Genomic DNA, 57,671 nt, shown 5'->3' on the forward strand with positions numbered 1-57,671 from the left:
CGCGCATCTCGTCGGGCTTTGGCAACCGCCGCCACCCGATCCTTGGGTATAACAAGATGCACACGGGCACTGACTTTGCCGCCCCCACCGGCACGCCCATTTACGCAGCCGGCAACGGCACCATCGTCAAGGCTGGCTGGAACGGCGGCTTTGGCAAATACGTGAAAATCCGCCACGCCAACGGCTACGAAACCGCCTACGCCCACATGAGCCGCATTTCCAAGGGTATTACGCCCGGCGCGCGCGTGACCCAGGGCCAGACCATCGGCCTCGTTGGCTCCACCGGCCGCTCCACGGGTCCGCACCTGCATTACGAAGTGCACGTGCGCGGCAAGAAAGTGAACCCGATGGCCATCCGCGTGCCCACAGGCCGCAAACTGGAAGGCAAGGCCCTGTCCGCCTTCAAGGCAAGCCGCGACGGCCTGAACGCTGAAATGGCCCAGGTAGAACCGCTGCAGCCGCCGGTAAACACGGCCAGCGCCAAAACGCCGAACACGGACAATTCAGTCGAGTAGTCACGTAACCATTGCAGATACAAAAAGGGCGGCTCAAACGAGCCGCCCTTTCTTTTTATCTCACTGCTGCCGAGCGCTAGTGCACCACCGGCCCCTCAGGCTCATCCCCGCCGGGCACGCCCGTGGGGAGGCCTGAGCCGAGGCCTGACAGGTCAGCGCCCATATCGTGGCCGTTGATGATGAGGCCGCCGTCGCCGGCTTCCACCGTCACCGTTTCGCCGTCATGGATCGCACCTTCAAGCACAAGCTCCGCCAGCGGGTCCTGCAAAGCGCGCTGGATGACGCGCTTCAAGGGACGTGCACCGTAGGCCGGATCATATCCTTTCTCGGCAAGCCATTCCCTGGCGTCGTCTGACAGGTCCAGCGTGATCTTGCGGCCTGCCAGCAGGCGCATCAGGCCACCCATCTGGATTTCAACGATGCCGGACATCTGCGCGCGGCCCAAACGATGGAACAGGATGATTTCATCCAGCCGGTTGAGGAACTCCGGCCTGAAATGCATCCGCACCGAGCCCATCACCTGGTCACGCACAGCGTCTGAGTCTTCGCCATCCGCCTGCGCCACCAGATATTCCGCGCCCATATTGGACGTCATGATGATGAGTGTGTTGCGGAAATCCACCGTGCGGCCCTGGCCATCTGTCAGGCGGCCATCATCAAGCACCTGCAACAGCACGTTGAACACGTCCGGGTGCGCCTTTTCGATCTCGTCAAACAGCACCACCTGATAAGGCCGCCTGCGGACGGCTTCGGTGAGCGCGCCGCCTTCCTCGTAGCCCACATAGCCGGGAGGGGCACCAATCAACCGGGCAACCGAGTGCTTCTCCATATACTCCGACATGTCCATGCGAACGATGGCGCTGTCGTCGTCAAACAGGAAGCCTGCCAGTGCCTTGGTCAGCTCGGTCTTGCCGACGCCGGTTGGCCCCAGGAACATGAACGAGCCAATCGGCCGGTTGGGGTCCTGCAGGCCGGCCCGCGCACGCCGCACAGCGCGCGACACAGCAGCCACAGCCTCCTTCTGGCCGATGACACGGTTGGCCAGCACCTGCTCCATCTGCAGCAGCTTTTCGCGCTCGCCTTCCAGCATCTTGTCCACGGGAATGCCGGTCCAGCGCGAGACGATGCCCGCCACGTGCTCGTCGGTCACTTCCTCGTCCAGCATGGTGCCGGCCTCAGCGCCGTCGGCTTCAGCCAGCTTCTTTTCAAGCTCCGGGATCACCCCATAGGCAAGCTCACTGGCGCGCTCAAGATCGCCCGCCCGCTGCACCTTTTCGAGGTCGCCGCGCGCCTGATCCAGCGCTTCCTTCAGCTTCTGGGAGCCTGCGAGTTTTTCCTTCTCACCCTGCCAGCGCGCCGTGAGTTCAGCGGAGCGCTGTTCAAGCTCGGCCAGATCCTTTTGCAGCGTCTCAAGGCGATCCTTGGAGGCTGCATCAGTTTCTTTTTTCAGCGCCTCGCGCTCGATCTTGAGCTGAATGACCCGGCGGTCCAGCTCATCAAGTTCTTCGGGCTTTGAATCCACCTGCATCCGCAGCCGACTTGCAGCTTCGTCCACAAGGTCAATCGCCTTGTCCGGCAGGAACCGCTCCGTGATGTAGCGATCAGAAAGTTGAGCCGCCGCCACAATGGCCGAATCAGTAATTCGGACACCATGATGCAACTCGTACTTTTCCTTCAGTCCACGCAGGATCGAGATTGTGTCTTCAATCGTCGGCTCGTTGACCATTACCGGCTGGAACCGGCGCGCAAGGGCTGCATCTTTTTCAACGTGCTTGCGATATTCGTCCAGCGTCGTGGCGCCAATGCAGTGCAGTTCACCGCGCGCCAAGGCGGGCTTGAGCAGGTTGGACGCATCCATTGCCCCATCCGCCTTGCCGGCGCCCACCAGCGTGTGCATTTCGTCGATGAACAAAATGATCTGGCCATCGGCGCCGGTCACTTCGTTGAGCACTGCCTTGAGGCGCTCCTCAAACTCACCGCGATATTTGGCACCGGCAATCAGCGAGCCCATGTCGAGGGCCAGCAGGCTCTTGTCCTTGAGGCTTTCAGGCACATCGCCGTTGACAATGCGCAGCGCCAACCCTTCCGCGATGGCGGTTTTGCCTACGCCGGGTTCACCTATCAGTACCGGATTGTTTTTGGTTCTGCGTGACAGAACCTGAATGGTGCGGCGGATTTCTTCGTCGCGGCCAATGACCGGGTCCAGCTTGCCGTCGCGCGCCACCTGCGTCAGGTCGCGGGCATATTTTTTAAGCGCGTCATACTGATCTTCCGCACCCGCACTATCGGCGGTGCGACCCTTGCGCACATCCTGAATGGCCGCGTTCAGCCCGTTGGGCGTCACGCCTGCCTCTTTCAATACGCGCCCGGCCTCGGTCTGTGTCGCCATGACGAGCGCCAGCAACACCCGCTCTGCGGTGACAAAACTGTCGCCTTCTTTTTTGGAGATTTCTTCGGCGGTGTCGAACACCCGCGCCGTTTCAGGTGCCATGTAAAGCTGCCCGGCGCCTGCGCCCTCAACCTTGGGCAATTTACCCAGCGCCAGCTCAGCCCCCTGAAGCGCCACGTCCGGGCGGCCTCCGGCTTTGCGGATGAGATTTGCTGCCAGCCCCTCGGCGTCGTCGAGCAGCACTTTAAGCATGTGTTCGGGCTTGAATTGCTGGTGTCCCTCGCGCACGGCAATGCCCTGCGCTGATTGCAAAAAGCCCTTCACGCGATCCGTATAGATTTCGAGATTCATCGTGTTCCCTCGTATCAGCCCGGCAACCGGCGCTGTTTGGAAAGCGTCCCCAGTATGGGCAACGCGTATGAAAACAAGTGTGTATGCCGCTCCGCCCCGAAGGCACGGTGCTGCGGATTATATGTGGTGTGCCATATGGGCAACACAAGGGCATTCGGCCAAAGTTTTTGGCCCTGATTGTCAGTGAAACGCCACGGATTTGACATCAGAGCCAAAGCGCAGTGCCATCCGTGTTCACTCATTTGCCGATGGAATCAGCCAAGCATGTCCACAGCCGTCGTTACCGCCCTTTACCGCTATCCGGTGAAGGGCCTGTCGCCTGAAAAAATGGACCGGGTAAGCCTTGAGGCAGGCCAGACCATGCCGTGGGACCGCGCCTTTGCCATTGAAAACGGCACCCAGGATTTTGACCCGGCGGACCCGCAATATTTTCCAAAAACAAAGTTCCTGATGCTGATGAAGAACGAACGGCTGGCGGCGCTTGAAACATCATTCGATGATGCATCCGGCGTGCTGACCATCAACCGCAAGGGCAAGCAGGTAGCGCGCGGCGACATCACCAGCCGCATTGGCCGCCAACTCATCGAGCACTTTCTCACCAGCTATATGGCCGACGATCTGCGCGGCGCGCCCCGCATTGTGACCACACACGGGATTGCAGCAGACGGGTTTTCGTTTTCAGACGTGCCGATGAAAGTGCTGTCGCTGATCAATCTTGAAAGCGTGCGTGACCTTGAGCGTGTCACCGGCCAGCCCGTGGACCCGCTGCGGTTTCGCGCCAATGTGTATATTGAAGGCGTGCCCGCCTGGGCTGAGCTTGGATGGGAGAACAAGGGGCTTTCTCTCGGCAATCTCGCCGTCAAAGGCGTGCTGCGCACGCAGCGCTGCGCCGCCACAAACGTGAACCCGCACACAGCGCAGCGCGACATGAACCTGCCGCAGGCGCTGCGTGTGGCCTACGGGCACATGGATATGGGCATCTATTGCGAGGTGAGTGCGCCCGGCGATCTGGCCACCGGCGACGCCGTGACCCTACCTGCCTGACGGACCACGTGGTGCGCCTGCCTGGGTGACCTGCCTAGGCTGGCTCGGCAACGCTATCGTCTCCGCCAGCGTCGGCAACCACCTCAGCCTTCGGTTCAGCAGGCTTGCGCCGGGGCTTGTCGCTCTTATCCGGCGTACTGGCCTCAGCGGTGTCCGTGTCGGCGTCGGCGCCGCTATTGGTGTCATTCCCACCGGACTGAGAGGCTGAAGGGGCCGTATTACCGTCAGCGTTTTCGCCCCCATTCTCGCTTACGGTGTCACGACGTCTGCGGCCTCGGCGGCGATTACCACCATCGCGGTCGCGTCCGCCGTCACGGGTTTCGTCTGCGTCACCGCCATTAGCGCCCACGTTGGCACCTCCACTGGCACCCCCGTTGGAATTGGCGCCGCCGGTCTGGGGCTGATTGTTACCGTCCTGATCATCGCCGCCATGACGGCCCTGCTGCTGGTCGCGTTGCTCGCGCTGTTCCTGGTTTTGCTGCTGGGTTGCCAGCATCAGCCGGTAATAGTGCTCTGCGTGCTGCAGATAATTTTCAGCGCCAATCCGGTCACCACTCACGGAGGCGTCGCGCGCAAGCTGCTGATATTTCTCGCTGATATGCGAGGCGTTGCCGCGGATTTTCACGTCCGGCCCGTTGCTCTCGTAAGAGCGATTGGTGTTGTTGCCCGGCTTGCGCCCGCGGCTGCGTGATCTGTTGGGTTTGTTCGCCACTGTGATTTCCCGTTACGTGGTCATGTCGTTTTATGTGGTCAGGTCGTTTATGTGGTCAGGTCGTTGCTTCCCGGCACCCGCGCGGCGTCACACCCGGTGATCGACGCACCTGCCGGAGAAAAGTTAAGTGAGCGCATCAGGCTGACTGTGCCGCGCTGCTCAGTGTTGTTGTGTCCCGTAAAAGGCGCGCCTAACGCCTTTTCCACCCTGTCCGCTTACAGATGAACCCCCGTCTTGGAATATCATCTTTTTGATGTTTGCAGCCCGCGCGGATCACAGGTCGTCAACATCAATGAAGGTCTATGGTGGACGGGAGAGCGCCTCGAAAGGCCGGTGCGCACATATGCGCTAAATCCCCTTGACGCAGACCCTAGCCGCTCAACCGGCGCAATCCAAGCCCTTTTTGCATCCCCCAACTCACCCGTTTCTTACCCTGATGCCTAACGCCCGGCGCGCGCCACCACCACACGGGGGCGCCCGGCAAGGTCGCGCACAACGCCCAGCCCGCGGCCCCTGATACTCGCCCCCGCAGCGGCCAGAATTGCGGTCACATCCCTTGCCTGCGCCGGGCCGATCTCGAATGCCAGCAGCGCGCCGGGTCTGGCGATCAACGGCACCTGACCGGCGATACGGCGATAGGGCTCAAGCCCGTCCCTGCCGCCGTCCAAAGCCCGTACCGGGTCATGCGCGCGTACCTCACGCATCAGCCCCGGCAACTCACCGCGCGCAATGTAAGGCGGGTTTGAAACCACGATATCGGCCAACCGCGCAGGGACCAGCCCCCAGTCCGACATCAAAAATGACGCCCGGTCTGACAGGCCCACAGCCTGCGCATTGGCCCGTGCTGTCGTGACCGCACCAAACGACAGATCAGACCCTAGTCCGCGTGCCGCAGGCAGTGCTGTAAGCAGCGCCAGCAAAATCGCTCCGCTGCCGGTGCCAAGGTCACGAATATAGGGCCGCATTTCATGGCCGGCGCGTGCCACAACGGCGTTCACCAGCGTCTCGGTGTCGGGGCGCGGATCAAGTGTGTCCGATGTCACACGAAGCGACAGGCCCCAGAACTCGCGGTATCCCACAATGCGCGATACCGGCTTGCCGCACGCGCGCGCATCCACAAACCGCCGGAACGTCGTGCCCGCTTCGGCATCCAACGCGGCGTCACCCCGCAAAATCAGGTGTTCGGCAGAAAGCCCTGTCGCTGCGCCCAGAAGTACCCGCGCATCCAACGCGGCAGACGCAACGCCCGCCTTCGCCAACACCTCACGCCCATATTTCAGGGCGGCATCAATGCAAAGGGGGGCAGATGTCTGCGTCACGCAGCATCCGGCGCGTTGACCGCTGCAAGCCGCGCCGCCTGATCTTCACTGATGAGCGCGTCGATCACCTCGTCCAGTGCATCGCCGGCAATCACCTGATCCAGCTTGTAAAGCGTCAGGTTGATGCGATGGTCTGTCACCCGGCCCTGAGGGAAATTGTAGGTGCGGATGCGTTCAGACCTGTCGCCTGTCCCCACCTGCCCACGGCGCGCTTCCGCGCGCTCTGCATCCACCTTGGCGCGCTGGGCGTCAAAAATCCGGGCACGGAGGATTTTCATGCCTTTGGCGCGGTTTTTGTGCTGGGATTTTTCGTCCTGCTGCGACACAACGATGCCGGTTGGAATATGCGTGATCCGCACCGCACTGTCGGTGGTGTTCACTGACTGTCCGCCAGGGCCGGACGCGCGAAACACATCAATGCGCAGATCTTTTTCTTCAATCTGTACATCCACTTCCTCAGCCTCAGGCAACACGGCCACGGTGGCGGCTGACGTATGAATACGGCCGGAGCCTTCGGTTTCCGGCACCCTCTGCACGCGATGCACGCCGGATTCAAACTTCAGCCGCGAAAACACACCCTGCCCGCTGATGCCGGCGATGATTTCCTTGTAACCGCCCACTTCGCCGTCCGAGACCGAGATGATTTCCATCTTCCATTTGTGCAGTTCGGCGTAGCGCTGGTACATGCGAAACAGGCTGCCGGCAAACAATGCCGCCTCGTCGCCGCCGGTGCCCGCGCGCACTTCCAAAATGGCGTCGCGATCGTCGGCTTCGTCCTTGGGCAGCAGCAACAGCGAAATATCGTGCTCGATCTCCGGCAGACTCTCGTCCAGCACCTTGAGTTCATCGCGGGCCATCGCGCGCATGTCGGCGTCAAGGCTCTTGTCGGCCAACATCTGTTTGAGGTCATCCGCCTCTGTGCGCGCGTCGCGCAGGCGGTTTACCGCTGCGACAATGGGCGCAATTTCGGCAAACTCCTTCGACAAAGCCACATAGGCTTCGGGGTCAGGATTATCTGACATCCTGGCTTCAAGGTCGGCCTGACGGGCGAGGATCTGATCGATTTTTTGCTCGGAGAGCATGGCGCACCAACACGATTGGGGAGAGACTTACAGCGACTAAAGCAAAAGCCGTTAGCTCGCTACTGCCCGGAAAGTGCTGCGGGATCAAGTGGAAGGTCGGTCAGCACCTGCCCGGCACTGCCCGCAGCACCGGCGGGCTTGCCATCGACAAACAACTGCAACCCGCCGGCATTGCGCGTGGCCAGCACCATGCCCGGACGGTTCGGCGCACGATAGCTCTCTCCCGCCCTCAGTGTGCGTGACAGCAGGACATTGCCGTCGGCGTCCTCGATGCGGACCCAGGTTTGTGCGTTGGCGCGAATGAAGATCCGCGAGTCGTGGTTTTGCTGGCCATACACAAACCCTTCCCATGCCCGTTCCGGGCCTGTCTCAAGGGGAGATACCTGATCGATCGGGTTGGCTGGAGCGGGAGCAGGAGCGACAATCTCCTGCGACGCAGCCACATCGGCAGGCTCTGGCGGCGTGGCAGCGCCAATGGTCCCGGCCAGAGGGCTTGCAGTTTCAGCAGGCACATCTTGTTCTGTTTGTTCCGTGACGACTTCTTCGGCCTGAGCCGCTGGTGCCTGTGCAACTTCACCGGCCTCACCACCTGTCTGCGCGGTAATCCGGTCACGAGCATCTTCTGCCGGCGTTTCTCGCGGCGTTTCCAGCCGTGTTTCAGCCCGTGTTTCAGGTCGGGCGACGGCTGCACCACCTGACTGCACACCGGCTGGCTGTACACTGCCTGGCTGTACACTGCCTGGCTGTACTATGGGCACACGCGTGGTTGGCACTACGGACGGAGCGGTGGTCGCGCGCTCTTCCACCATGCGGTCAGCCGATACCGTCAGCATCCAGACGCCATAAAGCGCTGCGATGACAAGCACGACAATAACAATGACAGCACCGCGCGGCACGCGGGCTTCATCCTCAACATCAGGAAAATTAAGCTGTGTGCCGGGCATGGCCGCAGCATCAAACTCAGCCTTGAAGGCTGTGACCATCTCGGCTTCGTCCAGACCCAGATATTCAGCATACGACCGAACAAAGCCGATGGAATAAGCCCGGCCAGGCATTTTGTCGAAGTGGCCGCCTTCAATGGCTTCAATCTGATCGCGGCGAATGCGCAACTGGCTGGCGACATCGGAAATATCTTCACCAAGCGCCAGACGGGCAGCGTGCATCTGGGCACCAACAGTGCCGCGCGGCTCGGGATTGTCGTCCTGAATATCACGCAGATGCAGACGACGATGGCCGCTGACATCTGCATTTTCCAGATTGAGTTTGGTCACTTTGCCCATATGCGGTCTGCACGCCCTGACATTCGTTATTCAACCCGTCACCCGCCCGTGAAGGCTCCGGATTGGCTACGGCTGCAACACGCAGCCTTGCGGATACTTGCGTATTAGTCTGCCCCAAGACGGTTACTAAACAAAAAACCGCCCGTAACTGCAATGGGTTACAGCGGAATCTTGTTCTCGTGGGCATATGCCAGAAGCTGTGGACGAAGACTGCGGTCGGGCAACGACAGCCTTTCGGCAAGAAAAGCCTCCAGTTTGGCGGCATCCAGCCCCAGAATCATGGTTTTAACCGGCCCGACAGCGGCGGGCGGGATGGACAGCGTTCTGAAGCCAAGCCCCACCAGTGCCATCGCCTCAAGAGGTCGCCCTGCCATCTCGCCGCACAGCGACACCGGCACGTTATGAGCCTCACATTGGGCCACCACATGCTTGAGGAAAGACAACACCGCCGGGCTGAGCAGGTCGTAACGGTCTCCCACCCGCGTATTGCCGCGATCACTGGCGAAAAAGAACTGCAAAAGGTCGTTGGATCCGATGGAGATGAAGTCCACCAGCGGCAGCAGCGCATCCAGTTGCCAGGCCAGCGACGGCACTTCCAGCATGGACCCGACCTCAATGCTGGCGGGGCCGGGTTGGTCCAGTTTTCTGAGACGGGCAATTTCCTTGTCCAGCAGCCCGCGCGCCTTTTGAAACTCGGCCACTTCGGCAACCATCGGAAACATCAGCCGCAGGTTGCGACCGGCGGCAGCCTGCAACAGTGCCCGCACCTGATAGCGCAGCAGCCCCGGCCTATCGAGCGCAATGCGGATTGCCCGCCAGCCCAGGGCCGGGTTTTCCTCCTTGCCGTGCGCCAGATAGGGCAGCACCTTGTCGCCGCCCACATCGAGCGTGCGGAACGTCACCGGCTTGTTGTCGGCAGCGTCCAGCACCTGCGTGTACAGTGCCCGCTGCTCGGAGAGTCTGGGCATGGCTGAGGCAATGAGAAACTGCAACTCGGTGCGGAACAGGCCGATGCCGTCCGCGCCCGCTTCATGCAGATGCGGCAGATCGACCATCAGCCCGGCATTGATGGTGAGCGATACATTCTCACCGTCGCGGGTGACGGCGGGCTTGCCGTGCAGTTTGCGGAACTGTGCCTGACGCCGCGCCCTGAACTTGGCTTTTTCAGAATAGGCCTCGACAATTTCAGGCGACGGCAGCGCATAGACATCGCCGGTATCGCCGTCGGCAATCACCGCATCGCCGGGCACCAGAAAATCGGTGATGCCGGGCACGCGCCCGATCATGGGAATGCCCAGCGCCCGCGCCACGATGGAAACATGCGCTGTTGACGACCCCTCCTCCAGCACCAGGCCGCGCAATTTTCCGCTGTCATAGTCCAGCAGTTCCGCAGGCCCCATATTACGCGCAATCACAATGGCGTCGTCCGGCAGGTCTTCACCCGCGGCGGTAAGCGGCACGCCCGCCAGATGGCTGAGCAGCCGGTTGGCCAGATCATCAAGATCGTGCAGCCGCTCGCGCAGATACGGGTCTGTCTGGCGCATCAGTCGGGCACGGGTTTCGTTTTGAACCCGCTCTACAGCCGCTTCCGCGGTGAGCCCGCTCTCGATTGCCTCGCGCAGCCGGGCCAGCCAGCCCCGGTCATTGGCAAACATGCGGTAGGTTTCAAGAATGTCGCGATGTTCGCCGGCGCTTGAGAACGTTGAGCCAGACAACAATTCGTCGATGGATGCCCGCAGCCGCACCACGGCATTTTCGATGCGGTCCAGTTCTTCACCCGTATCTTCGGCGATGATGCGCGTAACGTGAAAGCGGGGCTGGTGCAGCACAGCATGACCCAAAGCGATGCCTTCAGAGATCGCCACCCCGTGATGATGCATCGCCCGATCGGCGACCATTTCAGCCTGATGGAGCGCTGCCAGATTGACCAGTTCACCGGATGCCACCATTTCCGACAGCACCATGGCCACTGTTTCCAGCGCCTCGATTTCTTCCAGCTTGTAGGAGCGGGTTGTGACGTTTTGAACCGCCAGCACACCCAGTACCCGCCCGCCGCGCAACAACGGCACACCCAGAAATGACAGATAGGGGTCTTCGCCGGTTTCAGGGCGGTAGGCGAAGGCGGGGTGGCTTTGGGCGTGTGACATGGCGAGCGGCCGCGCGGTGTCGGCCACCGTGCCGACCAGACCTTCGCCAAGGTCCAGGAATGTATGATGCACAGCTTCCTGCCGCAGACCTTCGGTAGCAAACAGCTCAAGCTGGTTGTCGGGTTGCAGCAGGTAGATCGAGCAGACTTCCGCCACCATGTTGGACGCGATAAGGCGCACGACAACGGCCAGCCTGTCCTCGGCAGGACCAGACTGCGCCATCACCTCTCGCAGGCGTCTCAACAATGTGCGCGGACCATGCGCGGTCTCAATCACCGGCATTCATTTCCTTTTTCAAAGCAGGCCTTTGACCATGGCAGTCCAGCCTACAGCATTTCAGTTTTCACCAGGCATCGTGATGGCCCGGTTCGGCGTCGCGTGCGCATCTGCTGATGCGTCAGGCGGCGGTATCGCCATCCAGCCCATAGGCTGTGTGCAGCGCGCGCACGGCAAGCTCGGTGTATTCAGCGTCTATCAATACGCTGACCTTGATTTCCGACGTGGAAATCACGTGCAGGTTGATGCCGCGATCCGCCAGCGCATGGAACATTTTTTGTGCCACACCCGTGTGACTGCGCATCCCGACGCCGATCACGGAAATCTTGGCCACGTCGCCATCGGCTATCAGTTGCTGATACCCGATGTCAGCACTTGCGGCTTCCACCACAGCGCGCGCCTTATCCAGCTCGGCGTGGCTGACGGTGAATGTCAGATCCGTCATCGCATCTCCTTCGGAGACGTTCTGAACGATCATGTCCACATTGATACCAGCTTCTGCCAGCGGCCCGAAAATGGCCGCTGCGATGCCCGGTTTGTCAGCCACCTTGACGAGCGTAATCTTGGCTTCGTCGCGCGAATAGGCGATGCCGGTGACAAGTTCCTGTTCCACAATTTCCTCCTCGTCGCAGACGAGCGTTCCCGGCAACCCGGTGTTTGTCCGGCTCGCCGCCACAAGGGCTGCGTCATCCGGATCGTCAAAGGAAGACCGCACCAGCGTGCGGACCTGATGTACCATGGCCAGACCAACTGAGCGCGTCTGCAATACCTTTGCGCCCTGGCTCGCCATTTCCAGCATTTCTTCGTACGTGACTTTTTCAAGTTTGCGCGCCCGCGGCGTCATCCGCGGGTCGGTCGTGTAAACGCCGTCCACATCCGTATAGATATCGCACCTGTCTGCGCCCAGCGCTGCGGCAAGCGCTACCGCACTGGTGTCGGACCCGCCCCGACCCAGGGTCGCAATACGGTTGTTATCGGCCAGCCCCTGAAAGCCTGCCACAACAGCCACGCGGCCTTCGGCAAACGCCTTCTCAAGCGCATCCGTCTCAATTTTCTCGATACGCGCTGCTCCATGCACATTTGATGTGCGGATGGGTATCTGCCAGCCGAGCCACGAGCGGGCAGGCACACCCATTTCGCTCAGTGCAATCGCCAGCAGACCAGACGTAATCTGCTCGCCTGCCGATACTACTGCATCATATTCGCGCGCATCATGCAGGCGCGATGCGTCCTTGCACCACGCCACAAGCTGGTTCGTCGTGCCTGCCATGGCTGACACAACAACGGCTACTTCGTGGCCGGCATCCACTTCACGTTTGACGTGGCGGGCGACCACGCGAATGCGCTCGATGTCTGCCACCGAGGTTCCGCCAAACTTGAGCACCAGTCGCGCCATGTCACTTTCAGACACACGTCACAGCGGCACCACCTATCGCAATACCTGTCGCAATAAGTGGACCGCGGCACAAAGTGCGCCATATCCTTGTCCGTCAATCGTGTTAGATGCGGGCCGCGAAGCGTCACACCTTCGCTGAACGCGGCGTACACATACAGTCAGTGCCGCGCCCCTGCAACCACGCCGCGTATGGTTAACATGGCTCATTAATGCCTGCCCGTTAAAGCCTATCTGCTAAGGATATCCTCGCATGAGTGCCTCCCTCCACCCGGACCCTGAGCATCGAGCACCCACAACCGTGGATGCACAGGAAATAGCCAAGTTTTCGGCAATGGCCGCTGAATGGTGGGATCCGCACGGCAAGTTCCGCCCGCTGCACAAGTTCAATCCGGTGCGGCTGGGCTTCATTCGCGAGCACGTAACTGCACATTTTGGCCGCCCGGCGACCGGTGACAAACCCCTTGAGGGCCTCAAACTTCTGGATATCGGCTGCGGCGGCGGGCTTTTGTCAGAGCCCATGACACGGCTCGGCGCACAGGTAACCGGCGCTGATGCCGGCGAGAAAAACATCAAGACAGCCAGCGTGCACGCCGCCGAGCAGGGCCTCCAAATCGATTATCGCGCCACCACCGCCGAAGCACTGGCGCAAAGTGGCGAGCAGTTTGACGTCATTCTCAACATGGAAGTGATTGAGCATGTCGCCGATACCGCTGCATTCATGAAAGCCTGCGGTGAGTGCCTAAAGCCCGGCGGCCTGATGATTGTCGCCACCCTCAACCGCACGGCGCGGGCCTTTGCATTGGCGATTGTCGGGGCTGAATATGTGCTGGGCTGGCTGCCACGCGGCACCCATGAGTGGTCCAAGTTCATAACGCCTGACGAAATGCGCTGCATGATGAGCGATGCTGCCCTGACCCCCGGCCCGCTCACCGGCGTGTCGTATAATCCGCTAGCGGACAGATGGTCGATCTCGCAAGATGCTGCGGTCAACTACATGATGACGGCAACAAAGCCCGCCACCTGAAGCCTGCCACCTGAAGCCCGCCACCTGAAGCCCGCCCCCCCCCTGAAGCCCGCCCTGTGAAGCCACGCCTGAGCCTAATGCTGCTTGCGGCGCTTGCCGGGAATGGGTGCCACGGCCACACCCTCTTCAATCAGGTCGCGGGCCTCTTCCAGTGTTGCCTCGCCATAAATCTCACGCATCTCGCTTTCCTTGTTGTGGATCGCGCGCGCCTCAGCGGCAAAATTGTCGCCCACATACTCGGCATTCGCTTCCACGTGGCTGCGAACCTTGTCCATGAAGGCTGCAAGTTCACGAGCAGCCTTGAGCGCCTCCCCGCCGTCACCGGCAGGAACCGTGTTGCCCTTGCGGCTGATTGCCGGAGCCATCAGTGATTTTTCGACCTTCGATGTTCCGCATACAACGCACTCAAGCTGGCCCGCCGCGCGCTGGGTGTCATAGGCATCGCCGGACGCAAACCAGGCGTCAAACGCATGTCCCCTGGCACAGGTGAGATTGAAACGGATCATGACTTAAGATGTGGCGCGTCGCGTGACGTCTGGCAAGCTAAACTGCCGGTCATGCTCAAGGGAGGGAATGCGCCCGCGTGCCTGCGCAACTTTGGCGGGGTCTATATCAGCGGCCACAAAGCCGGTTTGCGTCCCGCCATCCGCCAGCACCTGCCCCCACGGGTCCACAATCAGGCTGTGCCCGAATGTCTTGCGCCCGTTTTCGTGGGTGCCGGACTGCGCGGCTGCAAACACGAAACATCCCGTTTCAATGGCGCGTGCGCGCAACAGCACATGCCAGTGCGCCTCGCCCGTGACCTGCGTAAACGCCGACGGCACGGTGAGATAGTCAGCCCCCGCCTGCGCCAGCGCCCGATACAATGCAGGGAACCGCAGATCGTAGCAGACACTCAGCCCGACGCGCCCAAACGGCGTTGGCACAACCACCGCTTCATCGCCGGGCCGATAGTTTTTTGATTCGTGATAGGTCTCGCCATCGGGCAGCGACACATCGAACATGTGAATCTTGTCGTAGCGCCCATGCACGCGCCCGTCCGGCCCCATCAAGAACGAGCGATTGGCCACCTTGTCGGCAGCCACCTTGATGGCCAGGGACCCGACACCGATCCAGATGCCCAGGTCAGCCGCCAGCGCGGCAAGCTGTGACACTGCCGGTGTTTCGCCTTCTGCACGCACGGCGGCAAACAAGTTTTTGCCACCGGCTTCCATCAGCAATGTGTTTTCCGGTGTGAAAACAAACTTTACGCCGTCAGATGCCGCATCGCGGATAAAGTCAGACGCTGCTTCAATATTGGTTTGCGGGTCACGCCCGGAGCACAACGTGACGCACGCAGCGCGGAACGGCACACTGGCCATGTGCGTCGCGACCAAGGTCGTCAGCCCGCCAGCATCGGATCAAGGCCGCCTTTTGCGTCAAGCGCAAACAGATCATCGCAGCCCCCCACATGGGTGTCGCCGACAAACACCTGCGGCACGCTGGTGCGGCCCGTGAGATCAATCATCTTGTCGCGGGCGCCCGGTGTAGCCATCACGTCAATCTCTTCATACGCCACCCCCTTGTCGCGCAGCAGGCCTTTGGCCCGGTGGCAATAGGGACATATCTGCGTGGTGTAGATTTTGACTTTGCTCATGATGTCACCCGGTTACAGCGCTGTTTGGAATAGCTCTTGTTTACCATCATATGGTGGCGTCCAGTGCCGCGACAACCCGTGCCGCCGTCAGAACATCCACCCGCGCCGCACCGGCCCGCTTTAAAACGACCGCGCACGCCTCAACCGTGGCACCGGATGTCAGCACATCGTCAATCACCACAATGTGACGCCCTGCAACGTCGGGCGCATTTTGCCGGAGCCTGAACGCCCCACGCACATTGCGCCGCCGCCCGGCCCTGCTCAGCCCCACCTGACTTTGCGTCGGACGAACCCGCTCCAGCAGATCAGGCTCGCTGGTGACACCCGTCACCTCGCCAAGCACCCGCGCCAGCAACGCCGCCTGATTGAACCGCCGCGCAAACATGCGCCGCCGATGCAGCGGCACCGGCACAATCATGTCCGCGCCCGCCAGCAGATCGCGCCCGGCCACCGCCATCAGCCGGGCCAGCAACGGCGCCAGGTCCATTCGGTCGCTGTATTTGAGCTGATGCACCAGCCGCCGTGCCATGCCATCATACAGCAGGGCCGCCCGCGCCCGGTCATAGACCGGAGGACGCGCCGCTGCCGCTGCACTGATGGCCCCTACCCCCAGATCCGTTTCAAACGGCACGCCGGACACGTCACACAGGGGTGCTGTAATAAACGTGAGCTGCGACCATGCTGCGGGCGCAAGCGTGCCCGGTACACTCACCCGCTCGCCGGTCAACGGACACACCGGCGGCAGCGCAACGGCAATGAGTCCCCGCCCCATGACCCTGCCGGCAGAAAAAATGCTTCGGCCCAGTCGCGCCATGCCTTTGTCCATCTGTCCAGACTAAGCTATGTGCTCAGGCAACACATCCGCCAATGAGCATTCCATACCGTGACCCCACCCGACCCGCAGGCCCCGTTCGACACTGCTTTGATCCGTCACCGGCGATCACGCGCGGCGAACGCTTATGGCGGATTCAATTTCCTCAAAAAGCTGGCCGCTGAGCAAATGGCCGAGCGGTTGCTGGATGCCAATCGCAGTTTTGACACCGGCCTGGACATCGGTTGCCATCACGGCGAGGTGCGCGCACCGCTGATGGCCACAGGTCGCATCACCCACCTCGTTCACGCAGATAGCAGCGCGCACATGGCAGCACACGCACCTGCCCCCACACTGGTGATGGATGAAGAACGGCTGGCGGTTGGTGACGAGCGGGTTGATTTCATTTCCAGCGCCCTTGCGCTTCACCGGGTCAACGATCTGCCCGGCGCGCTCATTCAGATACGCCGTGCACTCAAGCCGGACGGGTTGTTTTTGGGTGCGGTGCTGGGCGGCGAAACCCTCAACGAACTGCGCACAGCCTTTGCCGAGGCGGAAGCGGAAATCGACGGCGGCATCAGCCCCCGCGTCTCACCGTTTGCAGATGTGCGCGACATCGGCAGCCTCATGCAGCGCGCAGGCTTTGCCCTGCCGGTGATTGATGCCGACACCCACACCGTTACCTACGCCACGCCTTTTGCCCTGTTCAAAGACCTGCGCGGCATGGGCGAAACAAACGCTCTCAACAGCCGGCGCAAACAGCCTCTCAAGCGCGCAACGCTGATGCGCATGGCGGAGATTTACGCACAGCGCTATGCCACCCCTGAGGGCCGTGTCAGCGCAACATTTCAGATTATCTATCTGGCCGGGTGGCGGCCCCATGAGAGCCAGCAAAAGCCGTTGCGCCCCGGCAGCGCGCAGCAGCGCCTTGCAGATGCGCTGAAAACGCAAGAAATCAGCACCGGCGAGAAACCGGAACGCTAGCGCGGCCTAGTTGAAGCCGTCGCCCGCAGTTGTGAACAGGCCAGCCACGTCCACACCCAGTGCATTGACCGAGACAATCATGGCCACCGCAATGCCGCCGGCTATCAGGGCATATTCAATAGCTGTTGCGCCGTTTTCATCGCGCCAGAAATCTTTCAGGAAAGCCCGTGTCATCGCGTCAGTTCCTCAGCCCAAAAAGTCGCGTATCAGGGCCACCAGCGGCACATCCGCAGGTGGCATATCGTAGTCGCGCATTCTGACCGGCCTGACCCACTCAAGCGCTGAATGTTCCAGCGCGCGAACCGTGCCTGACCAGCGGCGGCACACATAAAGCGGCATCAGCAAATGCCAGTCTTCTTTTTCCGGCGCGTCAGCCGGGTAGGTGTGACTGGCAAACGTCAAAGGCGCCAGGCACGCCGCCGTTACATCAATATCCAGCTCTTCCTTCAACTCACGGATGAGCGTCACTTCCGGCGTTTCTCCCGCTTCAACCTTGCCGCCGGGAAACTCCCAGAGCCCCGCCATTGCCTTGGTCTGCGGGCGTTTGGCAAGAAGCACACGCCCTTCAACGTCAACAAGGGCACAGGCGGCAACCAGAACAATCCGCATGGGACACACCAATCAGATTTGAAATAAGTCTCGCATCACGCCCGTTAAGAAGACATGACGCCAATACTCCACACCCACACAAGGCCGGTCACAACCGGCTGGCAGCGTTAACAAAACATGACCCGCGATAGCGCGCCGGGCAAAAGTGGGCGTGCGTGTTAGCTGCGATAGTCCGCATTGATGGAGATATAGCCGTAGGTGAGGTCACAGGTATAAACCGTGGCTGCGCCCGGGCCGATGCCCACATCCACTTCGATCACAATTTCCTGGCCCTTGAGGTGCCTGGCGACGGGTGCTTCATCATAGCCTGCCACCGCCTGCCCCGCCTTTGCCACCTTGATGCCCCCGAAGCTGATAGCAAGTTTGTCGCGATCCGCAGGTTCACCCGCCTTACCCACAGCCATGACAACCCGGCCCCAGTTTGCGTCCTCACCGGCAATCGCCGTTTTGACCAGTGGTGAGTTGGCAATCGACATGGCAATGCGCCGCGCCGAGTTATGGCTTTCGCCGCCGGTTACGGTGATGGAAATGAACTTGGAGGCCCCTTCGCCATCGCGCACCACCTGCATGGCAAGGTCTTGCATCACGTCTGCCAGCGCCGCCCTGAACGCACGCAGCTTGGGGTCGCCGGGGCGGGTGATGGGCGCGTAGGGGGCTTTCTCACCATCGGGGCCACGGCCGGTTGCAAACAGCAGCACGGTGTCGCTGGTTGACGTATCGCTGTCCACCGTAATGGCGTTGAAACTATCGCGCAGATTGATGTCGAGCAGCGCCCCCAGCGTGCGTTGGGAGATCGCTGCATTGGTGAAAATGTAAGACAGCATTGTTGCCAGGTCAGGTGCAATCATGCCGGACCCTTTGGCGATGCCGGAGATCACAACAGGACTGCCGTCAATCTCGACGGTGCGCGACGATGCCTTGGGGAAGGTATCCGTCGTCATGATGGCCCGCGCGGCAGCTTCAAACCCGCCCGGCTGCAACGCATCAAACGCCGATGGCAATGCGGAAGTGATCTTTTCTGCCGGCAGTACTTCGCCGATCACGCCCGTTGAGCCGATGAACACATCTTTTTGGCGCACGCCTGCAAGTTTGGCGGCAGCAGCGGCGGTCGCCTTGACGGTGTCCATGCCTGCCTTGCCGGTGAACGCATTGGAATTGCCGGATGTTGATACCAGCACCCGGCCTTCACCGCTTTCAAGATTAGTACGGCACCACTCAACGGGGGCCGATGCCGTGCGCGACCGCGTCAACGCGCCCGCAACCGTTGTGCCCGCGGGCATGACGGCGAGCAGCAGGTCTTCGCGGGTCTTGTATTTTATCTGTGCGCGCGCCGTGGCCATGGCAAGCCCGGGCACGTCAGCGACTTTGGGAAATGAAGCGGGCGCAAGCGGCGACACCGCCAGTGTTTTACCGGCGCTCTTTGTAGCGGGTTTGGCTTGCGTCTTGCGCGCACTTTTTGGCGGCGCGGACTTTCGCTGCGCAGGCTTGGCCCCACGGGCGGGAGTAGCCTTGCGGGCTGGTTTCTTTTTGGCAGCGCTTTTGCCGGTCGCGGAACGCAATGCCTTTTTGGCCTTCGAAAGTGTCTTGCGCGTAGGCTTTGCCTTGCCGGAAGAACCGGAACGTGACGAGGATTTAGCTACCATGGGAAGGGTCACAAATGAGAGGGTTGGCGAGGACACCACTGTGTACGGACAATGCCTGCAATTTCAATTGCAAACCGACTGCAAAGTCAGGTCTGAAACGTCAGGTCTGTATGGCACTACTCCTGCGACGGAACAATCTGCGGGCGGGTTGCGTTCTCACCGGGAAAGACCACCTCTGCCTCGTTGCGCACGCCTTCAATAAACGGTGCGGCCTTTTCTTCACGCAACTGCGCCTTGATGCCGTCTTTCACATCCTCAAAGGCCACAAGCTGCTGCGGACGCTTGTCCTCAACCTTGATGACGTGCCAGCCGAAGTCGGATTTGACCGGCGCTGAAATGCCGCCGGTTTCAAGCGCAAAAGCCGCCTTTGAAAACTCCGGCACCATTCGGTCCGCCACGAAATAGCCAAGGTCGCCACCCTCCTTGCCGCTGGGGCCGGTGGAGACTTCCGCTGCCAGTTCGGCAAAACCCTCGCCCGCCTCAATACGCGCAATGACGGCAAGTGCTTCTTCCTCCGTGGCCACCAGAATGTGACGGGCACGGACTTCTTCTTCAAGTTCCACCTGCGCGACCTGTTTGTCGTAAAACGCCCGTGCTTCGTCGTCGCTTACGGCGTCCTGCAACTGGCGGGTCAGGTAAATGTCCCCCAGCGCCTTTTCAGTGGCAAACGCTACCTGCCGCAGCACGTCCGGGTCATCGGCGAGGCCGGCGTCGCGGGCGGCAGCCGCCAGCGCCTTGCGATCAACCATCAGGCTGACGAGATATTCAAACTTCACATCTTCCGGCACACCGCTGAGCTGCTGGGCCAGATCCTGTTCCGCCAGTGCAATGTCCGAGTAGCGGATTTCCGCGCCATCAACTGTCGCGATCACTTCGTCCACTACATCAGGCGCTGCTTCCTCCTGAGCCAGAGCTGGCACGGTCGCCATAAACGCCGCCAGAACAAAACTGCCGAAAAAGGCGCGCACAGGGGTAAGCAAAACAAGACCAGCGGACATGCAAAAAACTCCGGTTCACGTGTAATTCAGGCGCAAAAGACACCATTATGCCTTAGGCGTTGAAACAAGGCCCATCTTCAGCACGAAGCCGGGCTGCTCACAAGTCGCATTTATGACGGGTTTTCAGGCATTTATGGGGCACACGGTTAAGGCATAGCGCAGGCGCTTCGCGTTGACACGCCCAATGCCCCCTACTATCTCTCGTGCGCGTCTTTCCCTGCTGTGGGGTAGGCGCGCCGCCCTCAGGTATCCCGCAGGTAAGGTTTCAATCGGTCATGGTCTCCCTTGGAAGTATCACCAGAAGCATTTTCGGCTCCGCCAATGACCGGCAGCTGCGCAAGTACCAGCAAAAAGTTGACCTCATCAATGCGCTGGAGCCTGAACTCGAAGCGCTGAGCGATGCGCAACTGCTGGCGCGCACCGATGAGTTTCGTGAAGAAATCAAGAACGGTGCCACTCTTGACGACCTGCTGGTGCCAGCCTTCGCCACCGTGCGCGAAGCCGCCAAGCGTACACTGGGTCAGCGCCACTTCGATGTGCAGTTGATCGGCGGCATGGTGCTGCACGATGGCCGCATTGCCGAGATGAAAACCGGCGAAGGCAAGACGCTGGTGTCAACACTTGCCGCCTACCTCAACGCCCTTCCTGGTGACGGCGTGCATGTGGTGACCGTCAACGACTATCTGGCTGAACGCGACTCAAAGTGGATGGGGCAGGTGCATGAGTTTTTGGGCCTGCGCGTCGGCGTCATTCTGCATGCCATGGATGATACCGCCCGCCGCCATGCCTATGGCGCCGACATCACCTACGGCACCAACAACGAACTCGGCTTCGACTATCTGCGCGACAACATGAAATATTCGCTGGCCGAAATGACCCAGCGCGGCCACAAGTTTGCGATCATCGATGAAGTGGACTCGATCCTCATCGACGAAGCCCGCACGCCGCTGATTATTTCAGGCCCCACAGAAGACAATTCCGACCTGTACACAACCGTTGATGGCTTCATTCCCCTGCTCAGCGAAGAACATTACGAGCTGGACGAAAAGCAGCGCACCTCGGCGCTCACCGAAGAAGGCAACGAATATCTGGAGAAAATCCTGCGCGAAGCAGACCTTCTGCGCGGCGACAATCTCTATGACATCGAGAACGTCTCGATCGTCCACCACATCAATCAGGGCCTCAAGGCCCACAAGCTGTTCCAGCGCGACAAGGACTACATCGTCAAGAACGGCAAGGTGGTGATTATTGACGAGTTCACCGGCCGTATGATGGAAGGTCGTCGCTACTCGGACGGCATGCATCAGGCGCTGGAAGCCAAAGAGCGTGTCACCATCCAGCCGGAAAACATCACGCTGGCGTCGGTCACCTTCCAGAACTATTTCCGCCTGTATGAAAAACTCGGCGGCATGACCGGCACGGCACAAACCGAAGCCGACGAGTTTCTGGACATCTACAAGCTGGAAGTATCCGCCATTCCCACCAACGTGGACGTGGCGCGCATCGACGAAGACGACGAGGTCTATCGCACGGCAAAGGAAAAATACGAGGCCATTGTCGAACTGGTAAAGGACTGCGTTGAACGCGGCCAGCCGGTTCTGGTGGGCACGACATCTATCGAGAAATCCGAGATGCTGGCGGACTTCCTGAAGAAAAAGAAGGTGCCCCACAATGTGCTGAACGCCCGCTTCCATGAGCAGGAGGCGATGATTGTGGCGCAGGCGGGTGTACCGGGCGCTGTTACCATCGCCACCAACATGGCCGGTCGCGGCACCGACATTCAGCTTGGCGGCAACGCCGACATGCGCATTGAAAACGAACTGGGCGATATGGTGGAAGGCCCGGACCGGGACGCCAGGGAAGCAAAAATCCGCGCCGAGGTTGCCGAGCTCAAGAAAACCGCTTTGGAGGCTGGCGGTCTGTATGTCTGCGCCACCGAGCGCCACGAAAGCCGCCGCATCGACAACCAGTTGCGTGGCCGTTCGGGCCGTCAGGGCGACCCCGGCCACTCGAAGTTCTTCTTGTCACTCGAAGACGATCTGATGCGCATCTTCGGCACCGATCGCATGGACGGCGTGCTGCAGAAGCTGGGTCTTGAAGAAGGCGAGGCGATTGCGCATCCGTGGATCAACCGGGCGCTGGAGCGTGCGCAGTCCAAGGTGGAAGCGCGCAACTTCGACATCCGCAAGAACCTGCTCAAATACGATGACGTGATGAATGACCAGCGCAAGGTCATTTTTGAACAGCGCATTGAACTGATGCATGAAAAAGACCTGTCGGAAACCATCGCCGACATGCGCCACGAAGTAGTGGACGAACTGGTGGCCACGCATATTCCTGAAAAGGCGTATGCGGAACAATGGAATGCCACCGGCCTGCGCGAAGACGCACTGAAATATCTCAACCTCAGTATTCCGGTTGAAGAATGGGCGGCTGAGGAAGGCATCGCCAACGAGGAAATACATGACCGCCTGCGCCGTGCGGCGGATCAGGTCTTTGCGCGCACCGCCTCGCAGGTGGGCCCGGACATCATGCGCCAGGTTGAAAAGAGCGTGCTGCTGCAAACGCTGGACAATCACTGGCGCGAACATTTGCAGATGCTTGACCACCTCCGCCACACCATCGGGCTGCGCGGCTATGGCCAGCGCGACCCGCTGAACGAGTACAAGACGGAAGCCTACGAGCTGTTTGAAAGCCTGCTGCACCGGCTTCGCCAGGAGGTGACGGCCAAGCTGATGCATCTTGAAATCCGCAAGGCAGACGACGTGCCGCCGCTTGAAGACCAGCCGCTGCCCAAAATGGAAGCCCACCACATGGACCCGGCAACCGGCCGCGATGAAATGATGGATGCAGACATTGCGGCGTCCCGCGCTGCCCGTCAGGCACCCGGCAGTGGCGGCGGAGGCGGCAATACGATGTTGGCTGAACGCCCCTCCGGCACCGTGCGCAACAACCCCGGCACGGCACTTGACCCCAACGACACATCAACCTGGGGCAAAGTCGCCCGCAACGCGCCGTGCCCGTGTGGCTCCGGCAAGAAATACAAACACTGTCACGGAGCCGTGGCGTAGATACTGCGACCAGCTGATGCGTGCCTTCGCCGCGCACCAAAAACTGGTCGAGGAATACAAAAAGGGCCGCAGCAATTACTGCGGCCCTTTCTCATTTCCGATACTACCCGTTACTCAGCCGGCGTCGCCGCCGCCTGCGCCTTGATGCGCACGAGATGCCGCCCTGCCAGGTAGTAGTGCCAGGCACCCCACACAGCAGCGAACGACAGGATCAGCAGCGAGTAGCGCAGAGACTCCTTGCCGAACTCCGGCGCAAGCACGTCGCTAAGAATACCCACCGCCTGCGGCCCCAGGCCCATGCCGACAAGGTTCACGATGAACAGCATGATGGCGGATGCCAGAGCCCGCATCTTGAGCGGTGCCCGCGTCTGGATCATGGCAAAGCTTGGGCCAAGGTAAAATGCCCCCAGCAGCAGCGTCGGCAGATAGACGATGAGTGCAATGGTGAGGTTGGTCTCGAGGAAAAACCACACCACCAGAGGTGCTGCGGCCAACATGCCAACCGACACGATCCACATGCCGCCCGCGACATGTTTTTGCGTTGCCCGGTCAGCCATACGGCCACCCATGAACGCGCCGAGCCCGCCAAAGATGCCGATCGCAAAGGCCAGGTACGTGCCCACTTCAATCAGCGACATGCCGTGACTGCGGATGAAGAATGCCGCAATCCAGGTGGTGCCGCCATAACCAACAAAGGCCACCAGCATGATGCCAAACACGACGTTGCGCGACACGGGGTCTGACAGCAGGTGCTTGAAGCCGATAACGATCTCGCCCCACATCTTCGACCAGTCGATGGGCTCAGGATCTGAAGGCTCAAGCCCGTCAGCGGCACCGCGCTGGGGCTCAATCATGGTGTAGCGCACCAGCACTGCAATGATGAGGCCGGGCAGGCCAACAACAAAGAACGCCGCCCGCCAGCCGTAGTATTCAGCCACATAGGCCCCGGCGAGGAAGCCGATCATGATACCGAAATAAATACCCAGCGAATAAATGCCCAGCGCCCCGGCGCGTTCCTTTTCCGGGTACATGTCGGCGAGCATCGAGTGTGCAGGGGGTGACGCGCCCGCTTCCCCCACACCCACGCCGATCCGCGCGATGGCCAGCGTCCAAAAGCCAATTGCCAGCCCGCCCAGCGCCGTCATCAAGCTCCAGATGGCAACCGCGATGGCAATGATGTTGCGCCGGTTCCAGCGGTCCGCCAGAAACGCAACCGGCATACCCAGAGTTGCGTAAAACAGAGCGAACGCGAGGCCGGTCATGAACCCCATCTGCGTGTCTGACAAACCCAGATCAAGTTTCACCGGCTCAAGCAGCACGCCCATGATCTGCCGGTCCACGAAGCTGGACGTATAGACAACCACAAGCATGAATAGCGCATAGCGGCGATAGCCTGGCGTGATGCCGGGCACACCCGTTCCGCCAGGTGCCCCGGCGGATGTTTGCTCACTCATAAAGAACTCCTCCCAACGCGCCGCCATAAAAGGCGCGCGCGCTCCCTTATTCCCCCGGATGATCCGATTTACCTAGCGTTCGCACTGACCAGGTGCTTGCCCGCAAGGTAATAGTGAAAACCGCCCCATATGCTGATGAAAGACAACAGCAGCAAGGCATACCGAAGTGACTCCTGCCCGTATGCGGGTGCCAGCGCATCGCTCAGCACGCCCACCGCCTGCGGCCCAAGGCCCAGACCAATTATGTTGAGAATGAACAGCATGATGGCAGAACTCAAGGCCCGCATATGCACCGGAGCGCGGGTCTGGATCATGGCAAAGCTTGGCCCCAGATAGAACGCGCCCAGCAACACGGTGGGAATGTAGATGATGAGCGCCACGCTCGTGTCCACTTCCAGAAAGAAGAACACGATGATAGGCGCGGCTATGAACTTGGCAGCGGCCACAATCCACAAGGTCCAGCGCGCGTCTTTGGCCCCCAGACTGTCTGCCAGCCGACCGCCGGTGATCGCGCCGATGACACCGGCCCCGCCGATGACGGCAGCCAGATATTGTCCCACCTCAATCAACGACATGCCGTGGCTGCGAATGAAGAACGCGGCTCCCCAGTAAGCCCCGCCATAGCCGACAAACGACACCAGCGTGACGCCGATCACCACGTGGCGCGAAACCTTGTCGCCCCACAAATGCCTGAACCCGGCTGCCACTTGTGTCTTGGCGCTGGCCCAGTCAATGGGGCCGACGGGTGCGGCAATCTTGCCGTCGGAGTGTCCGCGTGGTGGTTCCTTCAATGTGAACCGCACAAGCAGCGCGATCAAAAGCCCCGGTGCGCCCACCACGATAAACGCCATACGCCAGCCATAGTCATGCGCCACATACGCGCCCACCAGAAAGCCGACCATAATGCCGATGTAAACGCCGAGCGCATAAATCGCCAATGCACCCGAACGTTGCTCGGCGGGATACAGATCAGCAATCATCGAGTGCGACGGCGGGCTGGAGCCTGCTTCCCCCACGCCAACACCAACGCGGGCAAATGCCAGCGACCAGAACCCCACCACAAACGCACAGGCAACCGTCATGAAGCTCCATGCAGTGACCGCGATCGAGATGATGTTGCGGCGGCTCCAGCGATCCGCCAGAAACGCGATGGGAATGCCCAGCGTTGCGTAAAAAATGCCAAACGCAATGCCGCCCAGAAAACCCATCTGGGTATCAGTCAGCAAAAACTCGTTGCGGATCGGCTCAAGCAGCACGCCCATGATCTGCCGGTCCACATAGCTGGATATGTAGGCAAGCAGCAGCACAAACAGCGCATAGCGACGGTAGGCGGGCGTTATCTCGACGGCGGCCTGTGGCAACGCCGACGGTGTTGTATCGCTCAATATGTCTCTCCCCCGGAGCCCTGACAGCCCCTTGTATCTTTGGCTGCTGGGCAGCCACGCGGCAGTTTTTTGCCGTTCTAAGCCGCAAACTGTAGGCGCTGTCTGGCCAAAACAACACCCATCCCTTTTGCCACACACCAGATTTTAACCCTGGCTCTGCTATTTATGGTTGTGTTTTGTCACCCGACACTATGCAAACGTGTTTGCCAGGGAGAGCGCCGGATGTCCGAATTACGCCTGGCCAATGCCAACAAAGCCCTGCTTGCCCGCTGGCATGCAGGGCGCGAAGGTCTGCATCTGCCGCGTCTCCCGGGCTCATACTTCAGCAAGCATGACAAAACTGCTGCTCATGTTGCCATTGAAGCGCGCACATCGGACGGGCAGGTTCGCATTGCGTATGCGGGTGACGCCATTACCATGCTGATGGGTGTTGATCTCACCGGCACGTCATGCATCAGCGCCTTTGGCGCTGAAGGCTGCGACGACCTGCAAAATCTGCTGGCCCATCGCTGGCTGACACCGGTGATTGTGCATTCAACCAGCAACGTTCCGACCTACGACGGCGGACTTGTGCAGCTGGAGTTTCTGAAACTGCCTTTCATGGTCAAGTCCATGACAGCGCTGGCTTACGTCGTAGGCATTGTGAAAACAGCTTCTGATTACGAAGCTGATAGCGGTGCCACCGCCCCGGACGGAAAAACCGTTTTGCGTGTGGCCGGGCAGATGAAAGACCGAACGACCCTGCTGCGGGATTTGCACGACCCCATCACCCTGCAAAAAATATCGACACCCCTCTCAATCCCGCCACATAACGCCATGCCCAGCCTGTTGGCGCATGTGGCAGACCACTCTGCTTCCAAAGCGGGCTGAAGCGGGCAAGTTGAAGGGAAACGGCGGCTGCCATAAAACAGGTGTGTCGGGCAATCAAACGCCAACCTGCCCGTGCGGTTGAACCGATGTTCAACTCAAACAAAACATGCTTCGGCAGGGACACACCATGCAGCCGCCACGCCCGTTCTCAATCTCCATTCCCGACGCCCAGCTTGAAAAGATCGCCACCAAAGTGCGTGACTTTGAGTGGATTGACGTTCCTGCGGACCATGGCTGGGCCTATGGGGCCAATCAGGACTATCTCAAGGCGTTCTGCACCTATTGGCTGGATGGCTATGACTGGCGTCATTGGGAGGCACAGCTCAACACGCTGCCGCAGTTCATTGTGCCGGTGGAAGGCATCGACATTCACTATGTGCATGTCAAAGGCTCAAATCCCGACAACCCGCCTTTGCTGATGACCCACGGCTGGCCCGGCTCGTTCTTCGAGTTTCATGATGTGGTTCAGCGTATTGCGAACCCGGCCGATCATGGCGGCGACGCTGAAGACGGACGCAATGTCATTACCCCCTCGCTTCCCGGCTATGCGTTTTCAGGCCGACCGGAAAAGCCCATGGGGCCACGCGCTGTTGCTGCTCTGTGGAACGCCTTCATGCGCGACGGGCTGGGCATTGAGCACTACATCGCGCAGGGCGGTGACTGGGGCTCGATTGTTTCGGGCTGGATTGCATTTGACCATCCAGTGACCAAAGGCGGAGGCTGCCTCGCGGTCCATCTCAATTTCCCCGGCGTGCGCGGTCCGCTTGAGCCCAAAACCGAAGAAGATCGGGCTTGGGTGCAGCACATGGCCGGTATGCAACTGCTTGAAACAGCCTACCTGCAGGTCCAGGGCACCAAGCCCCTGTCGCTTGCCTTCGCCATGTCGGATTCACCGGTGGGTCAGGCCGCATGGATTTTGGAGAAGTTCCACACCTGGGGGGACGTACGTGATGGCGACATGGACAAGACATTCAGCAAGGACCATCTGCTGACCAACCTTATGCTCTATGTGGCAACCGGCACATTCAACACGTCCACATGGCTCTATCGCGGTGTGTTTGAGGAAGGTGGCGTCAACCTGCCGCCGGGCGAAACAATCAACATTCCAACGGGCGTTGCCAACTTCCCCGGCGACACCGTGTATCCGTGGCCGCCACGCTCAATGGTTGAACAGGGTTACACCAATATTATTCAGTGGACGGACCATAAAGCCGGCGGCCACTTTGCAGCCTTTGAGCAGCCCGATGCATTTGTGGCTGACGTGATGGCGTTTTTGAAAAAGGCTCCGACAGCATGACAAATACAATCGCCGCTGACCCCTTCACCATTCACGTGCCCGACGACGAGATTGCCGATCTCAAGAAGCGTCTGGGTGCCACGCGATTTCCCAATGAGCCCGAGGGCAACGACGATTGGGAATACGGCACCAGCCTTACCTATATGGAGCGGCTGATTTCCTATTGGCGCGACGATTATGACTGGCGCGCCCATGAAGCGCGCCTCAACCGCTTTAACCACTACCGCGCAACCATTTCCGGCGATGATCTTGGCCTGCCGGACGAAGACCACCAAATCCATTTCATCTATGAGCGGGGTTCCGGCAGCAACCCGCGCCCGCTCATCCTCACCCATGGCTGGCCTTCGACCTTTGCCGAGTTCGAGCATGTGATTGAACCGCTGGCACACCCGGAGCGGTTCGGCGGCAATGCCGAGGACGGGTTTGACGTGATCGTGCCGTCATTGCTGGGTTTCGGCTTTTCCTCAAAGCCCCGCACGCCGCTGGGGCCGTCGGGCATTGCGGAAATCTGGCACACGCTGATGACAAAAGTCTTGGGCTACGAGCGCTATTGCGCGCAGGCGGGCGACTGGGGCTCCTACGTCACATCCCGCCTGGCCCTGCAACACGGCGACCAGATAGACGCCATTCACCTGACGATGCTGCCGTTGCGCCCCACCACAAAAAACGGTGCCAAGCCTGTCACCGACGAAGAGGCTGGGTGGATCAGGAAGATGCGCGAATGGTGGGCGCAGGAAGAAGGCTACCGGGTCATTCAGGGCACCAAACCCATGGCGCTTGCCTTCGCCCTCACCGACAGCCCGGCGGGCCTTGCAGGCTGGCTGGCGGATAAATATTACCGCCTCGGCGATACTGACAAGTCGCATACATTTGAGGGCATGGAGGCACGGTTTCCATTTGAAACGATCCTCACCCAGCTTTCCATCTACTGGTTTACCGGCACCATCAACTCGGCCAACACGCTGTATAAAGCAGGCCCCGCTGAACGGTCCGACAAGCTGAAGGCAGGCGAGAAGGTAACCGTGCCCACTGCCTATTCAGAGTACCCGATGGATACTTTGCCCAAGACGCCCGAACACTGGGGCGAGCGGTGCTACGACATTCGACGATGGCGCTACATGGAAAAAGGCGGGCACTTTGCAGCGCTCGAAGAGCCGGAATTGTTCGTGACTGATGTACGCGAGGCGTTTGCGGACCTGCTCAGCAGATAAACGCTAGACGATGCCTTCGCGGCCCATCTTGAGGAACTTCTGGCGGCGTTGCGCAATCAGTTCGTCACCTGACATGCCATCAAGCGCGGCAAGTTCTTCTTCAATTGCCTTGCCTGTTTCCGCCACGACCTGCGCCCGTTCCCGGTGCGCGCCGCCCACGGGCTCCGGCAAAATCCGGTCAATGACGCCGATCGACAACAGGTCCTGGGCCGTAATGCGCATGGCGGCGGCCGCGTCCTGCGCCTTGTCGGATGAGCGCCACAAAATAGACGAACAGCCTTCAGGCGAAATCACCGCGTAAATTGAATGTTCCAGCATCAACACCCGGTTGGCCGCCGCAATAGCCACAGCGCCGCCTGACATGCCTTCGCCGATGATGACTGAAATCAACGGCACCCGCAGCGACAGGCACCGGTCAATGGAGCGTGCAATGGCTTCCGCCTGACCGCGCGCCTCAGCGTCCTTGCCGGGATACGCGCCCGACGTGTCCGCCAGCGTGATGACCGGCATTTGAAACCGTTCAGCCAGCGACATCAGCCGCACTGCCTTGCGGTAGCCTTCAGGGTTGGCCATGCCGAAATTATGTTTGACGCGCGACTGGGTGTCAGAGCCTTTTTCCTGGCCGATCACCACAACGCGGCGGCCGTTTAACCGGCCAAGGCCGCCTTCCACCGCATGGTCCTCGCCAAAGGCGCGGTCACCGGCAAGCGGCGTAAAGTCGGTTATCAGCCGACCCACATAATCCTTGAAATGCGGACGGTTGGGGTGGCGCGCAACCAGCGTCTTCTGCCACGGGGTCAACTTGGAATACGTATCGGTCAACAGTTGCGACGCCTTGGTTTCAAGGCGGGTGACATCGTCCCCAATCTGCATGGTGGGGTCGTCTGCCGCCATCCGCCGCAGTTCCTGGACCTTGCCTTCCAGCTCGGCGACCGGCTTTTCAAATTCTAAATAACTATGCATCTGAACGGTGTGCGACCCTTTGATGAAGACGCGGCAAACTGGCGCGGGCACCCCCTGCTTGTCAACAAAGCACAAGGCGATTTTCGGCGAGATTCACCCCGCAAATACACGATTTGCAGCAGTTTCATTGCTTTGCACCTGTCACACGAGCGCCCAATACCCCGTCTGTTCACCACAGCAGACAATAAAACGGCAGGAGCATTGCCATGACAGCCCCACCCACAACCGGACCTATTTCCTTTTTCGCAGAACGCAGCCTGCGCCGTCTGGAGCGTCGTTACGACTATAATTTCGATTATGTGCGCTATCTGTGGCATATCTCCCGACCGGCGTTCAGGCGGTTTACTTTTGGCTTTGGCTGGTTTGCAAACGGTCGAAAGAACCTTCCCGCCGACGCGGGAGCAATCGCGGGCATTGTCAGCACTTTGCATGCCGATTGCGGCCCCTGCACCCAGATCACCGTCAATATGGCCCTTGAGGCCGGCGTCGATCCAACTGTTCTGAGCATGGCCATTGCCGGTGACATTGAGGCGCTGCCGAATGATCTTGCGCTCGTCTATCGTTTCACCAAAGCCATCGTGAACGGTGATTTTCAGGCCAGCGTTCTGCGCGATCAGATTGTGACCCGTTATGGCGAAAAAGGATTGATTGATCTGTCCACCATCATTTCAGTCGGGCAGGTCTATCCGGTGCTCAAACGCACGCTGGGTTTCGGTGAAACCTGCCTCAGGGTGCAGGTCGGCCCTCAAACCGTTGACGCCCGTCGCGCGGATGCCAAAGCTGCATAACCATGACAAAAACCGACGACACGCAAACCTTTGAACAGTTCCGCCCGGACCTCTTGCGACTTGCCTACCGCATGACCGGCGGACAGGCGGATGCAGAAGACATTGTGCAGGACGCATGGCTGCGCTGGCACCGAACACGCACGGACGACGTGCGCAATGCCCGCGCATGGCTGTCGCGCACCGTCGCCCGGCTGGCGATCGACCATTTGCGTAAGGTCAAAACACGCCGCGAAACATATGTTGGCCCCTGGCTCCCTGAGCCTGTGGTGACCGATGTGCCCGTGGCTCATCCACCGCTCCCCGGCGACGCGCTTGAAATCGCACAGGATGTATCGATGGCGCTGATGATGATTCTTGAAACCCTCAAGCCTGAGGAACGCGCAGCCTTTTTGCTGCGCGCCGCCTTCGAGCTACCTTATGCCGAGCTGGCCACTGAACTGGGCAAGAGCGAAGATGCCTGCCGCCAGATGGTGTCGCGTGCCCGAACACGCCTGCGCCAAAACCGCCCGCGTTTTGAAGCAACCGACCAGCAACACGAGGACCTGCTGTTGGCATTTGCCGGTGCAGCGCAGGCAGGCGACACAGCAGCACTCACCAACCTGATGACACCACATGCAAAACTGACGTCAGATGGCGGCGGCAAAGTATCGGCAGCACTGCGTGTGATTGAAGGGGCCGCCAACGTTGCATCACTTGTGGCCCATATAGCAGGAACCGCGAGCGCATTACCCGGCGACATAATGCCGATGCGCATAAATGGCCGTCCGGGATTTATCGTCGCGTCAAAAAACGCCATTGATGCCAGTTACTCAATCGACGTGGAAAACGGCCGCATTGCCGCCATCTACGTCATGCGCAACCCGGACAAACTTGCGCACCTGCTGGCACGCTCAAAGCCCGCCGAATGACCATGCTAGCGCCGCTTCGCAATCTGCTTTGCCTTGTCCACAATCACATTAGCCTGCTTGATGGAGGCCGCATCAATCAGTTTACCGTCGAGTGACACCGCCCCTGCGCCTGCCTTCTGGCTGGCTTTCATTTCCTTCAAAATCAGTTTGGCGCGTTTCACTTCGTCGGCGGGCGGTGTGTACATCTCGTTTGCGAGCGCCACCTGACTGGGGTGAATGGCCCATTTTCCTTCACACCCCAATATGGCCGAGCGCCGGGCCTGTGCGCGATAACCGTCCGCATCCGAATAATCGCCAAACGGTCCATCGACAGGCCGCAACCCGTTTGCGCGCGCAGCCGCGATCATCTGCACCATGGGTGTGTGCCACAAATCCTGCCAGTGAAATGCCCGCTCACCATTTTTGTCCGGGTCCAGAAGAATGCCGTAGTCAGGGTTTGGCCCGCCAATATTGGTGGTGCGCATCCCCATGGAGGCGGCAAAGTCAGCCGCACCAAAATGCAGCGCTTCAAGGCGCGGGCTCGCGGCCGCAATCTCGTTGACATTCGCCAGCCCCATGGCGCTTTCGATAATCACCTCGAGGCCGATTTTCTTTTTGCGGCCGGTCGCGGTTTCAATCTGCGTGATCAGCATGTCGATCGCATAAATGTCTGCTGCGGTTCCCACCTTGGGGATCATGATGAGGTCCAGCCGCTCGCCGCCCTGCTCCATGATGTCCACCACGTCGCGATAGCAATAATGCGTGTCCAGCCCGTTGATCCGCAGGGACAGTGTCTTGTCGCCAAACACATCCTCGTTCAGTGCCTTCACAGCATTTGCCCGCGCCGACGGCTTGTCGTCCGGGGCCACGGCGTCTTCAAGGTCGAGCGAGACAACGTCAGCCGGGCCCTGGGCCGCCTTGGCAAAAAAATGCGGGCTCGAACACGGCACAAAAAGCTGCGAGCGGTTGAGGCGTGCAACGGGTGTGCGAACAGGCGTAAAGCTCATGAGGGCAGGCTCCGATCCGGGGACAAGTCAGCCTCAAGTCATGCGGCAGAGACCGCACGACCGTCAACTCAGCGTTTCTGGTTTTTGGCAGCAAGCGGATGATGGGTGTTCACCAGGTCGGCCATCCGGCTTTCAAGCACGTGGGTATAGATCTGTGTCGTTGAAATATCGGCGTGCCCCAGCAACTGCTGCACCGAGCGCAAATCCGCACCGTGGGTGAGCAAATGTGTGGCAAACGCATGGCGCAGGGCGTGCGGCTTTACCGCCTCCGCATCAACACCCGCATCACGCGCAAGCACTTTGAGCAACTGCCCGAGCCGTTGCCGCGTCATGGGGTGCTCCGGGTCTGTGCCGGGGAACAGCCAGCGGCTGTTCTGCTTGCGATCCGACAGAACAATTTCGCGCGCCGGAAGCCACGCCTTCAGCGCGTCATGGGCATCGCGCGTCAGCGGCACCAGCCGCTCGCGCCCACCCTTGCCGCGGATCATCAGCACCCGTTCATCGCCACGCGCCGCCGCCAGCGGCAGCCCCACAAGCTCGCTGACCCGCATACCCGACGCGTACAGCATTTCAACCAGGGCGCGCAGGCGCAGCGCCTTGCCAAGCGTCTTGCCCCGGGCGACAGCGACAGCATTGCGCGCGGTGCCAAGCAATGCCGACACATCGTCTTCGCTCAGTGTGCGCGGTAACGGACGCCCCAGCCGGGGTGCATCAATAATGCTGGTGGGGTCGTCGTCGCGGTGCCCTTCGCCCAGCAAAAACCGGTGAAACTGCCGCAACGCTGACAACCGCCGCGCCTGCGTGCGGGCTGAAAGCCCTGACGCTTCCAGCGTACCCAAATAATCGCGAATGTGATCCTGATCCGCGTCGCCCAGACCTACCGGCGCAATAAACTGCGCAAACTCATCCAGGTCATACGCATAGGCGGTCAGCGTATTGGCGGCCGCGCCACGCTCCGCCACCAGCATTTCCAGAAAGGCTTCAGCGAGATGCGCTCCGGGGCCACGCAGACGTTGTTTCCTTGTGCCTCCTGAACGCCGTGGTGTGGGCTCAGCCTTCGGCATGTGCCCGCACAATCAGCGCCTCAACAGCAATCTGTCGGGCATCTTCTTCAAGGCCGGAACGGGCCAGCGCCGTCATGATGGCGGCAAGCGACCCCGGCGTCAGCACCCACGGCCCTGCCTGCCCAAGCCCGCCGTCGCTCTCAAGCAAGGCGAGCGAGGTGAGCGTCGCCAGCGCCGCCTCACCGGAGCGCCGGCTTTCAGCGGCAACACGCAGCGCACGCAACTGTGCATCGCCCAACCGAACGCCAAGCATATCCGCATCATCAAACTGCGCCCAGATGATTTGCGGCATCGGCAGGCCAAGCGACGCAAGAGCCTGCATTTCAAACGCCGTCAACCACTTTGCACCGGGATCATCATTTTGCAGGCGCACCTGCACGGCGGTGAGCGCAAGCTCCGGGTTCCACGGCACCACAAACGACGATTGCCGTGGCGTTGCAATGCGCACCAGTGCTTCCAGGCGCGAAATCTGTGCAGGTGCGGCCGTGGCCGCAATGCCGATCCATGCGTCGGCACGCAGGGCGTCTCCCAAAAGCGCCAGCGCTTCCACCATGAAAGCCGCCTGGTCAGCATGAACCATGGCTGGTGGAATGGCGCGCAGCGACCCTGCGAAGGCTGGCAGCAATCCGCCCCACCGGGTTTGGGGCGTTTGAGCAAACGCCTCCGCAATTGCTTCAAGCCGTTGTGCTGGTGACGGTGTATCCAGTGACGCCGCAAAAGCTTCAAGACGCGGGTTATCCACGGCACCGTCTTCTATGATCGCGCGGCGATAAAACTCGCCAAGCGTGCGTGCCGACATCAAAGCCCGCTCGCCGGCAGCTTCCGCAAAGGCAATACGTGTTGCCCAATCCAGCGAGGTGTCGTCTGCAAGCAGCGGCAGCAAGGCTGGTTCCGCGCGGTCCAGAATATTATCCGGCAGCGGCGCACCCGCCTCGGCAACCAGCGCATAATGCAGGCTGGAGAAAATCTCGTCGGACGGCACATCAAGTGCAGGACCACCTGCGGCCCGTGTTGCCAGTGCCACAAACGCCGTGTCGCTCCCCCTTTGTTCCCGGACCAGATCAACAGAGAGGAGAGCTGCCACCTGCAGGCCCGCGCGCGCCTGGCATAGCGCACCCAGTTCGAGTGCAAACGCTGCATAGGGATCGTCAGCCCCTCCTTCCGTCGGCAGTCTTGTCAGGTATCCGCACGCTTTGTCGGAGAAGCCCAGCGCCAGTGCCGCACGGGCGGCAGGCGCGGCGATCTGGGCGGTCATGTCACCAGCGGGCACAAGCCCCGCCAGTGCATCAACATCCGCCGCAAAGCCCGCATCATAGAGCGCGGCCATGCGTAGCCCCAAAATTGACTGGCCTGCACTGGCTCCCTGCGGCAGGTCACCGCGCGAAACAAGCAGCCGTCGGAAGAGGTCACCAAGAGCCGCAGACGGAGGCGGCGGCGTCAGCGACGCCAACCCGTCCTCAATGGCAAGCCGACGACTACCAGCCCACAGTTGGGGGGAAAAACCGCCCTCGATAGGGCCGATCAGCCCCACACCGTCGTCTGCCAGGCCAGACAGCCGGGCGACTTCGATGCCGGTACCTTCTTCACCCGGACGCGCGGCAAAACCTTCGGCAGGCTGGGTGGGGGGCAGGACTGCCGCATCGCCCGACGGGAACAAAACCTCAGGCGAGGTGGGGCCAAAAAAATCAGCAGGAAATTCTGCACCTGACTCAGCAGGCGGCAGAAGCGAGCGCGGCCCTGCCGGGCGGGCAAGCGGGGTTTGGTCGGGGTCCAGCAGTTGCTGCGTCAGGCTTGGTTCGGGAGCAGACGCAGGCGGCTCAAGAGGAGCCTGCGCCAGCGCAGCGCTGGTTGTAAGGCCAGCAACAAGCCAGGTTGCGACAATGCGGGCGCTACTCACCAAAGCTGTCATCGGGCAACGTCACTTCCACTGTGCTGACCTGCGGCTCAAGGCTAGAGCCCATCACAACAAGAACCGTAAAGCCGACTGCCAGAAGAACGATGAAGGCCAGAAGCAAGCGCAGCGCGGTCATGACGGAATGAAGCCTCATGGTTGATCGGCGGTCTGCAAAAAGCGCAGACATACCGCATGGTTTGATGGGATCAGCACGACGTGGCACACCGTAGCATGGAGCCGCCAATCCACATTACTCCATATGCCCCGTTTGGCAGAATTACGGCAGTTCTGGCCCTCAGCGGCATGACAGCTTAGATTGTGCCCTTCTAACGACACCGTGCTGCCGGTTTTAACCCGGTTAACAGGCGGAAATCATCAGGACCAACCACCCGTATGCGTGCCGACGCCAACCCCGAAAAAACCGCCAACCCTGTGTCCAGAACTTCCGCCCCTTTTGGCGGTCGTGCCATCGTGCTTGTGGGATTGATGGGTGCGGGCAAAACCACAGTCGGGCGCAGGCTGGCCCAGCGCCTTGAGCTGCCTTTCGTGGATGCGGATGCAGAAGTGGAAGCCGCCGCAGGGCTGACCATCCCGGAAATCTTCGAGGCCCATGGCGAACCCGCGTTTCGCGATGGCGAACGCAAGGTGATCGCACGCCTGCTTGATGGTGGCGCGCAGGTGCTGGCAACCGGCGGCGGTGCGTTCATGGACCCGGACACCCGCGCCCGCATTGCCCAAAGCGGCATTTCGGTGTGGCTGAAGGCCGATCTGGATGTGTTGATGCGTCGCGTTGGTAAACGCCCGAACCGCCCGCTGCTCGAATCAAATGACCCGCGTGCAGTCATGGAAAAGCTGATGCATGAGCGAAACCCGGTCTATGCGCAGGCTGACATTGCTCTTGAAACCGGCGACGGCCCCCATGAGGACGTGGTGGAGCGGCTGGTGACAGAACTGGAAGCCTACCGGTGAGCGCGCATCCGGACTGGACGCGCGGGCCAATAGAGGCCATATCCCAGCGATCATGAACACCCCCAACCATACGGCCCATGCCGCAAAAGCGGATACTGTTCCCGTCAGCCTTGGTGACCGCTCCTACGATGTGCGCATCGGCTCGGGGCTGTTGCAGGCTGCTGCCGGGCACATTCAGCCGCTACTCAAACGCCCGTTTGTGCTGATTGTCACAGACGCCACGGTGGCCGCCCTGCATCTTGAACCCCTGACCCGCGCCCTCAATGACGCCGATATCAAGACGCTGCCCATCGTGCTGCCCGCAGGCGAGGCCACCAAGAGCTTTGCCCATCTTGAAGACCTGCTATCGCAATTGATCGACGCAGGTGTCGAGCGCACCGACATGATTATTGCGCTTGGCGGCGGCGTCATTGGCGACCTGGCAGGCTTTGCTGCGGCCATTTTGCGGCGCGGCGTAGATTTCATCCAGATCCCCACAACGCTGCTGGCACAGGTCGATAGTTCCGTAGGCGGAAAAACCGCCATCGACATGGCGCAGGGCAAAAACCTGGTCGGTGCCTTCCACCAGCCCCGCCTTGTGCTGGCCGACATCGACGTGCTGGCAACGCTCGACAAGCGCGAACTGCGGGCAGGCTATGCGGAAGTCGTCAAATACGGCCTGATTGATGATCCGGAGTTTTTTGCCTGGCTCGAAACCAACGGCGCGCAGCTTCTGGACGGTGACACCGACACCCGAATCCAGGCTGTGCGGCGCAGTATCGCTGCAAAGGCCCGTGTGGTAGCCGCTGACGAACGCGAAGGCGGGCAGCGGGCCCTGCTCAATCTGGGGCATACTTTTGGCCACGCGTTGGAAACGGCCGCCGGCTATTCCGGCGACCTGCTGCATGGCGAAGCGGTTGCGGCGGGCATGGGCATTGCCTTTGACGTATCAGTGCATCTGGGGTTTTGCCCGGCGGATGACGCTGAGCGCGCCAAGGCTCATCTGCGCGCGTCAGGCCTTCCTGCTGGCATTACCGATCTTGAAAAAAGCAACAGGTTGAAAGTGCCGGATGCAGACGACCTGATCCGCCTGATGGGTCAGGACAAGAAAGTATCCGGTGGCAAAATCACTTTCATTCTGGCCCGTGGCATCGGCCAGTCTTTCATTGCACCGGACATCGACATGGAAAAAGTCGCTCAGGTTTTATCCAATAAAGAGGCTGCATAGTGGAAACCTCGATCCTGATTTCACTTGGGGCCGTATTTGTCCTGCTGTTCTTTTCAGGCTTTTTTTCAGGGTCTGAAACAGCGCTGACTGCAACCAGCCGTGCGCGGATGCATACGCTGGCGCGCGGCGGGTCAAAACGCGCAGGCATCGTCAGCCATCTCATTGCGTCGCGCGAGCGGCTGATAGGTGCCATTCTGCTGGGCAATAATCTGGTCAACATTCTGGCATCCGCTATCGCCACCAGTGTGTTCATCCAGCTTCTGGGTGATGCCGGGGTGGTCTATGCAACCCTCGTGATGACTGCGCTGGTACTGATATTCGCCGAAGTGCTCCCCAAGACATACGCCATCACCAACCCGGACCGCATGGCCCTGTTCGTGGCACCGGCCATTCGCGTGGTTGTGTTCGCCTTTGCGCCGGTCACATCTGCTGTTCAGTTTATCGTCCGGCGCACGCTGCGGCTTATCGGCGCCAATATTGATGATGGTGCCGAGGTGCTGTCAGCCCATGAAGAGCTGCGCGGTGCCATTGACCTGCACCATCAGGAGGGCGGTATGGAAACCCATGACCGCCATATGCTGGGTGGCATTCTGGATCTGCGCGACCTGGAAGTGGCTGATGTCATGGTTCACCGTAAAAACATGCAGGCCATAAGCCTTGATGACGAACCGCAGGTAATCGTCGAGCAGGTGTTGGCCAGTCCGTTTACACGGATACCCTTGTGGCAGGATGATGCGGACAACATCATTGGGGTGCTGCACGCAAAGGACTTGCTACGTGCACTGATTTCGCACGATGGCGATCCTACGGGCCTCGACATTCAGGGCCTTGCCAGCAAGGCATGGTTTGTACCTGAAACAACCGCACTGGTTGAACAGCTCAACGCCTTCCGCGACCGCAAATCGCACTTTGCCCTGGTGGTGGACGAGTATGGCAGCATCATGGGGCTGGTCACCCTCGAAGACATCATCGAGGAAATTGTCGGTGAGATATCTGACGAACATGACGTTGACGTAAAAGGCCTGCGCCCGCAGCCCGACGGCACCTGCAATGTGGATGGCACACTGGCTGTGCGCGACCTCAACCGCGCGCTTGATTGGCAACTGCCGGAAGAAGAGGCGATCACCGTGGCTGGCCTGGTCATCCACGAAGCCCAGACCATTCCTGAAGTCGGACAGGTGTTTTCGTTTTATGGCTACAAGTTTCAGGTGCTGCGCCGCCACCGCAATCAGATCACCGCGCTCAAAATCACGCCCCCGCGCAAAGTCCACGCGGCGGATTAGGAGTTATTGCCACTCTTCAGCGGGCGTGATCGCCTTGATCTGCAGCATATGAACCGGGCCGCGCAGTTCGTCGGCCAATGCCTCGTTCACCAGCATGTGGCGCTCGATACGCGACTTGCCGTCGAATGCCTGCGACACAACTGTTATCTTGAAATGGGATTCACCTGCTGCTGCACCATGCCCGGCCCCTGAATGCCCCGCATGACGTGCCGAATCGTCAACAATCTCAAGGCGCGACGGTTTGAGCGCCGCGGTGAGCTTTTGGTGAATTGTTTCGGCCACACTCATGGGTTCATTCCTTCAGGTTTGCCCTAAAGCGGATAACAGAAGAGATTGCTACACTGCATTGGGTTGTTTCGTAACGGGTAGGTTCACATAATCAAGCCATGAGTTCCTGGTCCAAATATCGCGAGTTCGTCAAGGTTCCGCCGCGCTCGCGCAATGCCGCCGAAGAGCAGGCGCAGCGCCGCCGTGCCCGCAAGCATAATTGCGCGTGGCCCGGCTGCGATGCCGAAGGCGTCCACAAAGCCCCCACCGACAAAAGCTCTACTGGTGACGCGCGACGCTACCGCTGGCTATGCGTGGAGCACGTGCGCGAGTTCAATAAGTCGTGGAATTACTTTGAGGGCATGTCGGACGCGGATGTCCGCCGGTTCCAGCGTGAGGCGGCGACCGGCCACAGGCCCACATGGAGCGTTGGCTCCAACCGCAGTGCGGCCGCGGCAAGCAAGTTCGGCTTTGTTGGCTCTGAGGCCGACCCTACCGTCTATGACCCGCACGGCTTTGCCAGCGACAGCGGCACCAAAAAGGGCACCAACGGTGCCGCCCGCCGCCGCCTGCGCCCCAAGGAGGGCAAAGCGCTGGAGACGCTTGGTCTTGACGGGGAGGCGTCTGCGAACGACATCAAGAGCAAATACAAGCGGCTGGTAAAGCTGCACCATCCAGATGCCAATGGCGGTGACCGCTCCTCGGAGGAGCGTTTACGCAGCGTCATTGAGGCCTATGGCTATCTCAAGTCAACGGGCTACCTCAAAACCTGAAGGTGGGTTACGGCCCGCACTCAAGGTTTGCTAGAGTGCCGCCCATCAAAGTCACCCCATGCGGTTTTGCGAATAGGCGATATGCGCAATACCTCATGCAAACGCCTTTCTTTGTATTGCCTTGTGCCCGCAAGGGTTGAGACAATGACCTGGAAAGCCATTCCCGGCAGCAGCAGGCCCGCAGGCAGGCCCCATGCGCTGGTTCCTACGCGCAAAGGCCCAAAGCCTTTGCGCCCAACACGATTGTAAAAAAGAGCATTTGTCAGCCCAATGACTGAAACCCACACCGGCATGATGCCCACCCACGCTCCCGACACGACCGTCATGGTCAAAGATGTTTTTGGGTTCGACTCAGATCTGGAAGTCCCCGCCTTCAAGGAAAAGAGCGACTACGTTCCCGACTTCGACGAGAACTACATCTTCAACAAGGAAACCACGCTGGCTATTTTGGCGGGCTTTGCCCACAACCGCCGCGTCATGGTGCAGGGCTATCACGGCACGGGTAAGTCCACTCACATCGAGCAGGTGGCGGCACGCCTCAACTGGCCCTGCATCCGCATTAACCTGGACAGCCATGTCAGCCGTATCGACCTTGTGGGCAAGGACGCGATCGTGCTCAAGGACGGGCAGCAGGTAACGGAGTTCCGCGAAGGCATTTTGCCGTGGGCGCTTCAGCACCCCGTTGCACTGGTGTTTGACGAATATGACGCCGGCCGCCCGGACGTGATGTTTGTCATCCAGCGCATTTTGGAAGTGTCCGGCAAGCTGACCCTGCTCGACCAGAACAAGGTACTGCGACCGCACCCATCCTTCAGGTTGTTCTCCACCACCAACACCATTGGTCTGGGGGATACGTCGGGCCTCTATCACGGCACGCAGCAGATCAACCAGGGCCAGATGGACCGCTGGAACATCGTCACCACGCTCAACTACCTGCCGCACCAGCAGGAAACGGACATCGTGCTGGCAAAGGCCGAGCACTATCAGAATGACGAAGGCAAAAAGACCGTCGCCGCCATGGTGCGCGTGGCTGATCTCACCCGCAACGCCTTCATCAATGGCGATATTTCCACCGTCATGAGCCCACGCACGGTGCTGACATGGGCGGAAAACGCCGAGATTTTCGGTGATGTCGGTTTTGGTTTTCAGGTAACCTTCCTTAACAAGTGCGATGAGCTGGAACGCGCCACGGTGGCGGAGTTCTATCAGCGATGCTTTGGTGAAGAGCTGCCCCAATCCGCAGCTAACACTCTGGCAGTTGCCTAAGCGCATTTGAGGCAGACAGAACGTGTCCAGCGGCAAGGAAAATCCGGTCGAGCCCTTCAAGCGGGCGGTGACCATGGCGTTGCGCTCAATTGCTGGGCGCGATGACCTAACGGTCAATTTCGGCACCGAGCCTGCCAGCCTGCGCGGCAGCAACGTACGCCTGCCCCTGCCCAGCCGCGACCTGCCGGAGAACGAAGTAGCCCAGTGCCGGGGCTCCGCAGACTCAATCGCTCTGCGCATTGCCCATCATAACGCTGCGACCCATCAGCACCTTATGCCTGCGGGCGGCACCGCGCGCGCGGTGTTTGAAGCTGCTGAAACCGCACGCGTTGAAGCTCTTGGTGCCAACGCGATGAAAGGTGTTGCCAATAACCTGACAGCCGCGCTGGACGACAAATGCGACAAGCGCGGCTTTTCGACCATCACCGATCGTGCCGATGCGCCGATTGAAGAAGTCGTAAGCATGTTGGTGCGTGAAAAGCTGACTGGCATCGCACCGCCGGATGCTGCCACCGCGATGGTGGACTTGTGGCGCCCCTGGGTTGAAGAGAAGGCTGGCCAGAACCTGGAAAAACTCATCGACATCAGCCACGACCAGGAGGCCTTTGCTCGCGCGACCCGCGACATCATCGCCGACCTCGATATGGCTGACGAACTGGGCGACAACCCGGACCAGTCTGACGACGACAGCGACGATGATGACGACGGCGACGCCCCCGGCGAAGACAACATTGAAGGTGGCGAGGCGGAGCAGGCTGAGGGCATGTCTGCCGAGCAGCTTGAAATGGCCGACGGCGAAGGCGATGACGGCGAAGAACAGGCCGTTGAGGTGGAAGCCGAAGATCAACAGGTGGAAGGTGACCCGGACGACAGCGCCGAAGGCCAGCAACCATGGCGGCCCGACGGCACCGCTGACAACAATCGGGGCGTCGGCTATCGCATTTACTCCGCTGCCAACGACGAAGTGATTGTAGCCGAAGACCTGTGCGACACCGACGAGCTAGCGCGTCTGCGGCAATATCTCGACCAGCAGTTGCAACAGATGCAGGGCGTGGTCGGCAGGCTGGCCAACCGCCTTCAGCGCCGCCTTCAGGCAAAGCAGAACCGCACCTGGGAGTTCGACCTTGAAGAAGGGATGCTGGATGCCGCCCGCCTGTCGCGCATCGTCATCGACCCCATGCACCCCCTCTCCTACAAAATGGAGAAGGACATGAACTTCCGCGACACCGTGGTGACGCTGCTGCTGGACAATTCAGGCTCCATGCGCGGCAGGCCCATCACGGTGGCCGCCATGTGTGCCGACATTCTGGCGCGAACCCTTGAGCGCTGCTCGGTCAAAACAGAAATCCTCGGCTTTACAACCCGCGCCTGGAAGGGCGGCCAGTCGCGCGAGCGCTGGCTGGCGGATGGCAAACCCGCCAACCCCGGCAGGCTTAACGATCTGCGCCACATCATCTACAAATCTGCGGAAACCCCGTGGCGACGCGCCCGGCGCAATCTCGGCCTGATGATGCGTGAAGGGCTGTTGAAGGAAAATATCGACGGAGAAGCGCTGGTATGGGCGCATAACCGCCTGCTGGCCCGCCCCGAACAACGCCGTATCCTGATGGTTATCTCTGATGGTGCGCCCGTGGATGACAGCACTCTGTCGGTAAACTCCGGCAACTACCTTGAACGGCACCTGCGCGAAGTCATCGAGCAGATTGAAACCAGGTCACCCGTTGAACTGATTGCCATCGGCATCGGCCACGATGTGACGCGCTACTACAAGCGCGCCGTCACCATTGTGGACGCAGAGCAACTCGGCGGTGCCATGACCGAAAAGCTGGCAGAACTGTTCGAGGACGATGTCCGCGCAGGCAAGCGCAACACGTCGGGACCGCGCGACCAACGCGGGCGGCAGCGGCGCGGAGACATGCCCCAGGTGCCACCACAAACGTCTGCAACCGCCACCAGGTAGCTGATACCGCCTTCGCAGGAGTGCAAATGCGATACGCCTTTTCAGGTCTGACATCGCGCGTGGCAGGTGCAAGCCTTGTTAGCCTTCTCGCCCTGTTCGCCGTCAGCACTGACTTACAGGCGGCTACGATGTCGGACGCTGAGGCGCTGACAGTCAGCTATGCGGCCATCGAACTCAATCCGTCAAACCCTGCCGACATGCCTGCGGCACCCGGCGCACATCCGTCACCTCTCAGCTATGTCGGCGGGCTGGTGCTCTCGTCGTCAGACCCCCGGTTTGGCGGCCTTTCAGGGCTGGAGGTGAGTGACGACGGGACACGCCTCATCGCTGTGACCGACACCGGCCACTGGGTCACAGCCTCACTTTTCTATCGCGACGGCGCGCTGGCAGGCCTGAGTGATGCCACCATAGCGCCCTTGCGCGACCCCTCGAAACAATCAGTCGCGGGCAGCAAACGTCTGGGCGATGCCGAAGCGTTGACCCGTTTACCCGATGGCCGCCTTGCCGTCGCATTCGAGCGCACCCACCGGGTTTGGGCCTATGAGTTTGATACGTTGGGTGACGCTGCGCCGGCCATGCCCGTGGCCATCAGCCCGGACCTCGCCAATGCAGAAAACAACAAGGGGCTGGAAGCACTCGCAGCACTACCGGACGGCACGTTGCTGGCCGTGACAGAAGCCACCTTGACACCTCAGGGAGATATAACGGGGTGGCGTGTCGGACAAAAAGGCGCTGGCGATGTGAGCATCAAGCGCATACACCCCTTCGACCTCACCGATATGGCAGTACTGCCCTCCGGCGACCTCCTGACACTTGAGCGACGTTACAGCCCGCTTGGCGGCGTCGGCGCGCAGATGCGTATTGTGGCGGCCCAAAGCATTGATGGCGATGCGCCCCTGGACGGCCCCATCATCTACCGCTCAACAGCCGGCCAGACGGTGGACAACATGGAAGGTATCGCCGTCCGGCAGGACGAAGCCGGACGCATATTTGTGTATGTGGTCTCTGACGACAACTTCAATCCGTTGCAGCGCACACTTTTACTGATGTTTGAGTTGAAAGACCTCTAGCGACTCACGCACCGCCATAGCCTGGCGCGGGCGGAATAAGCGACCGCAGCATGTGATAGATCACCAGCATCACCAGCGTGGCGAACGTCACCACCGCAAAGTGAACGACCGCACGCTCCACGAACGTACCCGTAAGGGCAGTATCCCCCAGCGTGTGAAACAGCCCGACAAACACAGCACCGCCAATAAGCGGGGCCAGCAGCGGGGCTTTCCACCATGGCCGCCCACGGACCAGATCAAAAACAACGACAGCCACCAGCAGACCCGTCACCAGCGACAACGCCATGGCATAGGCCATGGGCTGAACAACCAGCGCTCCAATCATTTCCTCAGACAACACCACATGGGCCGCACCGTAGGCCGCATAGGCCCAGACACCACCCAGAACAGCCGCAGTCAGAACAACCGAGCCCGTGGCGACCCCGGCGCCATAGCGACGGCTGGTCAGGTTCACAATGCCGAACATCGCCAAGAGCCAGATGTGTCCCATGGTGAACCAAGGGCCGGGGTCAACGCGTGCATCAGAAAAAGACAACACTCCCAGCAGTGACACTGGCTGTGATCGCTCCACAAAGGCCATCACCGCCAGCCCGCACAACACCAGCGTGGGCACCATGATTTGCCTTAAAAATCTCAGAAAACTTGCCATTATTCCCGCCGTTTGTTCCTGAGGTCGCGTGTATTGGACTTCATCAAGCCGCCCGTCAACCATAACCATATCTGCTCTCCGAATGACCGCTGTTTCATCGGCTTTTGAAGCAGATGAATGCAGCGGTCATGCCGAACCGACAAAAGCGGACAGAATGGCGCAAGAAAAAAGGCCCGGCCCTTCATCAGGGCCGGGCCTTCATATTCATCACACGCCGCAGTCTTACAGGTTGCTAGGCACTGGCGACTTCAGGAGCGGTCTTTGATTTGGCGATTTCGCGCTTCAGGCGCTGAAGCTGCAGCGAAAGATTTTCCTCGCGCGCGGAGGCCAGAAACGGATCAAGCCCGCCCTTATGCTCAACGGACCGCAAAGCTGCTGCACTTGCACGCACCTTTACGCTCCGGCCAAGCACATCGCTGGAGAGGGTCACATTGCACAGATTCGGCAAAAAACGGCGGCGGGTCTTGTTGACCGCGTGGCTCACATTGTTGCCAGTGAGCACACCTTTGCCCGTAAGTTCGCAGCGGCGGGCCATACCCCACTCCCAGATTTCAGTTAAACGTCATTAAGAGGCGGGGATATAGGGGCCTTGAGCCCTCCACGTCAACCCCCGCAATGGTGTCTTGTCGCAGCAACTAGCCTGCTTCCGGGCCCATATGCGTTGTTCAGGCCGCATTCACCCGGCACCACCACTATGGAGCACGCCGAAGCCTCACACAGAATTGGCCCTGGCCAGCCGGAGATACACCATGACAGGCACCCACTCCCCAACCATGACCGGCCCACGGGCACGCAACGGCGGACGTGTGCCTTTGCATCTGCTGGCCGGGCTGGCCGCCTTTGCGACCCTCGGCATGGTCGGCATTGCTCTGGCGGCTCCCGCAGCGCCGACACATGATGCAACAAATATCGCCGTTGATGTGACCATGGATGCACGCTTGGGTGGTCTCAAGTTCGGGTCAATCTCGATGCAGGCAGCTTTCGGCGACACGGCCTACACCGCCCGAAGCGTGGTGCGCACGGAAGGCATAACCGACCACGTGTTCCGCCAGGTGTTTGACCTCACAGCCGCCGGTGCCCGCACACCCGACCTGATGCAGACGCAAAACTACCAGGCCCGCAACACCGACCAGGACAACATCCAGCTCATTGATGTGAACTATCTGGCAGACGCTGCGCCGCTGGTGGCGGCCGACCCGCCCTATGACAATTCAGACCGCGTGGCACCGCGCCCGACCGACCTCAAGAACACGGTGGACCCCCTGTCAGCGATGATCGTGCCAATGGCGACACCAGGGCCCGCGGCGTGCAACCGCACCATTCCGGTTTATGACGGTCGTCGGCGTTATGATTTCAAAATGACCTTCGACCGCATGTCCGACATTCAGAGCAACAAGGGTTTTTCAGGTGCTGCCGCACGCTGCGATGCCATTTTGGTGCCGGTCTCAGGCTACAAGCGCGACACCATCATGGAGATGCGCCGCGACCCGATGCCGATCACCGTCTGGCTTGGCCCGGTCGCCGATGCAAACGTTCTGGTGCCCGTGCGAATTGAAGTAGCCACGCCATTAGGCACGCTGGTTGCACACACAACCAAGTTTACCGTATCAAAACAGGCATCAGGCTCGGGTAGTTCACAGGCAGCTTTGCTTGCCAACTAGCTTTGCACCCTCACCGAACAGGCTCCCAATGCGTTATTTTGCCGTTCCAGCGCTTGCGGTCGGTGTCTCGCTGACATCGCTTTTTCCGGCCAATGCCGCCATGACCGTTGATTATGTGATGTTTGTTGGCGGTGCCAAGATTGGGACCATGTCGCTTGATGCCGACATATCACCTGATCGATACCAACTTGAAACCCGCATCAACACACTCGAAGTGGCCGGCGCGACCCAGGAAGCAACCCTGACTCTGTTTTCTGCGGGCACCCAGTCTGCCTCAAGCGTGAGCCCGCAGATATTTACCTCAGACTATGTGACCACTGACGGACAATCGAGCCAGTTGCAGATCACCTTCAACGAGCAAGGCCCGGCAAGCGTTCTGGCGCTTCCGCCGCCCGCCAATAAGCCTGGCGCGCTCTCAGACTTTCATAAAAAGGGCGCGCTTGATCCCGTCAGCGCGCTTTTGGCCCTCACCGTGCTGAGCGGTACAAATCCATGCAGCAAGGCCATTCCGGTGTTTGATGGCTGGCGGCGCTTCGACATTGCCATCAGCTACAAAGGCGAAACCACCATTGAAGCCGAAGAAGGTTATTCCGGCCCGGCACACAAATGTGAAGGGCGGTTGACGCCCGTTGCAGGCTATAGTGCAGAGGCAATGGCGCAGATGCGCAAAGAACCACAGGCTGTGGAAGTATGGCTAGCCCCGCTTGAGGCAGCCGGATTTTTAGTGCCTGTGCGTATTATTGCCCCCACCGCATTTGGGGGAGCAGTGATCCGAAGCACCGCCATTCGCGAAAACTAAGGGACGGGGCACATTGGCCCTGCCCGGCGCACGGAAGCGGTATTGTCTGCCACCCAGCGCCACAACCCGCCCGATCAGGCCAAAATCTGGCGGATAGGACGCAGCGCGAAGGCGTGAGGAGCATTTCCGGCCATGTTGACACTGCGGCACAGCTACACAAAGTCTTTGGGCATAACCCTGGCCTGCGCATTGGTTGTTGGCTCTGCGGCACTTACAAACGCAAACGCAAACGCCACCACGCCACCGGACGGCCCTGCAAGCGACAGCACAGCGCAAATGCCCACGGCAGCAATGGCCACCGCGCCGATTGAGCTTGTGTATGAGTTCTACGCCGCCGGTCTGCAACTGGCGACAATCCGCACTACCGCAACGTTCACAGGCGACAGCTACACGATTTCCAGCAAGGGTCAGTCGTCGGGCATTGCAGACACGCTGGTGCGTGCACGCTTTGAATCAGAGGTTACCGGCACACTTGAAGCGCAGGGTCCAAGGCCCCACACGTTCCGCAATTTCTCAGACACCCGCTGGGGCGTCCGCGAACTCAAAATGACCCTTGGCGAGGATGGTGTTTTTGCTGTGTCAGCAGACCCTGAACTTGAACCGGGACAGGCTGCGGCACTGAGGTCCGGGATGGCAACGGGCACGATTGATCCGCTCACTGCAACGCTCTATTCAGCGCTCAGCCCGATGGACGCAGCCTGCACAGAAAAACAAAAGGTTTTTGACGGACGCCGCGTATTTACGCTCGCTTATTCACGTCTGGGCACAGAAGTGCTGGAGCCCGGCAATGCTGCAGTGTTCGCCGGTGAAACAGTCAAGTGTCACCTGAAATATCTGCCCCTGGCCGGCCAAAGCCGCGAATGGAAACTTGAGCAGGCCCGCAACCCCACTCAGCCGATATCCATCTGGATGGCTGCCTTTGACCGTACCGGTCCCGTCGGCGGCGTTGTGCTGCCCGTGCGGATGCAAATCGCCACCGACTGGGGCACGGCCTTTGCCCATCTTCAGTCCGTCAAAATTGGTGATACGCCGATAATGCAGGCGAGCATCGACGCGGCGCAGCAGGCTGTTTCAGCCTCTCCTGCACCATAAAAACTGCAGAACAGCTTAAATAGCCCCGAATACCGCCAAATCCGCCGTTAGCCGCAGATTTACGGGTTTTGACGATACTACCTGACCGGCGCACTGCATGAGTGCTGCCCGGATCGGGAGAGTGCGGTGGCGGAACAGGCCAGACCGATAGAACTGAATGCGTTACATGCGGGGGGCGAGAAAAACGCCGCCCACGCCGCAACGGTGAAGCTCGCCCTGTTCAACCGCATCATGTGCAATCACCGCGCACTGCCGCTGCTGTTCCCGTTTATCGGCATGCTTATCATTGCGTCGCTCAACACCTCGGCAAGCAGCCAACTAACCACGCTTTGGATTGGCGCTGTCATTCTGGTATGGGCGGAGATTGCCGTATTCTCGTCGCGCTACTTTGCTGGCCGCCTCTCCACAGATCCCGACCGACTGAGCCGATCGCTGGCGCTGCGCTACCTTAACGCCAACATCATCTGGTCCAGCATGTTGCTGCTGTTCTGGCTTCCCGCAAATGAAGCACAGGATTTCTTCTTACTGCTGTTGTTCGTAGCGCATTTGTCAGTTGCCACGGCAACAACAAGCTATGAGTGGCGTGTCTATTTTGCCTGCACACTTCCGATCACTATCGCGATTTCGCTGGTAACACTACTCTCAGGCGACACGATCTTCATGTCCGTCGGTGTGCTCGTCATCATGGTCTACGGCTTTATGGTGAGTGTTGCGCGGCAGATGATTGCGCAAACCTCATCCTCTATCTGGCTGCGCCTTGAACACGACGACCTGATCCGGGATCTGGCAACGGCAAAGGCCGGGTCCGACACCGCATTGGCAGATGCAGAAGCCGCCAATGAAAGGCTGGCCCGCAGCGAGCAGCGGTTTCGCGCGCTGGTGGACAACGCGTTTGACGGTGTGATGATAGTCAGTGCCGAGGGCAACATCAGGTTCGCAACAGATGCCGTGGCCCGCATATATGGTGGCGCGCCGGAAGACCTGGCCGGGATGTCTATTCTCAGATTTGGTGTGCAGGAAGGTGCCCCCGAACTCAAAAAGATGTTGACCGAACTCAACACAAGCGCCGGCCGACGCGTACGCGTGGCCGGTTGGTCAAGGAGACTCGACGGCACAAAAATCTGGGTTGAAGCCTCAGGCCGCAACATGCTGGCCGATCCAAGCGTGCGGGGCATCGTGCTCAATGTTCGGGACGCCACCGACCGCAAGACTGCGGACGGTGAACTAAAAATGCATCTGGGCGTGCTGGAGAAACTGGCCACCGGTTCTCCCATGGATCAGGTGCTTGAAGCCCTCGCCCTGGCAATGGAAGACCTCAAACCGGAAATGCGCGCGTCAATCCTGCTGCTGGACGATGATGACAACCTGCGGATTGGCGCAGCGCCATCCCTGCCGCCAGATTATGCCGCAGCTTTTGACGGCACGCCCGCTACGCCTGCTGCAGGCCCATGCGGAACAGCCGCCACGACAGGTAACACCGTGGTTGTGACAGACGCTGAAACCGACCCCATATTCAACGATAAACGCGAGCTTGCATTGGCCGTTGGGGTGGGCGCTGTATGGTCACATCCGCTCAAGTCTCGTGACGGCAAGGTTCTGGGCGCGGTCGCGATGATATATGAAACCCCGCGCGAGCCGGCCCACAACGAGCTTGAGTTTCTCTCCGGTGCCGCGCAGCTTGCGGCAATCGCCATTGAGCGCCGCCGCGCCGAGCAGCGACTGTCGGAGGCCCTGCGTACTGCCGAGATAGCCAACCATTCCAAGAGCCAGTTTCTGGCCAATATGAGCCACGAACTGCGCACGCCACTCAACGCCATCATCGGCTTTTCGGAAATGATCCGTGAGGAGATGTTTGGGCCTGTGGGTGTACCGGAATACGCGGACTACATCCGCGATATTCACTCGAGCGGTCGTCATCTGCTTGAGCTTATCAACGACATTCTCGACATTTCAAAGATCGAGGCCGGCCAGTTTGAAATTGACGAAAGCTGGGTAGACCTGCCTGCCATCGCCCACTGGTCGAAGGAACTGATGCGCCACCGTGCTGACGAAGGCGGCGTCAAAATCGTGCTGGAAGGTCTTGATGATCTGCCGGAAATCTTTGCGGACGAACGCGGCCTCAAACAGATTTTGCTGAACCTTATGTCCAACGCCACAAAGTTCACGCCCCAGGGCGGCACCGTGACAGTGACGGCTGGTTTGGATACCGCGGGAAACCTCAACATCATGGTCGCGGACACCGGCATCGGCATCGAGCCGCATCTTATTGCCCGCGTGCTGGAGCCGTTTGGCCAGGTGGAAGGTCCGATGACCCGCAACTTCGGCGGCACCGGTCTTGGCCTGCCCATCACCAAATCACTGGCCGAGCTGCACGACGGGTCGCTGACGCTTGAAAGCGAGCCCGGCAAAGGCACTCGCGTGACAATCATGCTGCCTGCCGCACGCATAAAACAAGACGGGCCGGCTCCTGATGAGGAACCGGCCCGCTTTGATGCACAATCAACACCCTGGTAGGCAGGTGCGAGGCTATTCGGCAGCCTTTGCTACTCCGCGCTCCCGCCCGATATAGCCAAAAAGATGCCCCCCAACCTTGCGGATCTGGATTTCTTCAGCGCCTTCCGTAATCCGGTAGCGGCGGTGATGCCGGTAAATGTGTTCAAACGGCTTGTGGCGCGAGTAGCCTATGCCGCCGTGAACCTGCATCGCCGTATCTGCCGCCTGGCACACAAGCCGGTTGGCCCGGTAGTTACACATCGACACTTTGTCTGACAGATGCCGTGCAACGTCCGGCTTCGACATCTGATCCATCTGCCACGCCGTCTTGTGGACCAGTGTACGGATCAATTCACAATCAGTATGCAGTTCCACCAGCGGAAACTGAATAGCCTGATTGCTGGCAAGCGGCTTGCCAAACGGCTTGCGGTCTTTTGAATACTGAACACTTTGGTTCACGCAATATTGCGCAGCGCCAACGCTGGAGGCCGCCTGCCGAATGCGGTTTTCATGGACAAAATGCTGCGCAAGCTGAAGCCCGTGATCAATGCCGCCCAGATTGTCCGCCGCAGGCACCCATACATCCTTGAACGAGATGCGCGGGTGGTCAGTGGGCATGTTGAAGGTCCACAGATACTCTTCAATGTTCACGCCCGGCGCATCCATCGGCACGATGAAACAGGTGATGCCAACCGCTGAGCCATCGTCACCGGACGTGCGCGCAAACACGAAGTCATGCGTCGCCACATGCACACCCGTGTTCCACATCTTCATGCCGTTGATGAGATAACCGTCAACGCCGTCGCGGGTTTCAGGAACAGCGCGGGTTTCCATCCATGTGGCGTCAGAGCCGTGGTCGGGCTCCGTCAGGCCGAAGGCGACACGCACCTGGCCCTTGAGTGACCCTTCAAGGTATTTGGCCTTTTGTTCTTCCGTCCCAAAATCGCGGAACATCAGGACCGTTGGAAAATTGCCGACGATCGAACTTTCATTCTGTAGGTCGTTGTGCAAACCAAGACCTTTGGCGGCCAGGTGTTCGCGGATCACTGCCATCGCCAGATTGGTGCCATCGTGCCCGCCATATTCCTTTGGCAGTGCATAGCGCAGATGCCCCGCCTCATCGGCACGCCGACGCATTTCGCCCAGCAGCTCTTCCCACTCCTCGCGGGGCAATCCCTGATTGTCCCAGTCCGTGCGCGCATGTTCGCGGCGGTGGTCGAAGAAGCGAATGTTGTCGTCCTGCTGTTCCAGCGGCTTGATTTCCTTTTCGATGAAATCATCCAGCACGGCGAGGTAGTCGGTTATCTCTCGCGGAATCTCGAAATCCATGATGCGTGTCCTTCCTGTGTTGCTTTTATGGTGTAGCGAAAAAATCTGTCAGGGCGCGTGCTGTGTCGGCGGATTTTTCTTCCGCAACGAAATGCCCACAGTCGAGCGCTGTGCCCGTCACGTTGGGCAGCAATGGCTTCCACAGCCCGCAAATCAGATCCGTGTCTGCCCCAAAGTTGTGTGACCCCCAGATGAGCAGCGATGGACCGTCGAATGTTTGGCCCGCGGCCAGCGACTGTCTGTCGGTTTCAACGTCCAGCGTTGCACCGGCGCGATAGTCCTCGCAGGTTGCCGCAATAACCTGCGGCTTGCGAAAGGCCGCGCGGTAAGCCTCGTGGGCCGTTGTATCAAAGGTGAATCCATCCGCCGCCCATTTGGCGATGCAGTAATCCAGAAACCGGTCCGGGTCGCCTTCGATCATCTTTTCGGGAAACGGCGCGGGCTGCGCCAGAAAACCCCAATGAAAGGTACCGATCGCAAAATTGGCATTGGCCATGTCCCACATGGTCGCGGTGGGAATTATGTCGAGCAGCGCCAGCCGGGTCACCCGGTCACCGTGATCCAGCGCCAGTCTGTACGCTGCCCGCGCGCCACGATCATGGCCCGCGAGCGCAAACGTGGGGTGCCCAAGTGCGGCCATCGCGGCCACAAAATGCGGTGCCCATGCACGTTTGGAATACGCGGCATGGTCATCGCTTAAGGGCGGTGCATCACTGTTGCCGTACCCCGGAAGATCAAGGCAGATAACCCGGTGTGTTTCCGCAAGAGCAGGCGCAACCGCGTGCCACATCACATGGGTTTGCGGATAGCCGTGCAACAGCAAAAGAGGCGGTGCATCTGGCGCGCCGCCGGCAATACCGCGCAACATCGCGCCCCCTTCGCCTGCAACGGCAATCGGCTTAAAGCCCTCAAACATGACGCTTCCCGTCAAGGGCCACGCGGGGTGGCCCGGCAAGTGTTATCTTTCAACACGCACTCTAACGCGCAGACACTTGAAGGGTCACTAGGGTGTAACGGTATTTTGGCTTGAGCCCGGCAAGCCAAGACGGGCCAGCGCCATATCCACAAAGCACGCAACAATTTTGTCGCCATTTGCCACAGGCATGTCAGCCGCCATCTGCACTGCTGATCCTGAAAGATGCGTGATGAGCAGGACGTCCGGCAACAGAGCTGCTGCATCCCCACGTCCGACAACACCCACCCGCACCAGTGCTGCAACAAGCCCCTCTGCATTTTCACGACTGTCAGCCAGATTGAGCGCCGCCAGATCACGGTCGGCGGCAAGATGCGCCCAGATCTCGCGCTGCTGAGGCTGGTCGCGCATTTTCGCGTATATGCCCCAGATCACCTGAGAGATTGCATCCGCAAAGGCCTGCGGCGTGCGGGCTTCGCCTACATGGTGCTCCAGGTCACTGCGCAAATCGGCCAAAAACCGATCTGTCAGCGCCCGCAACAAGGCCTGCGGCGTGGGAATGTATTGATACAGCGACCCGATGGAGACCCCCGCCCGCAGCGCCACTTCACTCATGGTGAGACGCGCCATGCCCTGCACGGCCACCACCTGTTCGGCGGCGTCCAGAATGGCCTCCATCCGCGCCCTGCTGCGCGCCTGTTTTGGACGACGCGGCGTGAGCGCCTCACGTGAAGGGGTGATCGCTTTGCCGCGCCGGGTAGAGTCGGCAGAGTGGGCAGAGTGGGCAGAGTGGGCAGAGTGGGCAGAGTGGGCAGGCATCAGTTTCTCCGATCAGCGAGATGGCTGAGTTGACTTATACCAAAAATATGAGACACCCTCATATTCAATCTTGTCCTGTTGAGGCATCACACCCCATGAATGACGCGACCACCTGCATCATTGGCGCTGGACCCGGCGGGCTGGCCGCCGCCCGCGCCCTCAAACGATATGGCGTGCCGTATGAGCAGTTCGAGCGTCATAGTGATCTGGGTGGCCTATGGGACAAAAACAATCCGGGTACGCCGCTTTATGACAGTGCTCATTTCATTTCATCCAAAACGCAATCAGCGTTCACTGACTGTCCAATGCCGGACGATTTTCCAGATTACCCCTCAGGCACACAGATTCTCAGCTACATCCACCACTTTGCAAACAGATATGGTTTGAAAGAAGGCATACACTTCAATACCGCTGTGCAAATTGCCGCACCCAATGACGACGGCAGTTGGCGCGTGACGCTGGATACGGGCGTCACAAAGACCTTCGCCAACCTCATTGTTGCCACTGGCACCAACTGGTCGCCCAACCGGCCGGACTATTCAGGCACATTCAACGGCACCGCCATTCACGCTGTCGACTACAGCAGCGCAGACCAGTTCCGCGGTAAACGCGTCATGGTCGTAGGTGCGGGAAACTCAGGCTGCGATATTGCCTGCGACGCGGCCATTCACGCCGACAAGGCATTCATCAGTGTACGGCGCGGCTATCACTTCATTCCCAAACATGTTTTCGGAATGCCCGCTGACGTCTTTGCCCATGGTGGGCCCAAACTGCCGATGCCTGTTCAGCAGTGGGTGATGGGCAAAATGCTGCGTCTGCTGGTCGGCGATGTCACCCGCTACGGCCTGCCCCAACCTGATCACAAGGTATTTGAAAGCCATCCGATCGTGAACTCGGAACTCCTCCACCACCTGTCTCACGGCAACATCACCGCAAAGGGCGACATTGCCCATTTTGAGGGCACCGAGGTGGTGTTCAAGGACAACAGCCGCGAACAGTTGGACATGATCGTCTATGCCACAGGCTACAACTATGACATGCCGTATCTGGCAGAGGGTGCCGTGCCCTTCAGGGCCGGGCGACCTGATCTGTATCTCACCGTGTTTGGCCGCGACCTGCCGGGCTTCTTTGCCATGGGCTTTGAGGAGACCAACTCCGGCGGCTATTTCCTGTATGACGAAATGGCCAACTGCATCGCCAACGCCATTCAGGATCGCACGCGCGCCCCTGAGAGGGCACAGCGCTTTCAGGCCGAAACCAGAACCAGTCCTGACCTCTCCGGCGGCATCCGCTTCATCGAAAGTCCGCGCCACGCCAACTATGTGGACAGCCCCACATTCCAGGCAGCTCTCAGGAAACTGGCAAAGCGCTATCGCTGGACGCCGGTGGATGAGGCTTCCTTCGCCGCCATGCGCGTAGCCGACCATACGCCCTCACAAAAGCGGGCTGCCTGACAACACCACAGTTGCGCAAAAATCCCCGACGGGTGATTGTGCGCGCGCAATGGCGCGACGTTTCCTCACTCCTGATACCCGCCCCACCCGATCAATGCAGCGCATTGACGAAGACGCGCGCGTGTGGGCTGTGCTCGGCCCCACCAACACCGGCAAGACCCACCTCGCCATTGAACGAATGCTGGGCCATGAAACCGGCATGATCGGCCTGCCGCTGCGGCTGCTCGCCCGCGAGGTCTATGACAAGGTCAAACGCAGCGTTGGCCCCGCCAATGTGGCGCTGGTGACAGGCGAGGAAAAAATCGTCCCCGACAATCCGCGCTACTGGGTGACAACCGTTGAATCCATGCCCCTCAGTGTCGAGGTCGATTTTGTCGCCATCGACGAAGTGCAACTGGCCGCAGACCCCGAACGTGGCCACGTTTTTACCCATCGGCTGATGCATATGCGCGGCGCTCTGGAAACAATGTTTTTAGGGTCGGATACCATCAAGGCCCGCATCCGTGACCTGGTGAAAGGCTGTCGGTTCGAGGACCGCCCGCGCTTCTCCGAGCTGTCTTACGCAGGCGCCAAGAAAATCACCCGCCTGCCGCGCCGTTCAGCGGTCGTCGCATTCTCCTCGGAACAGGTTTACGCCATCGCCGAGTTGATCCGCCGCCATCGCGGTGGCGCCGCCGTCGTGATGGGAGCCCTCAGTCCACGCACCCGCAACGCGCAGGTTGCGCTCTACCAGTCCGGCGACGTGGATTTTATCGTGGCAACGGACGCCATAGGCATGGGCCTCAACATGGATGTGGACCATGTGGCGTTTGCCAACCTTGAAAAATATGACGGCCAGCGCCATCGCCCTCTTAGCGCTGCTGAAATAGCCCAGATCGCAGGCCGCGCCGGGCGCTACCTGGACAATGGCACCTTCGGCGTCACCGGGCAGGCGTCACCGCTGGACGCCGAGCAGGTTGCGGAAATAGAAGACCACCGGTTTGAGCCCCTGCGCACGCTGATGTGGCGCAACACCGATCTTGATATGCGCTCCGTGGACACATTGTTTGCAAGCCTTGACGTGCCGCCACCGGCACGCGGCCTGATGCGCACGCGCCACGCCACCGATGTGGCCGCACTCGCCCTGATGGTGCGCGACCAACGCGTTGCGCCGCTGGCGCATGGCGAAGAGGCTGTGACCCGCCTGTGGGACGTGGCGCAGGTGCCTGACTTCCGCAAGGTCATGATTGATGAGCACGCAAACCTGCTGGCCAACATCTATAACCACCTGATGTGCCCGGACGGGGCCTCGCCGGGACGCATTCCCGAGGACTGGTTTTCCACACAGACCAAACGCACCGACCGCACCGATGGCGACATTGACACCCTGGCATCGCGGCTGGCGCATATACGCACCTGGACATATGTGGCAAACCGGCCTCACTGGCTGGCCGACCCTGCGTATTGGCAGGAGGCCACGCGCGCAATAGAAGATAGATTGTCAGATGCATTGCATGCCCGGCTTACTCAGCAATTCATCGACAGACGAACAAGTGTGCTGCTCAAGCGGATGCAGCAAAG

52 protein-coding genes (2 of these 52 cut by a window edge) are annotated in these 57,671 nt (G+C 60.1%); 23 read left to right on the forward strand and 29 right to left on the reverse strand.

Annotated features, from left to right (window positions below):
- Positions 1 to 515 carry the 3' end of a M23 family metallopeptidase gene (locus RIB87_RS03755; RefSeq protein WP_350143656.1) on the forward strand. Its footprint begins 1,240 nt before the window's first position, so the window shows 515 of its 1,755 coding nt (coding positions 1,241–1,755); the start codon falls outside the window, past its left edge; it ends in the stop codon at positions 513 to 515.
- A gap of 76 nt (positions 516 to 591) precedes the next feature.
- Here RIB87_RS03755 and clpB read toward each other — a convergent pair whose 3' ends face one another.
- On the reverse strand, positions 592 to 3,255 hold the full coding sequence (clpB, locus tag RIB87_RS03760) for an ATP-dependent chaperone ClpB (protein WP_350143658.1): 2,664 nt from the start codon (positions 3,253 to 3,255) through the stop codon (positions 592 to 594).
- A gap of 264 nt (positions 3,256 to 3,519) precedes the next feature.
- On the opposite strand from clpB, the gene RIB87_RS03765 reads away from it, so the two are divergent.
- Entirely contained in the window at positions 3,520 to 4,299 is a 780-nt protein-coding gene (locus tag RIB87_RS03765) for an MOSC domain-containing protein (RefSeq protein ID WP_350143660.1), read from the forward strand.
- 34 nt (positions 4,300 to 4,333) lie between these two features.
- On the opposite strand, the gene RIB87_RS03770 is transcribed toward RIB87_RS03765, so the two are convergent.
- The 6 genes from RIB87_RS03770 to RIB87_RS03795 form a co-directional block, all read right to left on the reverse strand.
- Positions 4,334 to 5,011 (reverse strand): DUF4167 domain-containing protein, encoded by a 678-nt coding sequence (locus RIB87_RS03770; protein ID WP_350143662.1) that lies wholly within the window; start codon positions 5,009 to 5,011, stop codon positions 4,334 to 4,336.
- A gap of 440 nt (positions 5,012 to 5,451) precedes the next feature.
- Positions 5,452 to 6,330: a peptide chain release factor N(5)-glutamine methyltransferase gene (gene prmC / locus RIB87_RS03775; RefSeq protein ID WP_350143664.1), complete on the reverse strand. Its 879-nt coding sequence runs from the start codon at positions 6,328 to 6,330 to the stop codon at positions 5,452 to 5,454.
- On the reverse strand, positions 6,327 to 7,412 hold the full coding sequence (prfA, locus tag RIB87_RS03780; RefSeq protein WP_350143666.1) for a peptide chain release factor 1: 1,086 nt from the start codon (positions 7,410 to 7,412) through the stop codon (positions 6,327 to 6,329). The genes prmC and prfA overlap by 4 nt, the downstream gene beginning before the upstream one ends.
- A gap of 59 nt (positions 7,413 to 7,471) precedes the next feature.
- Entirely contained in the window at positions 7,472 to 8,692 is a 1,221-nt protein-coding gene (locus RIB87_RS03785; protein ID WP_350143668.1) for a helix-turn-helix domain-containing protein, read from the reverse strand.
- A gap of 158 nt (positions 8,693 to 8,850) precedes the next feature.
- Entirely contained in the window at positions 8,851 to 11,061 is a 2,211-nt protein-coding gene (gene ptsP / locus RIB87_RS03790; protein WP_350145553.1) for a phosphoenolpyruvate--protein phosphotransferase, read from the reverse strand.
- Positions 11,062 to 11,236: 175 nt separating this feature from the next.
- On the reverse strand, positions 11,237 to 12,511 hold the full coding sequence (locus RIB87_RS03795) for an aspartate kinase (RefSeq protein WP_350143670.1): 1,275 nt from the start codon (positions 12,509 to 12,511) through the stop codon (positions 11,237 to 11,239).
- A gap of 250 nt (positions 12,512 to 12,761) precedes the next feature.
- On the opposite strand from RIB87_RS03795, the gene ubiG reads away from it, so the two are divergent.
- Entirely contained in the window at positions 12,762 to 13,535 is a 774-nt protein-coding gene (ubiG, locus tag RIB87_RS03800; RefSeq protein WP_350143672.1) for a bifunctional 2-polyprenyl-6-hydroxyphenol methylase/3-demethylubiquinol 3-O-methyltransferase UbiG, read from the forward strand.
- A 74-nt stretch (positions 13,536 to 13,609) separates the two neighbouring features.
- On the opposite strand, the gene RIB87_RS03805 is transcribed toward ubiG, so the two are convergent.
- From RIB87_RS03805 to RIB87_RS03820, 4 genes are read right to left on the reverse strand one after another with little or no spacing between them, the layout of a single operon-like run.
- Complete coding sequence (locus tag RIB87_RS03805) at positions 13,610 to 14,041, reverse strand: DUF1178 family protein (protein ID WP_350143675.1); 432 nt, start codon at positions 14,039 to 14,041, stop codon at positions 13,610 to 13,612.
- A gap of 3 nt (positions 14,042 to 14,044) precedes the next feature.
- Entirely contained in the window at positions 14,045 to 14,896 is an 852-nt protein-coding gene (locus tag RIB87_RS03810) for a carbon-nitrogen hydrolase family protein (RefSeq protein ID WP_350145555.1), read from the reverse strand.
- Between the two features lie 20 nt (positions 14,897 to 14,916).
- Entirely contained in the window at positions 14,917 to 15,171 is a 255-nt protein-coding gene (grxC, locus tag RIB87_RS03815) for a glutaredoxin 3 (protein WP_350143677.1), read from the reverse strand.
- Positions 15,172 to 15,217: 46 nt separating this feature from the next.
- Positions 15,218 to 15,985 (reverse strand): ComFC family protein, encoded by a 768-nt coding sequence (locus RIB87_RS03820; protein WP_350143679.1) that lies wholly within the window; start codon positions 15,983 to 15,985, stop codon positions 15,218 to 15,220.
- Between the two features lie 69 nt (positions 15,986 to 16,054).
- Here RIB87_RS03820 and RIB87_RS03825 point away from each other — a divergent pair, with 69 nt between their 5' ends.
- The gene (locus tag RIB87_RS03825) at positions 16,055 to 16,966 is read left to right on the forward strand and encodes a methyltransferase domain-containing protein (protein ID WP_350143682.1); all 912 of its coding nucleotides are present in this window, start codon (positions 16,055 to 16,057) and stop codon (positions 16,964 to 16,966) included.
- Between the two features lie 6 nt (positions 16,967 to 16,972).
- Here RIB87_RS03825 and RIB87_RS03830 read toward each other — a convergent pair whose 3' ends face one another.
- From RIB87_RS03830 to RIB87_RS03845, 4 genes are all read right to left on the reverse strand, one after another.
- A complete protein-coding gene (locus tag RIB87_RS03830; RefSeq protein ID WP_350143684.1) occupies positions 16,973 to 17,140 on the reverse strand; it encodes a Flp family type IVb pilin in 168 nt (55 codons plus the stop codon).
- A 12-nt stretch (positions 17,141 to 17,152) separates the two neighbouring features.
- The gene (locus RIB87_RS03835; RefSeq protein WP_350143686.1) at positions 17,153 to 17,575 is read right to left on the reverse strand and encodes a (deoxy)nucleoside triphosphate pyrophosphohydrolase; all 423 of its coding nucleotides are present in this window, start codon (positions 17,573 to 17,575) and stop codon (positions 17,153 to 17,155) included.
- Positions 17,576 to 17,733: 158 nt separating this feature from the next.
- Positions 17,734 to 19,218, reverse strand: a complete 1,485-nt coding sequence (argJ, locus tag RIB87_RS03840; RefSeq protein WP_350143688.1) for a bifunctional glutamate N-acetyltransferase/amino-acid acetyltransferase ArgJ — start codon at positions 19,216 to 19,218, stop codon at positions 17,734 to 17,736.
- Positions 19,219 to 19,334: 116 nt separating this feature from the next.
- The gene (locus RIB87_RS03845; protein ID WP_350143690.1) at positions 19,335 to 20,216 is read right to left on the reverse strand and encodes a peptidylprolyl isomerase; all 882 of its coding nucleotides are present in this window, start codon (positions 20,214 to 20,216) and stop codon (positions 19,335 to 19,337) included.
- A gap of 275 nt (positions 20,217 to 20,491) precedes the next feature.
- Here RIB87_RS03845 and secA point away from each other — a divergent pair, with 275 nt between their 5' ends.
- Positions 20,492 to 23,287 (forward strand): preprotein translocase subunit SecA, encoded by a 2,796-nt coding sequence (secA, locus tag RIB87_RS03850; RefSeq protein ID WP_350143692.1) that lies wholly within the window; start codon positions 20,492 to 20,494, stop codon positions 23,285 to 23,287.
- Between the two features lie 110 nt (positions 23,288 to 23,397).
- Here secA and RIB87_RS03855 read toward each other — a convergent pair whose 3' ends face one another.
- Both RIB87_RS03855 and RIB87_RS03860 read right to left on the reverse strand, forming a co-directional pair.
- Positions 23,398 to 24,741: a spinster family MFS transporter gene (locus RIB87_RS03855; RefSeq protein ID WP_350143694.1), complete on the reverse strand. Its 1,344-nt coding sequence runs from the start codon at positions 24,739 to 24,741 to the stop codon at positions 23,398 to 23,400.
- 68 nt (positions 24,742 to 24,809) lie between these two features.
- Positions 24,810 to 26,126 (reverse strand): spinster family MFS transporter, encoded by a 1,317-nt coding sequence (locus RIB87_RS03860; RefSeq protein ID WP_350143696.1) that lies wholly within the window; start codon positions 26,124 to 26,126, stop codon positions 24,810 to 24,812.
- A gap of 222 nt (positions 26,127 to 26,348) precedes the next feature.
- On the opposite strand from RIB87_RS03860, the gene RIB87_RS03865 reads away from it, so the two are divergent.
- The 3 genes from RIB87_RS03865 (at position 26,349) to RIB87_RS03875 (ending at position 29,504) form a co-directional block, all read left to right on the forward strand.
- The gene (locus RIB87_RS03865) at positions 26,349 to 26,996 is read left to right on the forward strand and encodes a PAS domain-containing protein (protein ID WP_350143698.1); all 648 of its coding nucleotides are present in this window, start codon (positions 26,349 to 26,351) and stop codon (positions 26,994 to 26,996) included.
- 127 nt (positions 26,997 to 27,123) lie between these two features.
- A complete protein-coding gene (locus tag RIB87_RS03870; protein ID WP_350143700.1) occupies positions 27,124 to 28,293 on the forward strand; it encodes an epoxide hydrolase family protein in 1,170 nt (389 codons plus the stop codon).
- Complete coding sequence (locus RIB87_RS03875; protein ID WP_350143702.1) at positions 28,290 to 29,504, forward strand: epoxide hydrolase family protein; 1,215 nt, start codon at positions 28,290 to 28,292, stop codon at positions 29,502 to 29,504. Before RIB87_RS03870 ends, RIB87_RS03875 begins: the two co-directional genes overlap by 4 nt.
- 3 nt (positions 29,505 to 29,507) lie before the next feature.
- Here the strand turns inward: RIB87_RS03875 and RIB87_RS03880 are convergent, their stop codons facing one another.
- A complete protein-coding gene (locus tag RIB87_RS03880; RefSeq protein ID WP_350143704.1) occupies positions 29,508 to 30,467 on the reverse strand; it encodes an acetyl-CoA carboxylase carboxyltransferase subunit alpha in 960 nt (319 codons plus the stop codon).
- A gap of 206 nt (positions 30,468 to 30,673) precedes the next feature.
- On the opposite strand from RIB87_RS03880, the gene RIB87_RS03885 reads away from it, so the two are divergent.
- Together RIB87_RS03885 and sigJ are read left to right on the forward strand one after the other, a co-directional pair.
- Positions 30,674 to 31,255 (forward strand): hypothetical protein, encoded by a 582-nt coding sequence (locus tag RIB87_RS03885; protein WP_350143706.1) that lies wholly within the window; start codon positions 30,674 to 30,676, stop codon positions 31,253 to 31,255.
- A 2-nt stretch (positions 31,256 to 31,257) separates the two neighbouring features.
- Complete coding sequence (gene sigJ / locus RIB87_RS03890) at positions 31,258 to 32,163, forward strand: RNA polymerase sigma factor SigJ (RefSeq protein WP_350143708.1); 906 nt, start codon at positions 31,258 to 31,260, stop codon at positions 32,161 to 32,163.
- A 5-nt stretch (positions 32,164 to 32,168) separates the two neighbouring features.
- On the opposite strand, the gene RIB87_RS03895 is transcribed toward sigJ, so the two are convergent.
- The 4 genes from RIB87_RS03895 to RIB87_RS03910 all read right to left on the reverse strand — a co-directional run bounded on the left by RIB87_RS03895 (position 32,169) and on the right by RIB87_RS03910 (position 36,243).
- The gene (locus tag RIB87_RS03895; RefSeq protein WP_350143710.1) at positions 32,169 to 33,149 is read right to left on the reverse strand and encodes an HpcH/HpaI aldolase/citrate lyase family protein; all 981 of its coding nucleotides are present in this window, start codon (positions 33,147 to 33,149) and stop codon (positions 32,169 to 32,171) included.
- Positions 33,150 to 33,217: 68 nt separating this feature from the next.
- Positions 33,218 to 34,159 carry a site-specific tyrosine recombinase XerD gene (locus RIB87_RS03900; protein ID WP_502943225.1) on the reverse strand — a complete coding sequence of 314 codons (942 nt, stop codon included), beginning with the start codon at positions 34,157 to 34,159 and terminating at the stop codon, positions 33,218 to 33,220.
- A 40-nt stretch (positions 34,160 to 34,199) separates the two neighbouring features.
- Positions 34,200 to 36,110 (reverse strand): hypothetical protein, encoded by a 1,911-nt coding sequence (locus RIB87_RS03905; RefSeq protein WP_350143714.1) that lies wholly within the window; start codon positions 36,108 to 36,110, stop codon positions 34,200 to 34,202.
- Positions 36,103 to 36,243 carry a hypothetical protein gene (locus tag RIB87_RS03910; RefSeq protein ID WP_350143716.1) on the reverse strand — a complete coding sequence of 47 codons (141 nt, stop codon included), beginning with the start codon at positions 36,241 to 36,243 and terminating at the stop codon, positions 36,103 to 36,105. Before RIB87_RS03910 ends, RIB87_RS03905 begins: the two co-directional genes overlap by 8 nt.
- Before the next feature lie 257 nt (positions 36,244 to 36,500).
- On the opposite strand from RIB87_RS03910, the gene RIB87_RS03915 reads away from it, so the two are divergent.
- The 3 genes from RIB87_RS03915 to RIB87_RS03925 are packed head-to-tail and all read left to right on the forward strand — an operon-like array spanning position 36,501 to position 39,566.
- Positions 36,501 to 37,076 (forward strand): shikimate kinase, encoded by a 576-nt coding sequence (locus RIB87_RS03915; protein WP_350143718.1) that lies wholly within the window; start codon positions 36,501 to 36,503, stop codon positions 37,074 to 37,076.
- Positions 37,077 to 37,128: 52 nt separating this feature from the next.
- The gene (aroB, locus tag RIB87_RS03920) at positions 37,129 to 38,283 is read left to right on the forward strand and encodes a 3-dehydroquinate synthase (protein ID WP_350143720.1); all 1,155 of its coding nucleotides are present in this window, start codon (positions 37,129 to 37,131) and stop codon (positions 38,281 to 38,283) included.
- Positions 38,280 to 39,566: an HlyC/CorC family transporter gene (locus RIB87_RS03925; RefSeq protein WP_350145557.1), complete on the forward strand. Its 1,287-nt coding sequence runs from the start codon at positions 38,280 to 38,282 to the stop codon at positions 39,564 to 39,566. Before aroB ends, RIB87_RS03925 begins: the two co-directional genes overlap by 4 nt.
- Positions 39,567 to 39,569: 3 nt before the next feature.
- On the opposite strand, the gene RIB87_RS03930 is transcribed toward RIB87_RS03925, so the two are convergent.
- A complete protein-coding gene (locus RIB87_RS03930; RefSeq protein ID WP_350143722.1) occupies positions 39,570 to 39,854 on the reverse strand; it encodes a BolA family protein in 285 nt (94 codons plus the stop codon).
- A gap of 98 nt (positions 39,855 to 39,952) precedes the next feature.
- Here RIB87_RS03930 and RIB87_RS03935 point away from each other — a divergent pair, with 98 nt between their 5' ends.
- The 4 genes from RIB87_RS03935 (at position 39,953) to RIB87_RS03950 (ending at position 44,902) form a co-directional block, all read left to right on the forward strand.
- Positions 39,953 to 40,606: a J domain-containing protein gene (locus RIB87_RS03935; RefSeq protein WP_350143724.1), complete on the forward strand. Its 654-nt coding sequence runs from the start codon at positions 39,953 to 39,955 to the stop codon at positions 40,604 to 40,606.
- Positions 40,607 to 40,876: 270 nt separating this feature from the next.
- A complete protein-coding gene (gene cobS / locus RIB87_RS03940) occupies positions 40,877 to 41,872 on the forward strand; it encodes a cobaltochelatase subunit CobS (protein ID WP_350143726.1) in 996 nt (331 codons plus the stop codon).
- A 22-nt stretch (positions 41,873 to 41,894) separates the two neighbouring features.
- Positions 41,895 to 43,832: a cobaltochelatase subunit CobT gene (cobT, locus tag RIB87_RS03945; protein ID WP_350143728.1), complete on the forward strand. Its 1,938-nt coding sequence runs from the start codon at positions 41,895 to 41,897 to the stop codon at positions 43,830 to 43,832.
- 26 nt (positions 43,833 to 43,858) lie between these two features.
- Positions 43,859 to 44,902 (forward strand): esterase-like activity of phytase family protein, encoded by a 1,044-nt coding sequence (locus tag RIB87_RS03950; RefSeq protein WP_350143730.1) that lies wholly within the window; start codon positions 43,859 to 43,861, stop codon positions 44,900 to 44,902.
- 4 nt (positions 44,903 to 44,906) lie between these two features.
- Here RIB87_RS03950 and RIB87_RS03955 read toward each other — a convergent pair whose 3' ends face one another.
- Positions 44,907 to 45,620: a hypothetical protein gene (locus RIB87_RS03955; protein WP_350143732.1), complete on the reverse strand. Its 714-nt coding sequence runs from the start codon at positions 45,618 to 45,620 to the stop codon at positions 44,907 to 44,909.
- A gap of 163 nt (positions 45,621 to 45,783) precedes the next feature.
- Entirely contained in the window at positions 45,784 to 46,086 is a 303-nt protein-coding gene (rpmB, locus tag RIB87_RS03960) for a 50S ribosomal protein L28 (RefSeq protein WP_350143734.1), read from the reverse strand.
- A gap of 214 nt (positions 46,087 to 46,300) precedes the next feature.
- Between rpmB and RIB87_RS03965 the strand changes: the two genes are divergently transcribed.
- Together RIB87_RS03965 and RIB87_RS03970 are read left to right on the forward strand one after the other, a co-directional pair.
- On the forward strand, positions 46,301 to 47,212 hold the full coding sequence (locus RIB87_RS03965; protein WP_350143736.1) for a DUF3108 domain-containing protein: 912 nt from the start codon (positions 46,301 to 46,303) through the stop codon (positions 47,210 to 47,212).
- 28 nt (positions 47,213 to 47,240) lie between these two features.
- Positions 47,241 to 48,011 (forward strand): DUF3108 domain-containing protein, encoded by a 771-nt coding sequence (locus RIB87_RS03970; RefSeq protein WP_350143738.1) that lies wholly within the window; start codon positions 47,241 to 47,243, stop codon positions 48,009 to 48,011.
- A 152-nt stretch (positions 48,012 to 48,163) separates the two neighbouring features.
- Here RIB87_RS03970 and RIB87_RS03975 read toward each other — a convergent pair whose 3' ends face one another.
- Positions 48,164 to 48,295, reverse strand: a complete 132-nt coding sequence (locus tag RIB87_RS03975; RefSeq protein ID WP_350143740.1) for a hypothetical protein — start codon at positions 48,293 to 48,295, stop codon at positions 48,164 to 48,166.
- On the opposite strand from RIB87_RS03975, the gene RIB87_RS03980 reads away from it, so the two are divergent.
- Positions 48,288 to 49,103, forward strand: coding sequence for a DUF3108 domain-containing protein (locus RIB87_RS03980; RefSeq protein ID WP_350143742.1), 816 nt, complete (start codon positions 48,288 to 48,290; stop codon positions 49,101 to 49,103). The genes RIB87_RS03975 and RIB87_RS03980 overlap by 8 nt on opposite strands.
- 126 nt (positions 49,104 to 49,229) lie before the next feature.
- Entirely contained in the window at positions 49,230 to 51,617 is a 2,388-nt protein-coding gene (locus RIB87_RS03985; RefSeq protein WP_350143744.1) for a PAS domain-containing sensor histidine kinase, read from the forward strand.
- Between the two features lie 12 nt (positions 51,618 to 51,629).
- Here RIB87_RS03985 and RIB87_RS03990 read toward each other — a convergent pair whose 3' ends face one another.
- The 3 genes from RIB87_RS03990 to RIB87_RS04000 form a co-directional block, all read right to left on the reverse strand.
- Entirely contained in the window at positions 51,630 to 52,925 is a 1,296-nt protein-coding gene (locus RIB87_RS03990; RefSeq protein WP_350143746.1) for an acyl-CoA dehydrogenase family protein, read from the reverse strand.
- A 25-nt stretch (positions 52,926 to 52,950) separates the two neighbouring features.
- Positions 52,951 to 53,841, reverse strand: a complete 891-nt coding sequence (locus RIB87_RS03995) for an alpha/beta fold hydrolase (protein WP_350143748.1) — start codon at positions 53,839 to 53,841, stop codon at positions 52,951 to 52,953.
- A gap of 87 nt (positions 53,842 to 53,928) precedes the next feature.
- Positions 53,929 to 54,657: a TetR/AcrR family transcriptional regulator gene (locus RIB87_RS04000; protein WP_350143750.1), complete on the reverse strand. Its 729-nt coding sequence runs from the start codon at positions 54,655 to 54,657 to the stop codon at positions 53,929 to 53,931.
- Between the two features lie 95 nt (positions 54,658 to 54,752).
- On the opposite strand from RIB87_RS04000, the gene RIB87_RS04005 reads away from it, so the two are divergent.
- Positions 54,753 to 56,111 carry a flavin-containing monooxygenase gene (locus RIB87_RS04005; protein WP_350143752.1) on the forward strand — a complete coding sequence of 453 codons (1,359 nt, stop codon included), beginning with the start codon at positions 54,753 to 54,755 and terminating at the stop codon, positions 56,109 to 56,111.
- 49 nt (positions 56,112 to 56,160) lie between these two features.
- On the forward strand, positions 56,161 to 57,671 hold the 5' portion of the coding sequence (locus RIB87_RS04010; RefSeq protein WP_350143754.1) for a helicase-related protein. 1,486 nt of this gene lie beyond the right edge of the window; only the first 1,511 of its 2,997 coding nucleotides appear in the window; it begins with the start codon at positions 56,161 to 56,163; its stop codon lies beyond the right edge, outside the window.

It is taken from the genome of Pyruvatibacter sp., assembly GCF_040219635.1.
Taxonomy (GTDB): Bacteria; Pseudomonadota; Alphaproteobacteria; order CGMCC-115125; family CGMCC-115125; genus Pyruvatibacter.

Bases quoted from the DNA above. Each gene is read 5' to 3' on its own strand.
- ubiG (WP_350143672.1), top strand. From the start codon at position 12,762: ATGAGTGCCTCCCTCCACCCGGACCCTGAGCATCGAGCACCCACAACC.
- RIB87_RS03795 (WP_350143670.1), bottom strand. From the start codon at position 12,511: ATGGCGCGACTGGTGCTCAAGTTTGGCGGAACCTCGGTGGCAGACATC.
- RIB87_RS03915 (WP_350143718.1), top strand. From the start codon at position 36,501: ATGCGTGCCGACGCCAACCCCGAAAAAACCGCCAACCCTGTGTCCAGA.
- RIB87_RS03830 (WP_350143684.1), bottom strand. From the start codon at position 17,140: ATGACACGGGCTTTCCTGAAAGATTTCTGGCGCGATGAAAACGGCGCA.
- grxC (WP_350143677.1), bottom strand. From the start codon at position 15,171: ATGAGCAAAGTCAAAATCTACACCACGCAGATATGTCCCTATTGCCAC.
- RIB87_RS03810 (WP_350145555.1), bottom strand. From the start codon at position 14,896: ATGGCCAGTGTGCCGTTCCGCGCTGCGTGCGTCACGTTGTGCTCCGGG.
- RIB87_RS03950 (WP_350143730.1), top strand. From the start codon at position 43,859: ATGCGATACGCCTTTTCAGGTCTGACATCGCGCGTGGCAGGTGCAAGC.
- RIB87_RS03805 (WP_350143675.1), bottom strand. From the start codon at position 14,041: ATGATCCGTTTCAATCTCACCTGTGCCAGGGGACATGCGTTTGACGCC.
- RIB87_RS03885 (WP_350143706.1), top strand. From the start codon at position 30,674: ATGACAGCCCCACCCACAACCGGACCTATTTCCTTTTTCGCAGAACGC.
- RIB87_RS03765 (WP_350143660.1), top strand. From the start codon at position 3,520: ATGTCCACAGCCGTCGTTACCGCCCTTTACCGCTATCCGGTGAAGGGC.
- RIB87_RS03965 (WP_350143736.1), top strand. From the start codon at position 46,301: ATGACAGGCACCCACTCCCCAACCATGACCGGCCCACGGGCACGCAAC.
- argJ (WP_350143688.1), bottom strand. From the start codon at position 19,218: ATGGTAGCTAAATCCTCGTCACGTTCCGGTTCTTCCGGCAAGGCAAAG.
- secA (WP_350143692.1), top strand. From the start codon at position 20,492: ATGGTCTCCCTTGGAAGTATCACCAGAAGCATTTTCGGCTCCGCCAAT.
- RIB87_RS03785 (WP_350143668.1), bottom strand. From the start codon at position 8,692: ATGGGCAAAGTGACCAAACTCAATCTGGAAAATGCAGATGTCAGCGGC.
- RIB87_RS03910 (WP_350143716.1), bottom strand. From the start codon at position 36,243: ATGACCGCGCTGCGCTTGCTTCTGGCCTTCATCGTTCTTCTGGCAGTC.
- cobS (WP_350143726.1), top strand. From the start codon at position 40,877: ATGACTGAAACCCACACCGGCATGATGCCCACCCACGCTCCCGACACG.
- ptsP (WP_350145553.1), bottom strand. From the start codon at position 11,061: ATGGCGCAGTCTGGTCCTGCCGAGGACAGGCTGGCCGTTGTCGTGCGC.
- aroB (WP_350143720.1), top strand. From the start codon at position 37,129: ATGAACACCCCCAACCATACGGCCCATGCCGCAAAAGCGGATACTGTT.
- RIB87_RS04000 (WP_350143750.1), bottom strand. From the start codon at position 54,657: ATGCCTGCCCACTCTGCCCACTCTGCCCACTCTGCCCACTCTGCCCAC.
- rpmB (WP_350143734.1), bottom strand. From the start codon at position 46,086: ATGGCCCGCCGCTGCGAACTTACGGGCAAAGGTGTGCTCACTGGCAAC.
- RIB87_RS03930 (WP_350143722.1), bottom strand. From the start codon at position 39,854: ATGAGTGTGGCCGAAACAATTCACCAAAAGCTCACCGCGGCGCTCAAA.
- RIB87_RS04005 (WP_350143752.1), top strand. From the start codon at position 54,753: ATGAATGACGCGACCACCTGCATCATTGGCGCTGGACCCGGCGGGCTG.
- RIB87_RS03855 (WP_350143694.1), bottom strand. From the start codon at position 24,741: ATGAGTGAGCAAACATCCGCCGGGGCACCTGGCGGAACGGGTGTGCCC.
- clpB (WP_350143658.1), bottom strand. From the start codon at position 3,255: ATGAATCTCGAAATCTATACGGATCGCGTGAAGGGCTTTTTGCAATCA.
- RIB87_RS03880 (WP_350143704.1), bottom strand. From the start codon at position 30,467: ATGCATAGTTATTTAGAATTTGAAAAGCCGGTCGCCGAGCTGGAAGGC.
- sigJ (WP_350143708.1), top strand. From the start codon at position 31,258: ATGACAAAAACCGACGACACGCAAACCTTTGAACAGTTCCGCCCGGAC.
- RIB87_RS03980 (WP_350143742.1), top strand. From the start codon at position 48,288: ATGCCCACGGCAGCAATGGCCACCGCGCCGATTGAGCTTGTGTATGAG.
- RIB87_RS03875 (WP_350143702.1), top strand. From the start codon at position 28,290: ATGACAAATACAATCGCCGCTGACCCCTTCACCATTCACGTGCCCGAC.
- RIB87_RS03835 (WP_350143686.1), bottom strand. From the start codon at position 17,575: ATGCGGATTGTTCTGGTTGCCGCCTGTGCCCTTGTTGACGTTGAAGGG.
- RIB87_RS03895 (WP_350143710.1), bottom strand. From the start codon at position 33,149: ATGAGCTTTACGCCTGTTCGCACACCCGTTGCACGCCTCAACCGCTCG.
- RIB87_RS03970 (WP_350143738.1), top strand. From the start codon at position 47,241: ATGCGTTATTTTGCCGTTCCAGCGCTTGCGGTCGGTGTCTCGCTGACA.
- RIB87_RS03865 (WP_350143698.1), top strand. From the start codon at position 26,349: ATGTCCGAATTACGCCTGGCCAATGCCAACAAAGCCCTGCTTGCCCGC.
- prfA (WP_350143666.1), bottom strand. From the start codon at position 7,412: ATGCTCTCCGAGCAAAAAATCGATCAGATCCTCGCCCGTCAGGCCGAC.
- RIB87_RS03955 (WP_350143732.1), bottom strand. From the start codon at position 45,620: ATGGTTATGGTTGACGGGCGGCTTGATGAAGTCCAATACACGCGACCT.
- RIB87_RS03870 (WP_350143700.1), top strand. From the start codon at position 27,124: ATGCAGCCGCCACGCCCGTTCTCAATCTCCATTCCCGACGCCCAGCTT.
- RIB87_RS03820 (WP_350143679.1), bottom strand. From the start codon at position 15,985: ATGGCGCGACTGGGCCGAAGCATTTTTTCTGCCGGCAGGGTCATGGGG.
- RIB87_RS03845 (WP_350143690.1), bottom strand. From the start codon at position 20,216: ATGTCCGCTGGTCTTGTTTTGCTTACCCCTGTGCGCGCCTTTTTCGGC.
- RIB87_RS03990 (WP_350143746.1), bottom strand. From the start codon at position 52,925: ATGGATTTCGAGATTCCGCGAGAGATAACCGACTACCTCGCCGTGCTG.
- RIB87_RS03935 (WP_350143724.1), top strand. From the start codon at position 39,953: ATGAGTTCCTGGTCCAAATATCGCGAGTTCGTCAAGGTTCCGCCGCGC.
- RIB87_RS03995 (WP_350143748.1), bottom strand. From the start codon at position 53,841: ATGTTTGAGGGCTTTAAGCCGATTGCCGTTGCAGGCGAAGGGGGCGCG.